This is a genomic window from Delftia lacustris, assembly GCF_040267515.1.
GTDB classification, from domain to species: Bacteria; Pseudomonadota; Gammaproteobacteria; order Burkholderiales; family Burkholderiaceae_C; genus Comamonas; species Comamonas tsuruhatensis.
The window spans coordinates 3,848,410-3,903,271 of sequence record NZ_CP141274.1; the positions used below are offsets into that span (position 1 = coordinate 3,848,410).

Consider the following 54,862-nt stretch of genomic DNA (forward strand, 5'->3'; position numbering starts at 1 on the left):
AGCAGGGCCTTGGAGGGAATGCAGCCCACGTTGGTGCAGGTGCCGCCCGGAGCGGCGCCGCCGGCGGCGTTCTTCCACTCGTCGATACAGGCCACGTTGAAGCCCAGTTGCGCGGCACGGATGGCGGCGATGTAGCCGCCAGGGCCCGCGCCGATGACGATGACGTCGAATTGCTTGCTCATTTCAGGAATCTCTTGTCTGTGATGCATGAAAAAACCCACCGCAGGGCGCGCGGCCAAGGGTGGGTTTTCGTCGTGTCGAACCCTGTGGAATTACAGGTCGAACAGCAGGCGCGAAGGATCTTCCAGCGCGTCCTTCATGGCCACCAGGCCCAGCACGGCTTCGCGGCCGTCGATGATGCGGTGGTCATAGGACATGGCCAGATAGTTCATCGGGCGCACCACGACCTGGCCGTTCTCGACCATGGCACGGTCCTTGGTGGCGTGCACGCCCAGGATGGCCGACTGGGGCGGGTTGATGATGGGGGTGGACATCATCGAGCCGAAGGTGCCGCCATTGGAGATGGAGAAGGTGCCGCCGGTCATTTCTTCAATGCCCAGCTTGCCTTCGGCAGCCTTCTTGCCGAATTCGGCAATCTTCTTTTCGATGTCGGCGAAGCTCATCTGGTCTGCATTGCGCAGGATGGGCACCACCAGGCCACGGGGCGAACCCACGGCGATACCGATGTCGAAGTAGCCGTGGTAGACGATGTCGTTGCCGTCCACGGATGCGTTGAGCACCGGGTACTTCTTCAGGGCGTGCACGGCCGCCTTGACGAAGAAGGACATGAAGCCCAGCTTGGTGCCGTGTTCCTTGGTGAAGGCGTCCTGGAACTTCTTGCGCAGATCCATCACCGGGGCCATGTTCACTTCATTGAACGTGGTCAGGATGGCGTTGGTGGACTGCGACTGCAGCAGACGCTCGGCCACGCGGGCACGCAGGCGGCTCATGGGCACGCGCTGCTCGGGACGGCCGCTGAGGTCTTCCTTGGCGGACGGAGCCGACACCTGGGGCAGCGCCTTGGTGGGCACGCCGGTGGGAATGACGGCAGCGGTGGACTGCACGCCGCCCTTGATGGCGGCCAGCGCGTCACCCTTGGTCACGCGGCCATCCTTGCCGGAGCCAGCCACGCCGGCGGCCGACAGGTTGTTTTCGGCCAGCAGCTTGGCAGCGGCGGGCATGGCGACATCACCCTTGCTGCCACCGGTGGCGGCCGCGGCTGCGGGCGCTGCAGCGGGAGCGGCTGCAGCGGCGGGGGCGGCTGCAGGAGCGGCAGCGGCCACACCGGCCACGCCTTCGGTGTCGATCTTGGCGATCAGTTGCTCGGCCACCACGGTGGCGCCGTCACCTTGCACGATCTCGGCCAGCACGCCAGCGGCGGGCGCGGGCACTTCGAGCACGACCTTGTCGGTTTCGATCTCGATGAGGATCTCATCGACTGCAACCGCCTCGCCGGCCTTCTTCTTCCAGGTCAGCATGGTGGCCTCAGCGATGGACTCGGACAGCTGGGGAACTTTGACTTCAACGATAGCCATTTGTGATTCTTTCCAAAAGTGTTCTGTACTGATACGTAGCGGGTGGGGGCTGCCTTACTTGTTCAGGACAAAACCCTTGAGCTTGGAGAACGCGCCTTCCACCAGGGCCTTTTGCTGCTCCTGGTGCAGGTGGGCGTAACCCACGGCGGGCGATGCCGAGGCAGCGCGGCCGGAGTAGCCCAGCTTCTGGCCATCGAGCATGTTCTCGTGGATGTAGTGCTGCACGAAGAACCAGGCGCCCTGGTTCTGCGGCTCGTCCTGGCACCAGACGATGTCGGTGGCGTTGCCGAACTTCTTCAGTTCAGCGGCGAAAGCCTTGTGCGGGAAGGGGTACAGCTGCTCGACGCGGATGATGGCGACGTCCTTGCTTTCCTTCTCGGTGCGCTTCTTGACCAGGTCGTAGTAGACCTTGCCGGAGCATGCGATCACGCGCTTGACCTTGGCCGCGTTCTTCACGACGGCTTCGTCCTGCTCGGGGATCACGGTCTGGAAACCGCCGCTGGTGAACTCGGACAGCGGCGAGGTGGCGTCCTTGTTGCGCAGCAGCGACTTGGGGGTCATGATGACCAGCGGCTTGCGCAGCGGGCGCACCATCTGGCGGCGCAGCACGTGGAAGATCTGGCTGGCCGTGGTCGGCTGCACGATCTGCATGTTGGCGTCGGCGGCCAGTTGCATGAAGCGCTCCAGGCGGGCCGAGCTGTGCTCGGGGCCCTGGCCTTCGTAGCCGTGCGGCAGCATCAGCGTCAGGCCGTTGATGCGGCCCCACTTGACTTCACCGGAGGCGATGAACTGGTCGATCACGACCTGGGCGCCGTTGGCGAAATCGCCGAACTGGGCTTCCCAGATCACCAGGGTGTTGGGGTCGTTCGACGCATAGCCGTACTCGAAGCCCAGCACGGCTTCTTCGGACAGGATGGAGTCGATGACGGTGAACGGAGCCTGGCTGTCGGCCACGTTCTGCAGCGGGATGTAGGTGCCTTCGCTCCACTTCTCGCGCTTTTGGTCATGGATGACCGAGTGGCGGTGTGTGAAGGTGCCGCGGCCGCAGTCCTCGCCCGACAGGCGCACGGGGTAGCCCGATGCGACCAGCGATGCAAAGGCCATGTGCTCGCCCATGCCCCAGTCCACGTTGACTTCGCCGCGGCCCATGGCTGCGCGGTCGTCATAGACCTTCTTGACCAGCGCATGCGGCGTCACGGTCTCGGGGATGGTGGTGATGCGTTCGGCCAGGCGCTTCCATTCCGTCAGCGGGATGGCGGTGTCGCCGGCGTCCGTCCAGGTCTTGCCCAGGAACGGGCTCCAGTCCACGGCGTACTTGCTCTTGAAGTTGGTCAGCACCGGGTCCACGGTGTGGCGGCCTTCGTCCATGGCGGCGCGGTAGGCCTTGGCCATGTCGTCGCCCAGCGATTCGCCCAGGCCCTGTGCGGCCAGCTTGTCGGCGTACAGCTTGCGGGTGCCGGGGTGGGCGCCGATCTTCTTGTACATCAGCGGCTGGGTCAGCGCGGGGGTGTCCTGCTCGTTGTGGCCCAGCTTACGGAAGCAGACGATGTCCACGACCACGTCCTTGGAGAATTCCATGCGGAACTCCAGGGCCAGCTGCACGGCCAGCGCCACGGCTTCCGGATCATCGCCGTTGACGTGCAGCACGGGCGACTCGATCATCTTGACGATGTCGGTGCAGTACAGCGTGGAGCGGGTGTCGCGCGGATCGGAGGTGGTGAAGCCGATCTGGTTGTTGATGATGATGTGCACCGTGCCGCCCGTGGTGTAGCCACGGGTCTGGGCCAGCGCCAGGGTTTCCTGGTTCACGCCCTGGCCGGCGAAGGCTGCATCGCCGTGCACCAGCACGGGCAGCACCTGCTTGCCGTGCGGGTCGTCGCGGCGGTCCATGCGCGAGCGCACCGAACCTTCGACCACGGGGTTGACGATTTCCAGGTGCGAGGGGTTGAAGGCCAGCGACAGGTGGACGGGGCCGCCTGCGGTGGACACGTCGGAGCTGAAGCCCTGGTGGTACTTCACGTCACCGGCGGGCAGGTCCTCGGGGGCGGTGTGGTCGAACTCGGCGAACAGGTCCTTGGGCATCTTGCCCAGGGTGTTGACCAGCACGTTCAGGCGGCCGCGGTGGGCCATGCCGATCACGACTTCCTGCACGCCCTTCTGGCCGGCAGCGTTGATCAGCTCGTCCATGGCGACGATGAAGCTCTCGCCACCTTCCAGCGAGAAGCGCTTTTGGCCGACGTACTTGGTGTGCAGGTAGCGTTCCAGGCCTTCGGCAGCCGTCAGGCGGTCGAGGATGCGCTTTTTCCGGCTGGCATCAAAGCTGGGCTTGGTACGGCTGGTTTCCAGCTTTTGCTGCCACCAGCGCTTTTGCGTCTGGTCCGTGGCATACATGTACTCGGAGCCGATGGTGCCGCAGTAGGTTTCGCGCAGAGCGTTCATCAGCTCGCGCAGGGACATGCTTTCCTTGCCGAAGAAGGTGTTGCTCGTGTTGAACACCGTTTCCTGGTCGGCATCGGTGAAGCCGTAGAACGACGGCTCCAGCTCGGGAATTTCAGGGCGCTCGGTGCGCTTGAGGGGGTCCAGATCGGCCCAGCGTGCGCCGACATTGCGGTAGGCGGCGATCAGTTGCTGGACGGCGGTGCGCTTGCGGCCCAGCTCGGAGTCGGCGCCGGAGGCCACGACCACCTTGGTGCCGCCTTGCTTGGCGCGCTCGGCGAAAGCGTTGATGACGGGCTGGTGCGGAACGTCCTTGGCGTCGGTGCCATCGACTGCGGGCACATGTTGCAGTGCATCAAAGTACTCGCGCCAGGAATCCGGCACGCTACCGGGATTGGCCAGGTAGTTTTCGTACATTTCTTCGACGTAGGGGGCATTGCCGCCGAAGAGGTAGGTATTGCCTTGGTAGGCTTGGTAGACCGACGTCTGATCGCTCATATTGCGCTGACCTCAGCCTCCCTGAGGGAGGCATTAGCTGGTTTGTGGAACCTTCCGCGACACGGCTGTACCGATTGGCGGATGCGACTGTGGCTGGGGAAGGGCCTGGTTGCGACCGCCATTGTGCCACCGTTCAAACATCGCAGCAGGGCAGTTACCAAGTGATTACCTGAACTCTCCGGGAGTTCCCGCAGTCGCGTACATTGGCGCATCTTCCGAACGGACCGCCAGATGAACCTGCTGCCCCTACACAAACGCACTTTCATGCTGCTGCTGATTGCGGCAACCATAGGCTTCGGTGCCGTGCTCTGGGAGTTCATGGGGGCCATCTTCTGGGGCGTCGCCCTGGCCATCCTGTTTTCGCCGCTGCACCGGCGCCTGCTGGCGCGCATGCCACGGCGCACCAATCTCGCCGCCCTGTCCACCCTGCTGCTGTGCCTGGTGGTGGCCATCCTGCCGCTGGCGCTGATCGGCGCCTCGCTGGTGCGCGAGGCCTCGTTGATCTATGAGCGCGTCAACAGCGGCAACCTGGATGCAGGCACCTATGTGCAACAGATCATGGACGCCCTGCCCTCCTGGGTCACACCCTGGCTGGAGCGGTTGCACCTGGGTTCGCTGGCCGAGCTGCAGGACAAGCTGTCCAGCATCGCCATGCAGGCCTCCAAGCTGGCCGCCACCAAGGCGCTGGGCATAGGCCAGAACACCTTCGGGTTTCTGGTCGGCTTCTGCGTGATGCTGTACCTGCTGTTCTTCCTGCTGCGTGACGGCCGCGACCTGACACAGCGCATCCGCATGGCCATCCCGCTGCAGTCCGATCACAAGGCCGAGCTGTCGAGCAAGTTCACCACCGTGATCCGCGCCACCGTCAAGGGCAACCTGGCCGTGGCGGCCGCCCAGGGCGCGCTGGGCGGGCTGATCTTCTGGATTCTGGGCATCCAGGGGCCCGTGCTGTGGGGCGTGGTGATGGCGTTCCTGTCGCTGCTGCCCGCTGTGGGCGCCGGCCTGATCTGGGCACCGGTGGCCATCTACTTCCTGGCCACCGGTGACATGGGCAAGGGCCTGATCCTGATCGCCTACGGCGTGCTGGTGATCGGACTGGTGGACAACGTGCTGCGCCCGCTGCTGGTGGGCAAGGACACCAAGATGCCCGACTACATCGTGCTGATCTCGACACTGGGCGGCATGGCTCTCTTCGGACTGACGGGTTTTGTGATAGGACCCGTGATCGCGGCGCTGTTCATGGCAATCTGGGACATGTTCACGCGCATGCAGCTGCAGGATGAGGAAAGGCGCCGCCAAATGGCCCAAACGGTGAACCCATCGGTGAACAAGACGGGTTTGGCGCATGCTGAATATCAGACGTCGGATGATCTGGGCCTCAAGCATGCCCCGCGCGATCCAGGCCCGCCGGCACGCTGATCCACCCCGGCCTCCGCTCCCGGGGGAGGCCAAAAACCCCATTCGGCAATTCAATCGACGCAAATGGTTCGCATTCACCCAATAGACTGGATTGATCGATGCCATTCAGCCAGCCAATGAATACCGGATTGATATAAAACAAAATATTCGAAGCCTTCAAACCAGATAATCAATTCAACTGATGAATCAGCCGGACACCGGGCCGGCAAGCCCCGCGCAGCAAGGTGCAGCGGGGAGGCCGCGCATGAATGCCGCACAGGCCGACTCGGGATTAAGGGTTATTTCCCGGATTGTTTTCGGGGTGCACTCGTAGAATTTGCTTACAAGCGTCAATTTCTATTAGAAGGTACCCCACATGGTCCAATTCTCCAGACGCCAGTTCATGAAAGTGACTGGTTCGACTCTGGCCGGATCCAGCCTGGCGTTGATGGGCTTCTCGCCCACGGCCGCCCTGGCTGAAGTGCGCCAGTTCAAGCTGGCCGCCACCACGGTCACCCGCCAGACCTGCACCTACTGTTCGGTAGGCTGCGGCATCCTGATGTATTCGCTGAGCGATGGCGTCAAGAACGCCAAGCTGTCGGTGATCCACGTCGAGGGAGATCCCGACCACCCCGTCAACCGCGGAACGCTGTGCCCCAAGGGCGCATCGCTGCTGGACTTCGTCCACAGCCCGCACCGCCTGAAGTATCCCGAGTACCGCGCGCCCGGCTCCACCGAGTGGAAGCGCATGTCCTGGGATGAGGCGCTGACCCGCATCACCAAGCTGCTCAAGGACGACCGCGACGCGAACTTCGTCGAGCAAAACGACAAGGGCCAGACGGTGAACCGCTGGCTGACCACCGGCATGCTGGCCGCCTCGGCCTCCAGCAACGAAGCCGGCTACGTCACACACAAGGTGGCCCGTTCCTGGGGCCTGCTCGCACTCGATAACCAAGCACGTGTCTGACACGGCCCGACGGTGGCAGGTCTTGCCCCGACGTTTGGCCGTGGAGCGATGACGAACCATTGGGTCGACATCAAGAACGCGGACGTTATCCTGATCATGGGCGGCAATGCCGCTGAAGCACATCCCTGCGGTTTCAAGTGGGTGACCGAAGCGAAGGAGCACAACGGTGCGCACTTCATGGTGGTCGATCCGCGCTTCAACCGCTCCGCCTCCGTGGCCGATTTCTACGCCCCCATCCGGTCGGGCTCGGACATCGTGTTCCTGGGTGGCGTGATCAACTATCTGCTGACGAACGACAAGATCCATCACGAGTACGTGAGGAACTACACCGACTTCTCGTACATCGTGAAGGAGGAGTTTGCGTTCGACGAGGGCATCTTCTCGGGCTACGACCCGCAGACCCGCAAGTACGACAAGTCCAGCTGGGACTATGAACTCGACGCCGACGGCTACGTGAAGGTGGACGCCAGCCTGCAGCATCCGCGCTGCGTGTACCAATGGCTCAAGCGCCACTACGCCAGCTATACGCCCGAGAAGGTGGAGAGCGCCTGCGGCACGCCCAAGGAAAAATTCCTGCATGTGTGCGAGAAGCTGGCTTCGACGGCAGTGCCGGGCCGCGCCGCAACCATCCTGTACGCACTGGGCTGGACACAGCACACCACGGGTGCGCAGATCCTGCGCACGGGCGCCATGGTGCAGCTTCTGCTGGGCAACATCGGCGTGGCCGGCGGCGGCATGAATGCGCTGCGCGGGCACTCCAACATCCAGGGCCTGACGGACCTGGGGATTCTGTCGGCTTCGCTGCCAGGCTATCTGACGCTGCCCAACGAAGGCGAGCAGGACTACCAGAAGTACATCGACGCGCGCACGCCCAAGGCCATGCGCCCGGGCCAGATGAACTACTGGTCGAACACGCCCAAGTTCCACGTGAGCCTGATGAAGGCCTGGTGGGGACCGGCGGCCACGGCCGAGAACAACTGGGCCTTCAACTACCTGCCCAAGCTGGACAAGCAGTACGACATGCTGCAGGTGTTCGACATGATGGCGCAGGGCAAGATCAACGGCTACATCGCCCAGGGCTTCAACCCGCTGGCGGCTCTTGCGAACAGCAACAATGTGCGCGAAGGCCTCAAGAAGCTGAAGTTCCTGGTGATCATGGACCCGCTGGTCACCGAAACGTCGGAGTTCTGGAAGAACCACGGCGAGTTCAACGACGTGGATTCGGCATCCATCCAGACCGAGGTGTTCCGCCTGCCCACGACCTGCTTTGCTGAGGAAGACGGCGCCGTCGTCAGTTCCTCGCGCGTGCTGCAGTGGCACTGGAAGGCGGCCGAGCCCCCGGGCGAAGCCAAGACCGACATCGCCATCATGTCGGCCCTGCACCTGCGCCTGAAGCAGGCCTATGAGAAGGACGGCGGCAAGTTCCCCGAGCCGATCACCAAGCTGTGGTGGCCGTATGCCCATGCCGATCATCCGACTTCGGAAGAGATCGCCAAGGAGTACAACGGCCGCGCGCTGGTGGACCTGTTCGACCCCAAGGACCCGACCAAGCTCATCCGCAAGGCCGGCGAGCAGCTCGCCGGCTTCGGCGAGATGCGCGACGACGGCACGACGATGGGCGGCTGCTGGATCTGGGCTGGCTGCTGGACCTCGTCCGGCAACCAGATGGCCCGACGCGACAACAGCGACCCTACGGGCATAGGCAATACGCTGAACTGGGCCTGGGCCTGGCCGGCCAACCGCCGCGTGCTCTACAACCGTGCCTCGTGCGACCGCAACGGCCAGCCGTTCAATCCCCAGCGCACGCTGATCCGCTGGAACGGCAAGGCCTGGGGCGGCGCCGACGTGCCCGACATGGGTCCGACCATGCCGCCGGAGACCACCGATCCGTTCATCATGAACCCCGAGGGCGTGGCGCGCTTCTTCGCCCGCAAGGGCATGAACGAGGGACCGTTCCCCACCCACTACGAGGCCTTCGACAACCCGCTGGGATACAACCCCATGTATCCCGACAACAAGCTGGCTGTCATCAACCCGGCCGCCCGCATCTTCGACTCCGCCAAGGATTCGGCAGGCTCGCCCAGCGAGTTCCCGCATGTGGGCACGACGTACCGCCTGACCGAGCACTTCCACTATTGGACCAAGCACGTTCAGTTGAACAACATCGTTCAGCCCGAGCAGTTCGTGGAAATCGGCGAGGCGCTGGCCAAGGAACTGGGCATCGAGACGGGCCAGCATGTGAAGGTCAGCTCCAAGCGCGGCTTCGTCAAGGCGGCCGCCGTGGTGACCAAGCGCATCAAGCCCATGAAGATCGATGGCAAGACCATCCACCACGTGGGCGTGCCCATTCACTGGGGCTTCTCGTCGACGGGCCGCAAGGGCTACATGGCCAACAACCTGACGGCATCGGTGGGCGATGGCAACAGCCTTACCCCGGAATCCAAGACCTTCCTCGTGAAGGTGGAAAAGGTTTAAGGAGCAGCTGATGTCATCAACCATGTCTCTCGATATCAAGCGTCGCTCGGCCACGACGACGCCTGCTCCCAGTGCGCGCGAAACGCACAGCGGCGAGGTGGCCAAGCTCATCGATGTCTCCAAGTGCATCGGGTGCAAGGCCTGCCAGACCGCCTGCATGGAGTGGAACGACCTGCGCGACGAAATCGGCACCTGCGCGGCCGGCGTCTATGACAACCCGACCGATCTGACGGATCAGTCGTGGACCGTCATGCGCTTTACCGAGTACGAGAACGAAGCGACCGGCAACCTGGAGTGGCTGATCCGCAAGGACGGCTGCATGCACTGCGAGGACCCGGGCTGCCTGAAGGCCTGCCCCTCGCCGGGCGCCATCGTGCAGTACAGCAACGGCATCGTGGACTTCCAGCAGGACCAGTGCGTGGGCTGCGGCTACTGCGTCACGGGCTGCCCGTTCAACATCCCGCGCATCTCCAAGAAGGACCACAAAGCCTACAAGTGCACGCTGTGCTCGGACCGCGTGGCCGTCGGCCGGGAGCCTGCCTGTGTCAAGACCTGCCCCACCGGCGCCATCATGTTCGGCACCAAGGAGGCGATGAAGGACCAGGCCGAGCACCGCATCGGCGACCTCAAGCGGCGCGGCTATGCCGAGGCGGGCCTGTATGACCCGCAGGGCGTGGGCGGCACCCATGTGATGTACGTGCTGCATCACGCGGACAAGCCTTCGCTGTACAAGGGCCTGCCCGACGACCCGAAGATCAGCCCCATGGTGTCCCTGTGGAAGGGCGTGGCCAAGCCGCTGGCCATGGCCGCGCTGGGCGCAGCTGCCGTCGGCAGCCTGTTCCACTACATCACCAAGGGCCCGAACGACGTGTCCAAGGAACTGGAAGACGAAATGGACCGCAAGGACCAGGAAGCCGCTGAAAAGGAGGCCCGCCGATGAAACGCAACCCACGTGACCTGGTGCGCTACAACGCATCGGAGCGTGCCAACCACTGGGTGGTCGGCATCTGCTTCATCCTGCTGGCGCTGTCGGGCCTGGCGTTCTTCCACCCGGCCTTCTTCCCGCTCACGCAGCTGTTCGGCGGCGGGCCGTGGACACGCATCCTGCACCCCTACATCGGGGTGGTGATGGCGCTGTTCTTCATCATCATGGCGCTGCGCTTCTGGCGCCTGAACGTGGTCGAGCCGCGCGACATCGAGTGGCTCAAGAACGTCAACAAGATGATCGACGGCGACGACCACGACATGCCCGAGCAGGGCAAGTACAACGGCGGCCAGAAGCTGCTGTTCTGGGGCCTGGTCATCGGCATGCTGGCGATCACCGTGACCGGCGCGCTCATGTGGCGCGCCTGGTGGACGCTGCCCGTCAACGTGGTGCGCGCCGCCTCGGTGGTGCACGCCATTGCGGGCGTGTGGATGATCGGCCTGATCATCATGCACGTGTACGCGGCCATCTGGACCCGGGGCACCATCCGCGCCATGCTGTACGGCACGGTGACACGGGCCTGGGCCAAGCAGCACCACCGGGGGTGGTATCGCAAGATGACCGGTGATAATGACTGACACCCCCTGAGCGGCTTACGCCGCTTCCCCCTCTCTACTCGCTGCGCGAGGGAGGGGGACGGCACCCTCGGTGCGGGACGGCCCTTCCTCGGTGCCCCTCGCCTTGGGCCGCGCCAGTTTTCACAGACATGGCGTCATACTAGGCATCAGCCTGAGCACCCAGCCGCCCAGCGATCCGGGCGGCTGTTTTTTTGGGATTCATTCCAATGCAACGCATTCTTCAACCCGGCGATATCGAGTCGCTGGACCACACCAGTTTTCCGCGCGTGCTGCTGCCGCAGTTGCCGGGGCTGTTCGTCGAGCGGGCGGCGCGGCTGCGGCAGCTGGCCGAGGGCAATCCGATTGCCGACTACCTGCGGTTTGTGGCGCAGATCGTGGACGCGCAAGCCAAGGCGGCCGGGCAGCTGACGCTGGCCGAGCCCGATGCGGCGCTGATCGCGCGGGCGCAGGAGCATTCCATGCCGCTGCTGCCTGCCGCCGACCATATCGATGCCGCCTGGCATGGCGTGCTGGACCGCATGCTCGATGCCCTGTCGGGCGCCAACGGCCTGCCAGCGCCGCTGCAGCCGCTGCTGCAGGAGTTGCGCGCGCTGGACACGGCCGGGCGTGACGAGATCGCGCAGCGGCTGCTGCAAAAGGAAGTGGCGGCCCGCCACGTGGGCATGGCGCCCTTTGTGATGGCTGCGCTGCAGGTGGTGTTTGCCACGCGCGCCAGCGGCCTGAACGCACGCGACGTGCCCTATACCGATCCCGCCTCGATCTGTCCCGTCTGCGCCAGCGAGCCCGTGGCCAGCGTGTTGCGCATTGGCGGCAAGGCCGCAGGCCATCGCTACCTGCACTGCGGCACCTGCTGCACGGAGTGGCACATGGTGCGCGTCAAGTGCTCCCACTGCGAGTCGACCAAGGGCGTCGAGTACCAGGGCATCGATGGCGCAGGCGATACCGTGCTGGCCGAGACCTGCGAGGAATGCGGCAGCTACCGCAAGGTGGTCAACCAGGAAAAGGACCCGATGGCCGAGCCCCTGGCCGATGACCTGGCCTCGCTGATGCTGGACCTGCTGATGGGCGAGGAGACGCGCTTTCAGCGCGCCAGCGCCAATCCCCTGCTCTACGTGGCCTTTGCCGAGGAGCAGGACGAGGCCGGCGACGCGCTGATAGACCCCGCCACGCCTGCTGCCTGACCCTTTCGCACACCATGACCGATACCGCCGCCACCTCTGCCGCTTCCTCCACCCCGTCCGCGCTGCGCCTGCCTGCCGTGGACAAGGTGCTGCTGAGCGCCGACATGCTCGCGCTGCGCGAGCGCCACGGCCTTGATGCCTGCACCCAGGCCGTGCGCGAGACACTGGCACAGATGCGGGCCGATGCGCAGCAGCGGCTGCGGTCCGGCGAGCCCGATGCAGGCGCGCCCGGCATCACCGAGGTGATCCAGGCGGCCGGCCTGCGCCTGGCGCGGCGCTTTGCGCCCCGCCTGCGCACGGTCTTCAACCTCACGGGCACGGTGCTGCACACCAACCTGGGCCGCGCCCTGCTGCCGCAGGAGGCCGTGGACGCCGTGGTGGCCGCCATGACGGCGCCGGCCAACCTGGAGTACGACCTGGAGGACGGCGGCCGTGGCGACCGCGACGACCTGATCGAATCCCTGGTCTGCGAACTCACGGGCGCCGAGGCCTGCACCGTGGTCAACAACAACGCCGCCGCCGTGCTGCTGACCCTGGCCACGCTGGCGGCCGGGCGCGAGGTCATCGTCTCGCGCGGCGAGCTGGTGGAGATCGGCGGGGCCTTCCGCATCCCCGACGTGATGACGCGCGCGGGCGCCACCCTGGTCGAGGTGGGCACCACCAACCGTACCCATGCGCGCGACTACGAAGGCGCTGTCGGCGAACACACCGGCCTGCTCATGAAGGTGCATTGCAGCAACTACGCCATCACCGGCTTCACCAAGGCCGTGAGCGACGCCGAGGTGGCATCCATTGCCCACGCGCACGGCCTGCAGATGGTGGTGGACCTGGGCAGCGGCACCCTGGTCGATCTGCGCGAATGGGGCCTGCCCTACGAGGTCACGGTGCGCGAGACCATCGAGTCGGGCGCCGACATCGTCACCTTCAGTGGCGACAAGCTGCTGGGCGGTCCGCAGGCCGGCCTGATCGTGGGCCGCAAGGACCTGATCGCCCGCATCAAGAAACACCCGCTCAAGCGCGCGCTGCGCGTGAGCAAGCTCACCCTGGCCGCGCTGGAGCCCACGCTGCGCCTGTACCTGCACCCAGAAAAGCTGGCCGGGCGCCTGACCACGCTGCGCCTGTTCACGCGGCCCCAGGCTGACATGCAGGCCCGCGCGCAGGCGCTGCAGCCGCTGGTGCAGCAGGCGCTGGGCAGCCGCTATGTGGTGGAAACCGCCGAGATGAACAGCCAGATCGGCAGCGGCGCCCTGCCCGTGGAGAACCTGCCCAGCTGGGGCCTGCGACTGCATCCGGCCGACGGTCGCCAGGCCGGCCGCCAGCTCACCCGGCTTGAAGCGGGCCTGCGCGGCCTGCCCCGCCCCGTCATCGGCCGACTGCATGACGACGCTTTGTGGCTGGACCTGCGCTGCCTGGAGGCAGCCGACGAGCCGGCCTTCACCGAACAGCTGCCGCTGCTGCACATCGCCTGAGGACGAACGCATGATCATTGGCACCGCCGGCCACATCGACCACGGCAAGACCACCCTGGTGCGCGCGCTCACGGGCGTGGACACCGATCGCCTCAAGGAAGAGAAGGCGCGCGGCATCTCCATCGAGCTGGGCTATGCCTACACGCCGCTGCCCAATGGCGAGGTACTGGGCATCATCGACGTGCCCGGCCACGAAAAATTCGTGCACACCATGGCCGCAGGCGCCGTGGGCATAGACCACGCCCTGCTGGTGGTGGCGGCCGACGACGGCGTCATGCCGCAGACGCGCGAGCACCTGGACATCCTGCAGCTGCTGGGCGTGCGCGAAGCCACCATGGCCCTGACCAAGGCCGACCGCGCCACGCCCGAGCGCCTGCGGCAGGTGTGTGCCGAGATCGAGTCCCTGCTGGCGCCCACGGCGCTGGCCGGCGCCCCGGTCTTTCCCACCGCCGCCGCCCAGCCCGGTGACGCGGGCGTGGCGCAGCTGCGCGAGCACCTCATGGCGCGCGCCCAGTCCATTCCCGCGCGGGCCAGCGACGGACTGTTCCGCCTGGCCGTGGACCGCAGCTTCACGCTGCCGGGCCAGGGCACCGTGGTCACGGGCACCGTGTTCGGCGGGCAGGTGAAAGTCGGCGACACGCTGGTGCACTCGGCCTCGGGCACCGAGGTGCGCGTGCGCAGCCTGCATGCCCAGAACCAGGCCAGCGAGCGGGGCCTGGCCGGACAGCGCTGCGCGCTAAACCTGTCGGGCATTGCCAAGGAAGCCATCACGCGCGGCGACTGGATCGCCGACGCACGGCTGCTGCAGGCCAGCGACCGGATCGACGTGCGCCTGCAACTGCTGGCCGATGCGCCATCACTGGCCCAATGGACGCCTGTGCATGTGCACATCGGTACGGCGCGCTGCACGGCCCACGTGGCCCTGCTGCAGGACCAGCCGCTGGGTCCCGGCGAGCAGGCCATCGTCCAACTGGTGCTGGACATGCCCGTACATGCCCAACCCGGCGACCGGCTCATCGTGCGCAATGCCCAGGCCAGCCGCACGATTGCGGGCGGCAGCGTCATCGACCCCTTTGCTCCCGCACGCAAGCGCCGCAGCCCCGAGCGCACGGCCTATCTGCAGGCGCTGGAATCGCTGATTGCCACCGGGGACGCCAGCGCGCTGGTGCAAGGCGCGGCGCACGGCATTGCCACGTCGCAGCTCATGCGCCTGACGGGCCGCGCATCCGTGGCCACGGACAACGTCGGGCACCGGCTGCACCGACTTCCACTGGCCGAGGGCGACACGCTGTTGCTGGGTGACGCACGCTGGACGCAGCTGCGCGGCCAGGTGCTGGACAGCATGGCGCGCTTTCACGAAAAAAACCCCGACGAGCCCGGTGTGAACGCGGCACGCCTGCGCCGCATGGCACTGTCCGGCCTGGTCCATGCAGGACATGACGCGCTGTGGAAAGGCCTGCTGCAAACGCTGCTGCAGGATGGCAGCCTGGCCGCCAGCGGCGCCTGGCTGCACCTGCCCGGCCACAGCGTGCAACTGTCGGACAGCGAAACACAGATCGCCCAGAAACTGCTGCCGGCCATCGAAGCCGGCCGCTACGACCCGCCCTGGGTGCGCGACCTGGCACGCGACAACGCCATCGGCGAGGAAACCGTGCGCCAGCTGCTGCGCAAGCTCGCGCGCCAGGGACTGCTGTTTCAGGTGACCAAGGACCTGTTCTACTCCGCCGCCCGCACGGACGAACTCGCCGCCCTGGTGCGCGAACTGGCCGCCGCCACCCCCAACGGCGAAATCCAGGCCCACGCCTTTCGCGATGCCACAGGCCTGGGCCGCAAGCGCGCCATCCAGATCCTCGAATTCTTCGACCGCATCGGCTACACCCGCCGCCTGCGCGACGCCCACCTGCTGCGCCCCGATGTGCAGTGGACCACTGGCGCCACAGCAAGAATTTGAGGCAAGGGGCCGCTACAATGGCCAGCTTTGCTTCGCCACGGCGCCAGCAACCGGCGCGGCCCAGGGCGAGAGACACCGAGCAAGGGCCGCCCCGCAGCAAGGGTGTCGTCCCCCTCCCCCGCGAAGCGGGTAGAGAGGGGGAAGCGGCGTAAGCCGCTCAGGGGGAGCTTCAATCCAGAAGGAAAGCATACGCACCCGGTGGTGCGCCCGGGCTTCAAACCCGGTCAGGGGCGTCAGCCGCTCCTGGGTAGGTTCGACTCCTGCTGCTTTCCGCCAATCCCCCGACTCTGATCCCAGCCAGGTTCCGGCTATTGCAAGGGCACGACGATGGCCACGCGGCGGTTTTCCGCCGCATCGCTGGGCACCACGGGCATGGCGCGGCCCAGGCCCTTGACCTCGATATCCTGGCGCGCCAGGCCGGCTTCGGCCAGCACATCGGCCACGGCTTCGGCGCGGCGCAGCGACAGGCGCATGTTGTAGGCATCGCTGCCGCGATCGTCCGTATGGCCTTCCACGCGCAGCCGCTCTATGCCCACGCCCTTGAGCGCCCGCCCCAGTTCCAGCACCTTGGTGCGCGCCTGGGCGCCGACTTCGGCCGAGTCAAAGCCGAACAGCAGCTTGCCCGACATCTGCAGCTCCCAGCCCTGCTCCGCCTGTGCAAAGCCCTGGCTGCGCAGCACTTGCTGCTGCTGCTCGGTCAGGCCCTGCGGCGTAGGCGGCGCCTCGGGCGCCGCCTTGCAGCCCGCCAGCGCAAGGGCCAGCACAGCGGCCGCACCTGCGCCGCACATCCGGGTCCAGCTCCGTCGTTTCAACATGTCATCCTCCTGTGACTCGTTCGGCCTGGCGCATGGCCTTGGCCTGGTACATGGCCTGGTCGGCATGGCGCATCAGCGTCTCCATGCTCTGGCCATGCTTGGGAAAAAGGGCCACGCCCGCACTGACCGAAGGCTGCAGCACCACGCCTTCGCTGACCACCAAAGGCTCATGCATGGCGGCCTCTATCTTGTCCCGCACCATCTGCGCATCGCCGCCCCCGCCCACGGGATAGAGCAGGATGGCGAACTCATCGCCGCCCAGCCGCGCGACCAGATCGCTCTCGCGCACCTGCGAGCGCAGTCTTGCGCCTACGGCCTTGAGCAGCACATCGCCCACAGCATGGCCGTACGCGTCGTTGACCTGCTTGAAGCGGTCGTTGTCCAGAAACAGCACGGCCAGCTTCTGTCCGGTTTCGGCCGCGTTGTCCAGCGCCTGCTGCAGGCGCTGCTCGAAATGCAGGCGGTTGGCCAGCCCCGTGAGGCTGTCTCGCGAAGCCTGGCGCTCCAGGGCCGAATTTTGCTGCTGCAGCCGCTCGTGGCGTGTCTGCAGCTCAGCCAGCAGGGCATTGAAGTTGTCTCCCAACTCGCGCAGTTCGGCAATGCGCGCCAGCGGCACGCGCTGGTCCATGGACCGGTCATGGCGCACGGCGTGCGCCACGCGCGCCAACTGCTGCAGCGGTTCGGCAATGTCGCGCAGCATGCGGCGCGATTGGCGCAGCCCCACATAGCCGCTCACGCCGACGCACAGCACCAGCACGATGAAGCCTGCACCCAGAAAGCGGACCAGGCCCACGCCATCGCTGGACAGCTGCACGCTCCCGACCAGGCGGCCATCCTGGCGCACATCGGCCTCGGCGCGCGGCAGGCCTATGCCTATGGCCAGCAGTTCACCCACGCTGGACAGCGCCGAGCCGCCATGGCCCGACCACTGCACGAACGGGCGCTGCTCGGCATCGAAAACCTCGGCATGGGCCACGCCTTCGCCGCGCAGCAATTGGTCCAGCACGCGGGCAGCCTCGTCACGGTCACCGAAGACCAGCGATGCCTCGACCGTATAGGCCAGCGAACGTGCCACCAGATGCAGGTTGTTGGACAGGTAAAAACGCAGGGTGGCCACGCCGACGATGAGCAGCAGCGCGCCCGCCAGCGCAATGGCCACCGCCGCCATGCGCATGTGCGCGCGGCGGATCACGTTGCGCAGGGAGGCGCTGCCGGACAGGAACAACTTCATGGCAACGTCCTGTGGCGCGCAAGCTGCAGCACCTTGGGATTGACGCGCAGGCCGCTGCGTGCCACGGAGTCGAGGCTGACCTCGAAGCCCGCGCCCTCGCCACGGCGGCGCAGGCAGAACATGGCGCCGATGCGGCACAGCTCGCCCCGCTCGCTGATGGTCAGCAGCGGCCGTCCGGCCAGTTGCTCCATGAGCTTGCGCCAGGCCGCTTCATCGAGCTGGCCGGCATAGATGCCTTCGCATTCGGCCAGGATGCGCGCATCGGAAAGCACGACGCGCCGGACTTCCAGCCGCTGGCTGCCCACGGTCTGCGGGGCACCATTGAGCAGGTCATCGGCATATTCGGTGGAGCCCACCACGCACAGCCGCAGCACCGCGCTTTCCGTGGGCCAGCGCGTGTAGCCCAGGATGCCTAAGACTGTGCGTGTCACGCCCAGCTCATGCTCGTCGGCCGATGGTTCGGCATGCGCCTGCCCCACCAGCCCCACCCAACCCGTTTGCAGCGCCAGCAGGCACACGGCCACCCAGGCCCAGGCGGGCGGCAGGCCCTTGATCCTGCCACCCATGCACCACCTGCGGGATGGGAGAAGTGAGCGCTGCGAGCGCTGTGAGCGATTTATGCGAACAGCCAACCAAGGCTCCTTGAACGGGAAATCCATGCATTGCACCACGACGGCGCATCGAAGCATTTTTTCACATATCGCCCGCCTCGGAGCACCCGGAGTGTCGCGCTGGGTCATCATCCTTTCTTAGTCGCTGCGGCACATCAAGGTGCCGCGGCAGGCAGGCGGTAGTGATAGGCGTAGAGCGGATGAAAGCCCAGGCTTTCATACAGCCCGCGCGCCACCCGGTTGGGAGCCCGCACCTGCAGCTCGGCCCATTGCGCCCCCTGCGTCCGTCCCCAGTGCAGCAGGCCGCACACCAGCGCACGGCCCAGCCCCCGCCCGCGCATTGCAGGTGCGATGACGATGTCATACAGGCCCACGCAGCCGCGCTCCAGCACGGCCAGGCCGAACCCGGCCACCTCGCCCCCGACGCGCAGCGTGGCAAAGGCGGCGGGCCAGGCAATGGACTGCAGCATGTGGTGATGCGCCTGCCTGTGACGGGGCGGCACGGCGCCGGCCTCGGCAAAGCCTTGCAGCCAGGCCGCACCGGGCCGGGCATCCATGGCGAGGGTCCAGCCTTTTTCGTCCGCCGGCTGCGCCATGTCCGCCAAGGCTGCGCGCATCACGAGCGAAGGATCGGCCAGCAGGTAGCCGGCCTGCGCCAGCTGGGCATCGGCCTCGGGGCTGGCCAGGGGCGAGAGGCGGAAGACGGGCGGCAGGCCCTGGCGTTGGTAGAAGGCTTCGATCTGCGCCAGCAAGGCGCCAAGGTGGGCGCCGGGCTGATGGGCATTGGCCGAGTTGGCCCGCTTGGTATGGCCCTGCGCGGCGCGCAGCAGCCAGTCCCCGCAGAGCACGGTGCGCTGGGCTGGCCAGGCGTTGAAGCCGCGCTGCTCCACGCCGACCACCGTCTCGGGATCGCAGTCCACGGATGCGCGGTCATGAGCGAAAGACTTGGACATGCCCGCTTGTACCATGGCCGCCCGCCGTGCCCGCCCATAATATGGCGCGCCGCCGCGCTGGCGGCAGGCACTCTTTTCCACTACTGCGATCGCCCCCGTTCGCCGGATTGCTCCATGACCACAGACACCTCCCAAGCTCCCCGACTCACCTCGCTGTCCCATGGCGGCGGCTGCGGCTGCAAGATCGCGCCGGGCCTGCTGGCGGAGCTGATCGGCAAGAGCGCGCTGCCCAAGCAGTTCTTCCCGGACCTGCTGGTGGGCACGGAGACCGCCGACGACGCCGCCGTCTACCGCATCAACGACGAGCAGGCCATCGTGGCGACCACGGATTTCTTCATGCCCATCGTGGACGATCCGTATGACTTCGGCCGCATCGCCGCAACGAATGCGCTGTCCGACATCTACGCCATGGGCGGCCAGCCGCTGATGGCCCTGGCCATCGTGGGCATGCCCATCAATGTGCTGCCGCACGACACCATTGCCAAGATCCTGGAAGGCGGCGAATCAGTCTGCCGCGATGCCGGCATTCCGCTGGCCGGCGGCCACTCCATCGACTCGGTCGAGCCCATCTACGGCCTGGTGGGCATCGGCATCGTCAACCCGCGCCAGATGAAACGCAACGCCGACGCCAAGGCCGGCGATGTGCTGATCCTGGGCAAGCCGCTGGGCGTGGGCATTCTGTCGGCCGCGCTCAAGAAGAACCTGCTGGACGAAGCCGGCTACCGCGCCATGGTGGAGGCAACCACCTTGCTCAACCGCCCCGGCACGGCGCTGGGCAAGATGGACGGCGTGCACGCGCTGACCGATGTGACGGGCTTCGGCCTGCTGGGCCATGGCCTGGAGCTGGCACGCGGCGCGGGCCTGACGGCGCGCATCGACAGCCGCAGCCTGCCCGTGCTGCCCACGGTGCAGGGCTTTGCCGAGCAGGGCGTCATCACGGGCGCCTCGGGCCGCAACTGGGCCTCATATGGCACGCAGGTGGTGCTGGGCGCCGGCATCACCGATGCCCAGCGCGCGCTGCTGACCGATCCGCAGACCTCGGGCGGCCTGCTCGTATCGTGCACGCCCGATGTGGCGGACCAGGTGCTTGCGCTGTTTGCCGAACAGGGCTTTGGCGATGCAGCCATCGTCGGCCGCATGGAAGCGGGCCAGGCCCGCGTCGTGGTGGATTGAGCCAGGCAACCAGTCAAGCGAAACGGGGGCCTGGGCCCCCGTTTGCATTGCATGCCGGATGCAGCCCCTTCAGGCGGGCACTGCATCACGCCGGACAGCGGATGTCACTCGCTCACGGTCTGCGTCTTGTAGGCCGGGCTGGCCTGGATGGCGCTGTCGGTGAACGGCAGCTTGAGCCACTGGCGCGCACCGTAGGCCTTGGTGTAGTCCGCATAGTGGGCCGAGGCAGGATCGTCCGACAGCGAGAAGGTCAGGAAGGTATGGGCCTCCACTCCGGCCGCCGGGAAGCTCACCACCTGCATGTAGCTGTTGCCGTGCGGCTGCCCGTCCATGCTGTAGCCGCCCTGCTCTATCTTGTTTTCCGAGCAGGTGATGGTGAAGTAGCCCACCTCGCCGCATCCGCCATACAGCGCCGTCTTCTCTCCGCCACGCTGCGAGAACAGCACGGTGCCACGCGCCGCATCCATGGCAAAGCCGCTGGCCTGCACGGCCTTCACTGCTTCGGCGAACGCCTTTTGCAGCGCCGCCTTGGCCGTGGGCTTGATGCCGCGCGGCGTGTTGACGGGGTCGGACGCATCGAAGGGCACGGCATACAGGTCGGCCGATTTGATCTGGCTGGCCACGCGCTTCCAGAACTCGTCCCAGACATGGGAGCCCCTGGATGCCGCCGTGCCCGTGCCGTCCCAGGCCTGCAGCGCCGTGCAGGCAGCCGATACGTCCACCGTTTCACCCGCCGAGGACACGGGGCCTGGACAGACCTGGGCCAATGCCTCGTCCTTGAAACGCGCGCTGTACACACGGCTGTCCAGCACCATCTGGCGAACGATGTCGCTGGTGGCCATCTTGCCCGGATAGCCGTCCGTGCCCGCCAGCCGCTGCAGCGCCATGGTGTGGCCCAGGCGCGTGCGCAGGCTCTGGGCAGAAGAGGTGGAGCCGAAGATGGCCGGATAGCCGGTCAGCGGTGCCGAGGCATTGGACAGCCAGTAGCTGTCGTTCATGTTGCCCACGTAGTCGCCACGCAGCAGGCTGGGCATGCGTGCCGGGCCGATGGCGCCGGCCTGCACCGAATCCGCATCCGAGCCCCAGTCGCACTGGCTGCTGCCGCCGGCCAGCACCGGCACCTGGGGCAGCGCCGCGTTGATGGCGGCCGAGGCCGGCGTGGCGCAGGCCTGCAGCTGCGCGGGCGGCACGTTGGGCACGGCGCCTATGTCGGCATACCAGACCTGGGCGTTGCCGCGTCCCGCAGCGACGGTGTTGACCCAGGGAATGGCCGACTCCTCCTTCTGGATGCGGATGAACTCGTCCAGCGACCTGGCCTGGTTCCAGCGCAGCCAGTTGCGGAAGGTGCGGTAGTTGTAGGCGTTGATGTCGCGGATGGCGAACACGCTCTGCGTGGTCCAGCCCAGCGCCGGGTCCATGGCGCCCAGGTTGACCACCGGGCCGTGAACAGTCTTGTACAGCGTGCGCGTGACCTGGTCCTGCCCGCCGGAGGCATTGCGCACGCTCACCGTGATCCTGCTGGCCTGCATGGCCTCGGTCTTGCCGTCGCGCACATAGCGGGTCGGATCATTGGGGGCCAGCTGGTACATGAACAGGCCGAAGCGCCGCGCCGTGGACACGGTGTGGCTCCAGGCCACGTCGTTGTTGAAGCCGATCAGCACCATCGGGATACCCAGGAAGCTGGCGCCACTGACGTCGATCTCGCCCGGAATCGTGAGCTGCGATTGGTAGAAGCGGTCCGGCCCCTTCCAGTACCAGTGCGGATTGCCGAACAGCACGCTGCTGCCGCCCGTGGCCTGCTGGCCAAAGCCGTACATGTTGCTGCCTATGCCCGTGGTGCCGCCCACCTGCAATGATGGCGCCACCACCTGGCCCGGCTTGAGCGCGGCCAGCTGCGTCGCGGCCGACCGGCCCTTCGCCGGCTTGGCCGAGGCCGTTGCCGCCGCAGCTGCTGCAGGCGGCACGGCATTGGCGATCTGGGCCACGAAATTGCTGTAGCCGCCGGCAAGATTGGCCGTATACATGCGCCGCCAGATGTCCTGGGCCGTGATGGCCTGCACCCAAGGCTGGCCCGCGCAGGCCGCATTGGTCTTGGCCCCGGCCGGGGTCTCGCGCACCACGCGGTTGTAGCCTGCCACGAAGCCATCGACCAGTTGCTTGAGCTTGTCGGGCTGGGCCTGGATCATGGCGGCCACGGCGTCATCGGAGACGACATGGCGGAAGAAGAAGTCCGAATCGATGTTGCGCGGCCGGTCGATGGTGCTGTCATAGACGGCCTGGGCATCGCCGCCGAAGTGGCGCGAACGCTCCCCGCGGTAGGTCAGGAAGGAGTCGGCCATGGTGCACAGGTTGTCCTGCGCCTGGGCATAGCCCGCACCATAGCCCAGGCCCGTCCAGTCCTTGGCCTTGATGTGCGGAATGCCCATCTCCGTGCGGCGGATCTCTGCGCTGTACTTGCTGCCGGAGCCGTCTCCCGAACCGCCGCAGGCCGCCAAGGCGGCCAGGGCTATCAATGACAAGGGTTTCCATCCACTGCGAAGCGCTGGGTGCATGCTTTGTCTCCTGGTGTTATGCGTACACAAAGGCCCCGGTCTGCCACGGGGCCCGCATCAGCATAGGAGCGAGGCAAGGCACTGCCTACCCGGCAGTTTCACTAGGAAATGTCTGATGCCCGACAGTCGATGCGGACAGCCACCCGGCTCTCCATCGGCCGGCACGGGCAGAAGACTCAGGCGGCAGATTCAGCCAGCTGGCCCAGCGCCGCCGTCATGCGCCGGTCGATCTTGCGGCTGAGCACCACCGAGGTATAGGTCTGCTGTATGCCGTCGATCAGGCCTATGCGGTCCAGCAGCGCGTCGAGCTTTTCGTTGCTCTCGCAGCGCACGAACACCATGTAGTCGTACTGGCCGCTGACGGCGGAGACCTCCTCGACCTCGGTGAAACGGTTGAGTGCCTGCATCACCGAAGTGGCCGTCTTGGGCTGCACGCGAATGCCGCAGTACGCGCGTACCGCAGACTGCTCCACGCGCGCACCCAGGCGAACGCCGTATCCGGCGATCACGCCTTCCTGCTCCAGCCGGGCAATGCGGGCCACCACCGTCGTGCGCGCCAGATTCATCTGCCGGGCCAGATGCGCGGTGGAAGCCCGCGCATTGGTCTGCAGCAGGCGCAGCAGTTGGCGGTCGGTTTCATCAAGACGGTATTCCATGCAGCTCCCTGGACGTCAACGGCAAGAGCCTATGGCGGCGGCTCGGACGTGTTCAACATTTCGGCAGATATATCCACCAATCCGGCAATTCTATGCGCTGCAAATCGTCGCTTTCATCAACAAGATCCTCGTTTCATCCGAAACCGCCGCATCTGGAGTGCATCCCCATCCCGCATCGCCCAGCAGCGACGGCACATGGGCACCACCAGGCAAGAGTAATGGCTATCAGAAACAAAAGTAACTGATTACAAATCCCCCGACACACCCCGATGCTCCGCCGCTGCATGTCATCCGGCTGGGACCTCGCATAAATACTTAGCATGCATCCCATCCTTCCTTTGGCGACGCTGCTCCGCGGGCAGGGCTGCCGCTTGCGGCCGTATTGGCCGGGCTCGACGGCACACGGCAAACCGCTTGGGAAGGCGCAGCACGCATGATGGATCAGTACTTGCAAATACATGCATTTCCGCTAGATTGGCCCCGCAGGCGTAAATGTTGTGAACTCAAGTTACCCGCATCCGTCGGCTTCCGACGCATGGCCTGCCCGCAGTTACGCGGCTTGCCGCAGCACGCCAAAGGAGGGTTTTCCGATTTCCCGCTGCCCGCCGGACCGCTCGTTCCCCATGACAAGGGCATGCCCGGCATGCCCGACGAACGCGCGCAGTGTCCGGTGCCTCCATTCAGTCTCCACAGGGGAGACATATGTCATATCGCGCCGTATCTGGAGATCCGTGGATTTCACAAGCTGCAACGCCCTGGCGGGACAGCTTTGTGCTGGGCGGGGTGCTGTTTCTGTGCTCGGCCGTGGCGCTGGGCCTGCGCTCTCCGGGGCATCTGTCATCTCTATGGCTGTCCAACGCCCTGCTCCTGGGCTGGATGCTGCGCAGCCCCGCCTACAGCCACAGACACTGCTGGACGGCGGCCGCCGTGGCCATGGCGTTGGCCGAATGGTTGTCGGGCAGCCCGCTTGACCAGACCCTGTGGCTGACTTTCGCCGATCTGGCAGCCGTGGCCTGCGGCTGGGTGATGATGCGGCGCCTGCCGCTGCGGGTGCGGCAGATGCGCTCCCCCTCATCGGTGCTGCACCTGGTGATGTGCAGCCTGCTTGTGAGCGTGGTCGGCGCCGTGCTGGGCTCGGTGGGCATGCACCAGCTGATGCATTGGCCCTGGCAGCCCATGATAGCCATGTGGTTCAGCAGCGAGCTGATGCACATGACCCTGTTGCTGCCCGTTCTGTTGAGCTTTCCCGCAAGCCTGGAGCTGCTGTCCTGGCGTGGCCAGCAGTTCAGGCAGACCGTGCAGGCCCTGCTGCCGCTGTTGGCCCTGGTGATCTCCGAGGCCATTGCCATCTACCTGGGCGGGCCGGGCGCGCTGTCCCTGAGCATGCCGGCCATGCTGCTGTGTGCCATGCGCTACCGGCTGTTCGTGGTCGCCCTGCTCAACCTCGCCAGCTGTGCCATCAAGCTGGCCACATTTTCAGATGTACTGCTCACCTCGCCCAGTTCCGAACTGGAGACCACGTTCTCGTTCCGCCTGGGCCTGGCCATGCTGTCCATAGGCCCGCTGGCCGTGGCCTGCACGCTCATGGCCTTCAAGGACATGCTCAGCAAACTGCGCCATGCAGTGAACCACGATGCGCTGACCGGCCTGCTGGCACGCACCAGCTTTCTGGAACGCGCTCAGCGCACGCTGGAGCGCCTGCAGCGCGAGCACCAGTCGGGCGCCATGCTGATGCTGGACCTGGATCACTTCAAGCACACCAACGACCGCCACGGCCATGCCGCTGGCGACCGGGTGCTGCAGGAAGTCTCGGCCCGCCTGTCGCAGGCGCTGCGCCCGCATGAACTAATAGGCCGCCTGGGCGGCGAGGAATTTGCCGTGCTGCTGCCTGGCGCCGACTGCGCCACGGCCAGCGCCGTGGCCCAGCGGCTGTGCGAAGCCACGCGCGAAATCCGCATCGAGACAAGCGATGGCGCAACCATCTGCCCCACGCTGAGCATTGGCATCGCCTGCACGAACATGGCCCAGCCTCCGCTGGGTTTGAGCGCCTTGCTGCGCACGGCCGACACGGCGCTGTACCAGGCCAAGGCCAGCGGCCGGGACCGGTATTTCGTGGCGGGCGAGCGGCCGGACGAGGCCGGTACACCGGCCTTTGCCTGCGAGCATTCCGGGGGCGCCAAGGCGGCCTGACACCAGGCGCCGCCTCGGCGTTTTGCCCGCGCTCAGCGCAGGCGGCGGGCGCCGTTTCCTTCGTCGAGCTTGAAGCCCGCCACGGCCTGGGCCAGCTGCACGGCCTGTTGCTGCAGCGATTGCGCAGCCGCCGTGACCTCTTCCACCAGGGCGGCGTTCTGCTGCGTGACCTGGTCCATCTGTCCAATGGCGCTACCCACCTCGGCAATGCCACGGCTTTGCTCCTGGCTGGCGTTGCTGATCTCGGCCACCAGCGTGCTGAGCTTGCGCACGCCGTCCACGGCCTGGTCGATGGTGGTGCCCGCATTGCGCACCAGCCGGCTGCCCGTGTCGATCTGGCCCACGGAATCGTCGATCAGCGCCTTGATCTCCCGCGCCGCCGTGGCGCTGCGCTGGGCCAGCGTGCGCACCTCGCTGGCGACCACCGCAAAGCCACGGCCCTGCTCGCCGGCACGGGCCGCTTCGACGGCAGCATTGAGCGCGAGGATGTTGGTCTGGAAGGCGATGGAGTCGATCACGCCGATGATGCTTTCGATCTTGCGTGCCGACGCCTCGATGCCACCCATGGTCTGCACCACCTGGCCCACGGCCTCACCGCCCTGCGTGGCGATCTGCGAGGCGCTGGTGGCCAGCTCGCTGGCCTGGCGGGCATTGGCCGCGTTTTGCTGCACGGTTGCCGTGATCTGCTCCATGGCGGCTGCCGTCTGCTCCAGCGAGCTGGCCTGCTGCTCGGTGCGTGACGACAGGTCCTGGTTGCCGCCCGCGATCTCGGCCGACGCCATGCGCACCGATTCCGAAGATTCGCGAATGCGCAGCAGCACCGTGGCGATCTTGTCCACGAACTGATTGAAGGACTGGCCGATCTGCGCCAGTTCGTCCCGGCCTGCCGCCGTGAGGCGGCGGGTCAGATCGCCCTCGCCGGAAGCAATGTCCTGCAAGGCATCGCGCGCCACGGCCAGGCGCATGAGCATCCGGCGCAGCACCACGGTCAACAGCACGGCCGTACCCAGCACGGAAAGCGCGGTGATGAAGGCGGCCACCTGCAGCAGCGCGCTTACGGAATGCGTGGCCTGTGCGCGGTCGATCACCACGGCCAGCGTCCAGGGCGTGCCCTCCACCTTGGCGGCATAGACCATCTGCGGCTCTCCATCGAGCACCAGGTCGGCACGTCCGCCCTGCTCGGCCAGGCGCTTGATCAGGGCCGCATCGAGCTCCGGTGCAATCGCCGAAGCGGGCTTGAGCGCCAGCTCGGGCCTGGCGTAGGCCAGCAGACGGCCTTCGCCGTCCATCAGAAAGGCGAAGCTCTTTTCCTGGGGGCGTATGGCCGCCACTTTCCTGGACATGGCCGCCAGCCGCACATCGGTGCCGACGACGGCCGTGATCGCGCCCGAGGCCCCGACCGGATCGACAAAGCTGATCGTCAGCTCACCCGTGCTGGCGTCCACGTAGGCCGGCGTGACGCCCGGACGGCCTTCCCGCACGGCCTGCTTGAACCAGTCGCGCTGGGTGCCGTCGTAGTTCTCCGGCATGGGATGGGTGAACACGGCACGCTTGTCCGCATGCACGAAGTAGGCGTCATCGAAGCCGCCGGCCTGCTGGCCTGCCAGCAGGAAAGGAATCGGGTCCGGCTGTTGCACCGCCGTTTTCAGCGAGCCGGTGATGCGCTGCTTGTCCTGGACCCAGTCGGTCAATGCGGCTGCATGGGCCTGCGTGAGCTGGCCGATGTTTTCGTCGATGCCGGACAGCGTGCTGCCGCGCGCCGTCCAGAAGGTGGCCATGGACAGCGCGAACAGCGCGGCCACTGTGATTGCCACGCAGATGAGGATCAGGCGGGCACGAAGTGTTTGAAACATGATGCGTAGTAAAGGCAAAAACGAGGGCTGTGGATGCCCACCGAGCCTATCCGAGACACACCGGCCGCCAGAGCTCAAAGAGTGCGTACTTGCCCTTGCAATTGCACGCTTCCTGGCTGCAGGTGATCCACTGCACCACCCCTTCGAGCAAGCAGCGCTTTGCTCGCAACGCCACCGGGGCCTGAGTCGTCAGGTTTTTGCAAGTTATCGTCACATCCTGGACGGATGCATGCTATAGTGTCAATTTGTAACACAGACATTTCCCGCCCTGCAGGCGGGATCTTTTTGTCGCAAACGCCAGGGCCTTGCACCAGGGTCCTGCCGTTTGCGCCGCGCACCCTGTGTTTTTCCCTCCCTCATATTTTTGGGGTGCACCATGCGGCCTTTTCTTGCCCTTCCTGGACTGCCATGGATCCATGAAGGCCCCTGACCAGGATCGGCAGGGAGCAGGATACAAAATGTTTCATCTTGATGCAAAGATGCCGATAAGCAGGCAGACCTGTCATTCAAGGGGAGAGAAACATGAAGCGATGCATCATCAAAGTGGCCGGCGCCTGCTACACGGCCCTGTTTCCCAGCACCTGCGCAGCGGTGGCAGATGCGATGACCCGGTTTCCATACGCCACAAAAATCAGCGTCAGACTCGCCTAGACTCAGGCAACATGGGAACCTGTTCTCAAACAGGCTCTCTCACAATACGCCTGTCGTCATCCGGGTGTTGCGCGGCAGTGTAGGCTCACTTTGCCAAAAGCTCTCCCGGATTCCTTTATATTGGCAGATCAACATTCATTGATATACATGACCACAGACTACAAGACACTGCTGCAGCAGAAAGCCCAGCTCGAAGCCCAGATCGCCGAAGTGCTCAAGACCGAAAAGTCCGGAGCCATTGCCCAGGTGCGCACCATCATCGACCAATACGGATTGACCGAGGCCGATGTCTTTCCCTCGTCCAAAGCCAAGACTGGCGCTGGTTTCCGCGTGGTCGGCGTTCCCAAGTACCGCGATCCCGCCACCGGTGCGACCTGGACCGGCCGCGGCAAGCAGCCCCGCTGGATTGAAGGCAAGGACCGCACTCCCTTCGCCATATGAGATGCGGCCTGCCACGCCCTCCGGCAGCCACTAAGCTGCGACAGAGCCCGCCAAGTGCGGGTTTTTTGTTGCCAGAAGCAAGGGGTTAACCCTATTGCCCAGAAGTTACAAATTCTTCAATGTAGTGCTGATGTGTGAGCCGAAAGGTGCCTGCATGTTTCGGTACCCAAGCAATCACAACAAGGGAAACAGCAGGTATCGCACAGGGAACTGTCCTACACCTGCACTCTCCAAAATCATGATGCCCACGTCATTGCAGCACCCGCAAGCCATGGGCATCCGGTCACGCAACGGCCAGGCCCCAACGGCCACTGGAGCAATCCGCCACCACCACGAACCATTTTCCAGCCGAGCCAGGGAGACTATCTCCTCCCTCCCCTCTCACTGACTTACCCTGGCAGGCCCGCAAGGGCCACGGCTTTTCTCTGCAACAGGACCGCCCACGGCGGTCCTTTTTTTTCTGCACGCGCTATCGCAGGGCTGGCACAGCGTTGCCAACCTTGAACACGGCCACCATGCCCGACAGGCGCTGCGCCTGGTCGCTCAGTGCGGCCGCTGCCGCTGCGGACTCCTCCACCAGGGCAGCGTTTTGCTGCGTCATCTGGTCCAGATGGCTGACGGCCTGGTTGACCTGGCCAATGCCGTCGCGCTGCTCGGTGGAAGACGCCGTGATCTCGCCAATCATGTCCGAGACCTTGCGCACGCTGCCCACGATGTCATCCATCACCTGGCCGGCCTGGGCGACCTGGGCAGAGCCTTCCTGCGCGGCATCGACCGAGGTGCTGATCAGCCCCTTGATCTCCTTGGCGGCCTCTGCGCTGCGATGGGCCAGGGCCCGCACTTCGCCAGCCACGACAGCGAAGCCACGGCCCTGCTCACCCGCGCGGGCCGCTTCCACGGCGGCATTGAGCGCGAGGATGTTGGTCTGGAAAGCAATGGAGTCGATCACGCCGATGATGTCGGAGATGCGGCGTGCGCTGTCGCTGATGCGGTCCATGCTGGCCACCACATGGCCCACCACGGCGCCCCCGCGCTCGGCCGCCTGGGCGGCGCTGCCGGCCAGGTGATTGGCCTGGCGCGCGGTGTCGGCGGCCTGGCCCACGGTCGCGGTCAGTTGCTCCATGCTGGCGGCCGTTTCCTCCAGGTTCGACGCCGTCTGCTCGGTGCGCGAAGACAGGTTGTGATTCCCGGCGGCAATCTCGGTGGATGCAGTGGAGATCGAGTGCACGCTGTCACGCACCTCCGTCACCAGGCCACGCAGCCGTGCCGCCATGCCCGAGACCGAGCGCAGCAGATGACCGAATTCGTCCTTGCGGCTGTCCTCGGCCGACACGGTAAGGTCGCCCTGCGCAATGGCATCGGTCAGTTGCACGGCTCGCTCCAGCGGACGCGTGATGGCACGCGTCAGCACGAAGGCCAGCGCCAGTCCGGCCAGGAGCACCACGCCCTGGACAATCCAGGCCAGCACACTGGCCTGTTGGCGCGCGGCCTGGGCCTGCTCCATGGCCGCATCGCGCTGGCTGCGCTGCAGCTGCACGAAGACTTCCAGCGAGTCCACATAGCGGCCGATGGCACCCAGGTACTGTTGCTGGACGAACTCGCGGAACGCCGCGGCATCGCCCGTCAACTTGATCTCGCGGGCCCGCTTGTTCAGCGCCAGCACCTCGGCACGGATGCTGGCGATGCGCTCCAGCGCAGCCTTGTCGGCCTCGCTGGCACCCTTGACGATCTCGGCCTGCAGCTTGGTGATCAGGCCAGAGCCCTCCTTGACCCGGCCGTCGAGCAGGCGCGTCAATTCCTCATCGGTGGAGGCATTGCTGGCCAGCACCCGCTCGCCCGTGGTTTCCGTTGCGCCCTTCCATTGAATGGCCAGACCGATGCGGTTCTCATATTCGGACAGCGTCTGCATGCCCTGGTCCATGGCGCGGGCCGCCGCAAACTGTGCCCACAGCGATACCGCAAGCATCATCGCCAACAAGCCGCCCAGCGTGCCCCAAAGCTTGGCGGACACGCTCCATTGATCAAATTTCATTCGTAGAACTCTCGTCGGAAAAACTGAACAGAGGAAAGGTGAAACAACAGGCCACGCGCACTAGCGCTGGCCGTCTTCCGGTGAAAAGCCCCGCCATATCGACATGGCCCATCAATCCGGAAAAGATGACTTGCTTTTTCGTCAGAAATACCGGGAACTTGAGGCTGCGCGCGGGCAGACCCGATATCACCCGCTGTGCACAACGCGGAACAGTGCATATGCAGTGGCAAGCGCCGGTGACATCGGATGCAAAATGCAATAACGCTTGCGGCTGCCGCGCCATTGAATGCCTGGGCTTGGAAGCTGCCAGCCGCCGTCTTTCGCACCTGCAAGTGCATAACACGCTGTGGATGTGTCACTCGATACCGATCGCCTCTATGTACTGATTGCGCCGCTGAGCATTTTGCTGCTCAGCTGCACGCTGGCCGTGTGCTGGCTGGTGCAGCGTCGCCAGCGCTATCTGCTGTGGATTGCCGGCGGCTATGCCCTGGTTTCCCTGGCGCTTGCATGGCAGAGCATTGCCCCCCGCGAACAACTCCACCATTGGGCCGTGTACACAGGCGCCATGTACCTGTTTGGCACCTGGTGCTTTGCGCGCTGCATGGCGGGGCGTTACGGGGTCTCGGCCCATCCCGTGCTGGGTTTGCTCATAGGTGCGGTGGTTCTGGCCGCGCTGTACTACTACAGCCGGATCCAGGTCGATCTGTGGGTACGCGTGCATTGGCTCAACACAGGCCTGGGCCTGCTGCAGTTGCTGCCGGCGCCCGCCATGCTGCGGCGCCGGCCACCGCAGGATTGGCTGGAGAGAATGCTCTACTGGTCCTACGTGGTGTTTGCCGGCTACACCGCCGCCCGGCCGCTGCTGGTGCTGGCCCTGGGCAGCACCGACCTCAATGAGATTGCTCGCTCCACCTACTGGCTGGTGACTCTGGTCAGCACGCTGTCGTTTGCTCTGCTGTTCACCCTGATGCTGCTGGCCTGCACGGTGCGCGATGTCTTCACCGCTCTGCGCCAGGAGCGCAACCACGACTCGCTGACCAACCTGCTCAACCGTCGCGCCTTCCAGGAGGCCGCCGAGCTGCGCCTGGCCGATTCGCACATGGCGCCGGTTTCCGTGCTGATCGGCGACATAGACCACTTCAAGCGCATCAACGACAGCTGGGGCCATGACTGTGGCGACCGCGTTCTGCAGGCCGTGGCCAGGACCTTGCAGCAGCATGTGCGCAGCGACGATCTGGTCTCACGCTTTGGCGGCGAGGAATTCGTGCTGCTGCTGATGCGCACCACGCCCGAGGAGGCCGAGCGCGTGGCCGAGCGCATACGCGCTCAGCTCAGCGCGGACGGCTATGTGCTGGCAGCCGGCCAGCGGATCACCATCAGCTTCGGCATCGCCCCCGTGGCCGCCAACACCGCCCTGACCGATGCGCTGACGCGCGCCGACGCCCTGCTCTACTCCGCCAAGCAGGCAGGCCGTGACCGTGTGCACGTGGCCGCGGACCCCGGCCGCAAGCTGCCCCAGACCGCCTGATAAAGGAAGCAAGGAACGCCTTGCTCGGGCTTGCGCCCGTCAAAACTCGCTGAAAAGAGAAGCCCGCCAGGCAGTGGCGGGCTTGTTCGTCATCAAGGCAGCGTGGGCGCCTTACTTTTTCGCATCCTTCAGGGCTTCCTTCACATCGCCCAGCTTTTTCTGAGCCGTGCCTTCGACCTGCTTGGCAATGCCCTTGGCCTGCTGTTCGGGGCTGTCGATCAACTCGCCAGCCTTTTGCTGCACCTTGCCTGCGGCATCCTTGAGCGTGCCCTTGATCTGATCCGTGTTCATAGCTGCGTCCTTTGCTGCAAGAGCTTCTAAAAAAGGGATGGATCCTTGCAGACCCGACGCAACGATAAGCGCGCCCCGCAAGGACAGGCGCCAGCGCTCGGCAACGATGAGCGTGGTCTCAGGCCTACAGCCTCATCTCTTCCCCGGAGCGCGGCCTGCCGCCATGCCTGTTTCGGAGCGCAGGCGTTTCAGTGCTTCGTCCACCACCGCTTCCTTGTGCGCCTCGAACAGGCCTGCCGCAGCGTCCTTGTGCTCTTGCAGCAACTGGCACAGGCGCGAAATTTCCTCTCTCAATCCCGCCGCACCCTGCTCGACCCCGGCCTGGTCGGCATCGCCGGCTTCATCCAATTCGAAGCTGCGCCGTATGCGCGCAACGATTTCTGCATTCATGGAACGGTGGCCGGCCTTTGCCGCTTCCGAGATGCGATCACGCATGCCATCCGGAAAACGGACGATGAAGCGCTCCTGGGTTTCGCTGGGAAAGGGTTTGCGTTGCATTGCGCGATGGTACCTGCCGGATGCAAATTCAGATTCATGCCTAGTTGACATGATTCCAAGTTGGCATAAAACTCGAAACGACCCGCCTGGGGGCTGTGCAAGCCCACATCCACGCCCTCGAACCACCAGCCCTGAATCCAGGACACATTGCGCAAGGACAGAACCATGCCGGACACAGACATGCCAGCCTCCGTGCATCCTGCGCAGGCCGTCGCCAGCCCGCCCGACCCGGAGACCCTGGCAACAGACGCGCTATGCCACATCAGCGCAGCGCTGAGCGTGCTGGAAATGCATGTGGAAAGATCCAGCCGCGCCATGGTGATCGGTGTCCGCGACCTGCTGCGGGGCTATCACCACAAGGCGGACCGCGCCGCTGCCGAGCAACCGGTGGAGGCCCTGGCCAGCAGCGTGCTGCCACAGATGTCCGCCGACCTTCAAGGCCTGCTGGAAATCATTGACCGCGTGAACGACGACGAGACGGACGACCCCATCCTCTATGCCGTGAGCTACCTGCTCAGGGCGGCCAAGAGATTCTCGGATGCGGCGCCGCAGGTCTAGCAGCCTGCGCATCGCCGCTTTCCATCACTCCTCGTTGGTCCACTCCACCCGGGCGCCCAGACTGCGCAGGTTCTCCACGAAGTGCGGATGCGCCCGGCGGATCGGCGTGGCGTTGCGGATCTCCGAGCGGCCCTCGATGCTGCTGGCGACCATGAACAGCGCAATCGCCACGCGGATGATGTAGGGGCTCTCCACCACGGCCGGCGTCAGCGGATTGCCGCCGAAGGTGACCACACGATGCGGGTCCGAAGAAAACACATGGGCGCCGAACTTGGACAGCTCGCCCGTCCAGCCCAGCGCGCCGTCGTAGATCTTGTTCCAGAACAGCGCATTGCCCTGCGCATGCACGCCCAGCGCAATGAAGATGGGCAGCAGATCCACCGGAAAGTACGGCCACGGCGCAGCCTCGACCTTGGTGAGCACATTGCTGGTGAACGGCGTCTGCACCTTCAGCGGCCCCGAGCGCAGCGCGCGTGACCAGCCGTTCTTGTGCTCCACCTGCACGCCAAACTTGGCGAAGGTGCGGTCGATCAGCGGAAAGTTGTCCGGCGTGCTGTTGCGCACCTCCACATCGCCGCCCGTGATCGCGCCCAGCGCGAGAAAGGTGGTGATCTCGTGGAAGTCTTCCTCGAAGGTGAACTCGCCGCCGCTCAGCGGCGCGCCGCCACGCACCGTCAGCCGCGAGGTGCCGATGCCGTCGATGTCGGCGCCCATCATCACCATGAAGCGGCAGAACTCCTGCACATGCGGCTCGCAGGCCGCATTGGTCAGCATGGACTCGCCCTGCGCGGCCACGGCGCACAGCACGAAATTCTCTGTCGCCGTGACGGAGGCGTAGTCCAGCCAGTGGCGCACGGCCTTGAGCGGCTGTGCGCTGTGGATCAGCAGCGAGCCGCTGGCGCGCTCCACCTCACCTCCGAAGGAGCGGAAGATGTCCACGTGCGGATCGATCTCACGCACGCCCAGCGTGCAGCCCTTGACGTTGTCCTCCAGCCGCGCCACGCCAAAGCGCGCCAGCAGCGGCGGCACCAGCATGATGGAAGAGCGCATCTCCTCCGGCAGGCGATGCGACGATGCATCAAAGCGCGTATCGCGATGATGCAACTGCAGCGTGCGTGTGGTTTCGTCCAATTGCACCTCGCTGCCCAGCGTGCGGAAGATGTCCAGGATCTTGCGCACATCGGTGATGTCCGGCACGCCATGCAGCCGCAGCGGCTGATCGGTCAATAGCGTGGCGCACAGGATCGGCAACACGGCATTCTTGTTGGCGGAAGGAACGACGCGGCCGCGCAAGGGCGTGCCGCCGTGGACGATGAGATTGGACATGGGGGTGCAGCGCAAGCAGCGAAAGGACAACGCGTGATTCTAGGGTTGCCAAGCCCCCCCGGCGGACCTGCATCGGCTGCGCGCACCCGCTGTTTCAACAGGTTTCTTCTCTGGATCGCCAACCCGACAACAAAGCGTCAGGCTCTGCCCTGGAGTTCGTGCCCGTAGACGATGAAGCCACGATGCTCGGCCACCTGGTCATACAGCGCACGGCCCGCTTCGTTGGAAGACTGCGTCTGCCAGTAGACACGGCGCGCTCCCGCCAGGGATGCCTGCTCGTAGACCGCGCGGATGAGCGACTTGCCTATGCCCTGCTTGCGCCGGCCTGCATCGGCAAACAGATCCTGCAAATAGCACACGGGCTCCAGCCGCGTGGTGCTGCGGTGGAACAGGTAGTGCGCCAGGCCCACCAGCTCACCCTCGCTCTCTGCCACCAGCGCAAACACCGGCTCCAGCGGATTGAGAAAGCGCTCCCAGGTCGCCTGCGTGATGTCCTCGGGCAGCGCCGTCTCGCCAGCGCGCCCGTAAAAGGCGTTGTAGCCCTGCCAAAGAGGAAGCCATTGCTGATGGTCCGCCTGTGCAACGGGCCGGATCTGAAGCGTGGGAACGGAGGACATGGAACTCCTGGCAAATGAGATGGGGATCCCGAATTCTAGGGACTGCCAGCCGCCGCAAAGCCGTTGCCGATGCGCTGCTCACACCTGTGAAGACCTGCGGACAGGCCGCACAGCGCGTGCGCAAAACACATACGCGCGTACAGACCCGGCCTACATGCGGCCACAAACTTGACCCGCACGGAAACGCCGCGAAACCAATTGAAATAGATCCCGTCAGAGGCCGTGCTCCCCAAAGGCTTCCGAAATCACATGACGGAGATACAAGATGCATCGAGTCGTTCCCACAGAAAGCTTCAACCCGGACCCGGATGCCCGCTACCACCGCAGCCTGCTGGAAGCCTTTCCCGTGCGCGGCGGCCAGCAGCTGTTGCTGCTGCGCATGGAGCCAAGGCCTCTGCTGGAACGCCTTTCAATGCTCGGGCTGCGAATTCTGAACCGCATCCGCAATTGAACTGGCAAGAACCACCAAACACTCCCGAGAGCTGCACGATGCGCCACCTCTTCCTCGTCTTCCTGTGGTCTGCAATCTGCGCCATCTCCTTTGCGGTGGCGATGCTGGCCAGCCCCATGTTCAGCCACGCCATCTGACAGCGGTGCCCTCTGCACCCGCATGCGCGCAGGCCCATGCGCGGCATCTCCAATGACCGCCAGTTTGCCGGCCCGCCTTTTCACAAGGCGGCCATTTCTGACCTGGGTACGAATGACGCACTACACTGCGCCAGTCCATTTGCCTGCAAAGGAGTTGCCATGAAGAAACGCAGACTGCAGATTCACCCCGTAGTGGGCGCATTGCTGATGGGAATTGCCGGCCTTACGGCCCTGCCCAGCACCTGGGCCTGCACCCGCCTTGTCTTTCTTGGTGCGAATGGCCAGGTCGTCACCGCGCGCTCCATGGATTGGAAAAGCGACATCGTCAGCAATCTCTGGGTGCTCCCGCGTGGAATGGAGCGCTCAGGCAAGGCAGGCCCCAACTCGTTGCGCTGGACGTCCAAATACGGGAGCGTCATCACCTCGGGCTATGACGTCTCCACCACCGATGGAGTCAATGAAGCCGGCCTCAACGCCAACCTGCTCTGGCTGGTGGAATCCCAATACCCGGCCTTCGGTGCGGGCAGCAAGCCTGGCCTGACCATCGCAGCCTGGGCGCAATACGTGCTGGACAACTTCGCCACCGTCCAGGAAGCCGTTGCGGCGCTGGAGAAAGAACCTTTCACCATCGTCTCCGACAACGTTCCCGGAGAGAACCGGCTGACGACGCTGCATCTCTCGATGTCCGACGCCAGCGGCGACAGCGCCATCGTCGAGTACATCAATGGCCGGCAGGTGATACATCACGGCCGGCAATACCAGGTCATGACCAATTCGCCGACATTTGATCAGCAGTTGGCTCTCAACACCTATTGGCAGCAAGTGGGCGGCACCACCATGCTGCCCGGCACCAATCGCGCCGCCGATCGATTTGCCCGCGCATCCTTCTACGTCAACGCCATCCCCAAAAGTCAGGACCCCAACAAGGCGCTGGCCAGCGTCTTCAGCGTGATCCGCAACGCCTCGGTGCCCTACGGCCTGAATACGCCGGAGGAGCCCAATATCTCGTCAACCCGCTGGAGAACCGTTTTCGACCACCAGCGCAAGCTCTACTTCTTCGAATCAGCGTTGACGCCAAATACCTTCTGGATAGACCTCAAGGCACTCGACTTCAGCCAGAAAACCGGCAAGGTTCTCAAGCTGGATCTGGGCCCAGACCAGAACCACACCTTCTCGGGCGATGCCACGCGGCAGTTTCAGGAATCATTACCGTTTCAATTTCTAGGCATCTAGGGAAAAAAAAGCGAGCAGAAACACCAAATCAACAACGGCCGCTGGCGGCCCCCAACTTTGCACGGTGCCTGCTGGCATCACAACCATGACCGTTACCGTCGTCGGCGGGGGCGGCGCGACGGGAGGGCCCGTCAGGGCAGGCCTCGGCACTGATCGGAGTTCTTCCTGCAAACCACGCCCGTCGGGTGCGCCCAAGCGGAAAATCATCTGGTAGCCTGCATGCAAGCGAGGCGATCAGTGCCTCTTAGAAAGGATCAGCATGCTTTCCAGAATTTGCGCAGCTGCATTTTTCGCTGCCATCACGCTTGTACAAATGCCGGCGATCGCCCAGGCGGACGTTCCGTCCACTGCGGTGACATTCAAGAAAGGCACGTCGGGCGCGACTGTCCAAGGCAAGCTCCAAGGCAACAAGGAGCAGGCGCACGACTACATAGTGCGTGCGGTTGCCGGGCAGAAGATGACCGTGCACATGGAGACGAAATCCACCTCCACCTACTTCAACGTGCTGCCGCCCGGCAGCGAGGAAGCGCTGTACCGGGGCGAGGTGGCAGATGGCCCCACATGGACCGGTGCATTGCCCGCCAGCGGTGACTACCGTGTGCGTGTCTTCCTCAACCGCGCAGCCGCCCGCCAAGGCAAGTCTTCGGCGTACGCGCTCAAGATTTCCGTAGTGGATTGACGTAGCGCGGTGTCCAGACGGTCCACAACCTGCTCGTCCTGCAGACACGCGCAACACATGCTCGGCTTGTTCGAATCCTGCACGGCCAGCTCAACGAAGCCGGCAGCCTGTGACCAAGAACATGCTCCGCGACCGCTTCGACGCCGCTCGGGATGCCGCCGGCATTCCCAAGGCGCAGTTCCAGCCTCGGGGCCTGCGCGCCACGGCCGCCACCACGTTGGATGACGACGGCGGGATACGGCTGGAGCACACGACGGAGCGCATGACCGCCCAGTACATCCGCCACAAGGTGGGCAAGAAGGTGAAGCCCGTTCGGCGAACTGCGGAACACGCCCAGAGTTGCGGAACGCGGCCTGGAAATTTCGGCCCCATCTTGCTACTTCTTCGATAGCAAAGAAAAAAGGCCTCGTATTGCTACGAGGCCTTGTGTTCTTTGGTGGGTCCTGCGAGATTCGAACTCGCGACCAACGGATTAAAAGTCAGACTCCCAAGCCATAGTAATCAACAAGTTATGCGAGTTTTTGGGAATATTCTCAGAAACTGAAGCAGGCCTCAGTGCGCCCTCCCCAGGCTTATTCCCGCTTCACCACGACCAAACACGCGAAGTAAATTGCATGAATTATTTAGCGCTATTTTTTATTATGGTGTAAAAATTCACCAGAATCATCATTATCGTGAATGCGACAATAGCACCAAAGAAACACATTATGAATTGACCCGTGATATTAATCCACCTGACATCCGTCAAATTAAGTAGCGATCCAATTACCAAAACAATGCTACATAAAATACAAAACGCAATATTGGCGATAATTTCACCTCCCAGCTTTTCGACTATCGATGCGTTAGATTTTGATATCCTTAGTCGTCCGGTTATTAATGTATACACTAAAACCATCAAATTAAGCAACAGTCCTGCAATAATTGAAGCTACCGAAACGACTATCCCCACCACATTTTCACTGACTTTAAAATACAATACGTGAACTATTGCCAAACACAAAGCAACTATTACCTGCAAAGCAACAGCAACCCATTCCATTTTTTTCGTTCTGGCGTTGAGGAATGTCTTGAAGTGGCAACTTATAATTTCTGCAGGGTTGATCTTTTCCAGCACATCAACTATTTTAGTAATCATATACTATGCCGATCTTAGTGATGGTTCCCAAAGAGAAGGCAATTCCTCAACTGGGTATTTATATACATTTACAGAATTACTCCAAGCGGGGAGGTTAAGCCCCAACTCTAGAAAATAGTCATCAGCCAAGAGGTCCGCCTCTTTCATCCAGCATTCCTCTTTGATATGATTCCTCGCATTAATATCTGGATTCTCAATTTCTATGTTCGCAGCCATTCGGTGGACATCTGCAATATTAATTGTCCGCGTTCTGCCACCACCTCGAGATATCTCAACTTTCAATTTAGTAACTTCCGCATCAGGCAATGTAATAATTGTATTTAGCGGAACTCCGTACATCAGGGATGACATCCATGAAGGTTTGGAGAAAAAAGTCCTCGGCCTGGGCTTTAATATTGTTTCCACCTCATAAACATTATCATAGTCATTTGGCACAAGGACATTCCTATAACCTTCCGGCAGCTTATTAGTAGTAAGTCTTATTTTTTTTATCTCAGATCCCTTTAGCACGGCATTAACAAATGTGGTTGGAACCACCTTTGCTATATCTAACCGAAGGCCGGGAAAAGCGGATTCGAAAGATGCAATCAAATCTGGCAGCACCACACTTCTAATACCGAAATTATTAAATCTCGAAAGCAAAAGAACGCCCTTCATACGCTCTAATTCGTTCTCTGATTTCGGGGCATAAAAACAGCAAAAAAATGGAAGCATAGTTGATTCTTGCTTCTCTCTTTTTCCTGTGTATTTTTTAGCCTCATTATCAAAAATATCGGCTTCATACCCGAACTCACCAGTACTGAATTTTCCAGCAACTGCATGTTCCGAAGCTTCAAAAACTTCCTCGAGAATATAGTTTTTCCCGACCTGCCCACTAGCAGGCTCTTGAGTTGTTTTAGAAACACCCAATATATTCTTAAAATATATATCTCGCAAGTAATTGACTAAAGATGTACCATTAATATTCCACAGGTCTTGTTGAATATTTTCGGAATCCAACACTTTAACGAGATAAGGGGCTATTCCATGCATACGCGGCTGGTTTTAAAAATGTAAAATCATCACAAAAAGAATTATTCATCAATAATCCTTTAATTATCCAAATTATCCATGCATTTTGTTATCGATAAAATCACACATCTAAGTTGATTCATCTCCAACCAAGTGCATCGAATTGTAATTTCGTGAGGATAGTACATGATTTCCAAGACGCATGGAATGGGCTACACCTTAGGGTCTCAAGTGACAACGTCTGTGACGTTCGCCGCACACTACTCCCCCGAGCCGATCTTGCCGCACTGCACCTACGTTTGCAGCTTTCAATCGCTGCCCTCCCTTTGACCCAGCATGACACTGTTCCGAATTCCCAGGCTTCTGTAGAGCATGTGCGCACGTATTCCACGCTGTGAGACGTTGGCAGCACCAAGTGGCAATGACAGCTCATGCTCTCTCATTTGGTAGCACAGCACCATCATTTGTGAACCGCCCTGCTTCCATAACATCGCGCCGCTTCTTCGGCAGGTAGACCCCATCCTCGGCTTCCCGGATTCGCTTCTCGCGCATGCGTACGCTCTGGGCCAGCTGCATGGGCTGTATGCGGCGGCCGGGGTTCTTCTCGTTGAAGCGCTGGATGGCTTCCCGAGCCTCGGTCTTGCCCTCCTCGTCCTTGGCCATCGCAGCCATGGCGAACTGCTCTACCAGGGCGCTGCGCCGCGCCTGCAGCGCGCGGTCCTGGCCCACGATGGCAGCCTTGCCTTCGTAGGCGTTGCGCACGCTGGACGGTGAGAAGCCCACGGTTTGCCCGGCCACGGCGGCCGCGTCCACCTGGTCCTGTACCACGATGCCGGTCTTGTCCTTGACGCCCTCGGTCTCGTAGCGCCAAGCCTTGAGCGGCCCGCGCAGCACGCTGGGCGCCATGGTCTCCAGTCCGCGCTGATACCGGCCTTCGCTCATCTCCTGCAGGCCCTTCAGGGCGTTGATGCCGATGCCGGCCACTGGGCCCAGGGCGGCAGCCATCGCCGACTCACCCAGTCGCTGGCCCTCCAGCCCCTCCTGCACGTCCGGCAGGATCAGCCGGTCCAGCCCCACGCGGCCCGAGATGTCCCAGGGCGTCAGGCGGGACAGGCCATGGGAGAGCACCTCCGCCGGCTTCTGCCCGAAGGCGTCAGCCAGCATGTTCTGCATGGCCACCTGTGCGTCCCAGGGCTCCCCATCCCGTGGATCGTGCTCACGCTCAGGCGCATCTACGAAGTGCAGCTCGAAGTGGCCCACGTTGCCGCCACCGTTCGGCCCCTTGCCCGCGTCCTTGTCGTTCATGCCGAAGGCCTGGCGCTCCATGTCCACCACGATGCGCAGGCTCTCGGCCAGCACCTTCATGGTCTTGGAGCGCTCCGGCAGGCTGATGACCTTCTGGTAGAGGTCGTTCAGCTTGTCCGTGCCGTTGTCGTCGGGCGAGCGGAGCATCTCGCCCAGCTCCTGCAGGTAGGCCACTGTGTCCGCGTCCGCCATCTGCTCCAGCTCATCCAGCAGCGCGTTGGTGATCTTGCGTGCCCGCTGGATGTCCCGCCTATGCGCCAGCCTGATTGTGGCCACCGCCTGCGCATTCGCGTCCACCACCTCACGTTCGGACGCAGTACGCTCCGCGCGTACCTCGCTGCGTACCGCCTCCTTGCGTACCAGTTGCTCTGCCTTCTCCTGGATGCGCTCCGACAGGTCACGGCTCCAGTCGTCACGCTTGGCCCGCTTGCGGATCGCCCCCTCGCTGATGCCCTGCTCCGCTGCGATCTGCCTCAGGCTCTTGATGCCTGCCCGGTAGTCCAGCTCGATGCGTTCCCACTGCGGGACTTGCTTGTGTTCCTTGCTCATCCCATGAAGCTGACAGGCTTGGGACGATGCCATCAGGCACTCTGAAGGAATCTTTCAAAAGAGACGCCTCGCCAACGGAACAAAGTCCAAGATTAACACCACCTCACGTCACAGCAAGATTGGCCACAAGGGCCTTCTGTTCAGCACACTTTTGGGGACTGACCACGACCAGCGGCTTTTTTTTCCACGAGAGGTGAGTAGTCCAGTCAATGTGCTCTCAGTGAGAACTTGTGTCACATTGCTCCGCTAGAACTAGCGAGACTCAAGACTATCGAGAGTAGGAAAAGATAGAACAATTCCGATGAAATTCAAATACATCTTGACACTTAAGACATACAACGATACAAATAAGACTTCACAAACAAAAGGATCTTGCAATGCAGTGCATCATTTGCCGAGAAGAAAAATCAGATATGTCCGACGAACACGTAATACCAGAATCTTTGGGTGGCTATTATCATATTTACACAGTTTGCAAATCCTGCAATTCAACGATGGGGACAAATGTCGATGCCCCGTTAATCAATCACAAATTAGCCGAATTATATAGATTTGTTGAGGAAATAAAAGGAAAGAAAGGAAAGATACCCAATCCTTTCATGGGTACTTTTTCTGGAGTTGAAGACTCAACAGATAGAGTTAAACTCTCAATTAAATCAAACAACGTCATCGACACAGAATATTTACCAACCATTACAACACGAGAAGAAGATGGACGGACAATTTTAGAAATTGGAATTGACTCAAGAAACGAAGATCAAATTGAGGAAATTACAAAAAAATACCTACAAAGAAACAATATTCCAGAGACAGCAATCCTAAAAACCGAGAAAACAATACAGATCAAAGATGGGTGGGTTACTGGAAAATGGGAATTTGATATTCTAAAATTCAAGATTGGCCTACTAAAGATAGCCTATGAATTTGCGGTAGACAGCATCCCTCTTTACATTAATGATCCCGATGCGATAAAAATCGCAACAATCTTAAAAACCGCCGACTACAATAATGTAACAAATTATGTAAATATCGGATCAGGCCTTCAAAAAGAGATTTTTACTCCATTCTCTGATTACTTAGACGTCGATAGCAAACGGCATTACCTTGTATTAACTCAAGTAGGCTCCAAGCTACTTTGCCTCATAAAACTCAGTGATCTTTTTGCCGTCGGTGTAACCCTTGCGGAAAATACTTATTTAGGGCTAGAAGAAGGCATTCTAGGGATAAACGATCCCGTAGAAAAAAAATTCAGAAAAATGAATATGACGGAGGTTATAAATTACTGCCTTGGGCCACTCCATACGCGCTTCCTCTATTACTTCAACACGAATGAAGAAGCAATGGCAGCTTCAAGAGAAATTAATAATCCCAGCTTTGAAGTTGAAGAATCTGGAAACGGCGTAATCCCCCTTTTTCAGAGAAACGGAGATCCTCTATCATTTGCAACACATGAATTACTGCCACATTGCGAAATGATTGATAAAAGTGACAAGAATTGGCAAAATCATTTATTCAAATTCAAAGAAGATCAATCTTATTATATAAAATCGAAGAAATCCCGCAGGCTATATCAAGTCGTTGCCTTTGAAATGAGCCGCCAGAGGATAGATAAGGTATAAATTTTCCAACTTAATCAAAATCAAGCATGAGGGTCCTCCCCTCGTGCTTGCTGCATCGAAGTTACAAAACCATATACCTGTACCGTCTAACTGCTTTCCGGGAAGGAATCTGAGTCAATCTGCTTTCAATTAGACTGTTGCGCAGAAGGTACAAAAGCGCCCAATCGATCTCCCCCTTTGATCGGCCGAGCTCAAGGACGAGCTCGTAGTGAAAAAACCACCGTCCGGGGGCCTGGCGTAGAAATCGCAGCAGCACGTCTGTGCCACTGCCCGGGCGGATGACGCCCGCGGGGCGCGGGTTGTTGTGGCGCGCCCCCTCCTCGTGCCAGCCCTCCAGCTGGCCAGCCATCCAGTCCATGCAGCTCAAGCGGGGCCACCCTCTCGTTTTTGCGCGTCGTCGCGGTTCGTGTTCGCGGCCTTGGTTTCCAAGATGGTCCTCTTTCAAAAATCCAGAATCGGCATGGCGTTGAGCTGGCCCAGCGCCCACAGCACAGCGGCACGGTCGCGGGCATCGATGTTCGGGGCGTAGGCCAGCGCGCGCCACGCCAGAACCTGGCGCAGGTGCGCGGCCATGAACGCGGCTTCCTTGCGAGCGGCCGGCGCAGGCCCCTGATCCAGCCAGGAATGGCACGCGGCGCAGCCCCAGGCGCTGTAGTGGTCGTCGGCCTTCCTGCGCTCGCCCTTCCCGTGGATGGACAGATTGCTGTGGCAGCAGACGACGGTGGTGCTGTCGTTCGTGCAGATCCCCGGTACCAGCAGCAGGCACTGCTGGTCCTTGGCCAAGGCACGCAGGCGCGGGTTGCGCTGGGCCACGGTCTTCGGCGCGGGCACGACCTGGTGCTGGTTGATGACCGCCACAGTGGCTGCGCGCGGCCGGGCCTCGGCCATGGCGCGGGCGGCGCGGGCCTCCAGGCGCTGCTCGCGCGCCAGCTCGTGGGCAGCATGGGACGCAGGAGCGGCCCGCCGGCGGAACCCTGCCCCGCCGGACTTCATGGCAGTGCGGCGCATCAGGATTGCTGCTCCATGAACAGGCCCAGCTGCTGGCCACCCTACTCCACCAGCCCACGCCTGGCCAGCGCACCAGCACGCCAGCGCGCGCGCATCGCCTCGGCCTGCAGCCCGGTGATTTCGCTCCTTCGGTCGCCGCTGTCGTGGCCCGGGCAGTAGTCGATGCTCTCTGCCCAGGAGCCGCCGCGCATCCGGAAGAACATCGTTCCAGCGCCGTGGACGCAGGCCCGGCACAACGGCGCGTCGCAGGTATGGATTGCCCGGTACCGGGCAGGAATCTGGTGCGACGGCGCAGCGAGGAGGTGCGGCGCAGCCTTCTCCAGCTCACCCCGTTTACGCTCCCAGCCCAGCCAGGTGTCGCACAGCAATTCGGCCTTGCCACCGCAGAACAGGCATTTGCGCGCGGTCATGCGCACACCCCGCCAATCACCTCGCCCGTGTCCGGGTGGGTCTGCTCGCGCTCCCACTCCTCGAACGTGGCCGGGAACTCGACCTTCAAGTCATCGATGGCGTGCGCCATCACGCGGTCGATCAGGTCGCCGTACTCGCGTACGCCCAGGCTCTCGGTGCTGATGCGCTCCTGCACCACGGTCGTCTTGCCGCTGATCGGATCTTCATGCGTCACCGTGCGGCTGCCCAGGTACTCGGTGCGGAAGTGCTCCTTCCATGCATTCTTGGAGTGCCGGTGGCCCAAGATGACCGCCTGCCGCGCAATCTCGGCCAGCACGAAGTCGTGATAGAAAACGCGCTGCCGGTCGGTCTTGGCATCTTCGTGCAGGCGCACGAACACCTCCAGCCGGCGGCCAGCTTCCCACTGCTGCATGCACCAGGGCGCCACGCGCTGCAGGAAGTTGGCCCGGGCCTGCTCGGGGCCATCCCAGCGTGCGTGCAGGGCGATTTCAGCCACGGCCACCTCCCCGCAGATCCGCGGCGCGGCGGTATGGCCAGGCCACCATGGCCGCATCGCGGCTGTGCTCATTGCTCGGGCCCGTCCAGCCCGTGACGGCTGCGAAGCGCTTCGCATCCAGCTTGCCGCCCTTCCCTGCCGGGCTGATGCCGTGGGCAGGGATTCCCAGGTCTGCGCAGTGCGCAGTGATGTCGGCACAGCGCGCGTCCACCTGCCCCACATTGCGCGCCATCTTGGCGCTGGCGGCGCCGGTCTTGCCGCGCGTCCAGGTATGCGACTGCAGCCGGCTGTCTTCGAATACGACGCGCGACGGCATGCGCGCGGCCAGCGTGCGCTCAATGTGGTGCGGAGGGATGGTCAGCAGCTCAACCAGCTGGCCATCCACGTAGACGGCCACGCCCGTGTTGGCTCCGGGGTCCATTCCGAGAATCACGCTCATGCGCGGGCCCTCCCAGGGATCAACGCCGTGAACATGCCGCTCTCCTCGCGCCATGTCTCGTTCCTGCGAATCTGCCCGATGGTGGGCTTGGAGACGCCGTAGCGGTCCGCCAGGACTGCCTCTGGTTCATTGCTCGCGCGGATGGCTCGCACTTTTTCGATGTCCAGCTTGCCTCGCGCGGCTTGTTGGGCGCGGGCAATGCGCAGCTTTGTCAGCGGCGTGAGGCTGCGCCCACGCGACTTGTCCGCGCGCGTTCCCAGCTTCATGTGCTCGTAGGCCACGCATGCGGGATCGTCACAACCAGCGCGCACGGTCTGCTGCAGGCCCAGCGGGCCGCGCTTGATCGCCCAGACCACGCGGCGTGCGGATGTGACCGACCCGTCCGGGCCAAAGCGCACCATGGGGCCACGGCGTGGGTCGATGTAGCCGGACCAGATCAAGCAGCCGTCCAGGGTGCGACGGCATTTGCCCTCGATCAGCTGCAGGCGCAGCTCGTCGGACACCCGCGACCTGGCCAAGCTGGACAGCGATGGCATCGGCCTCGTCGTGTTCAACGGCCAAGCCGTCGATTCGTTCGATGGCGTGGACGCCAGCAAGCTGGCCGAAGTGTTCGCCGCCCGTTCCCCCCGTAGCTCCACCCCGCTGGCCGAGGCCCTGACAGCCGCGCTCAAGCTGGCCGGCAAGTCGGACAAGAAGGACTTCGTGATCGTCTTCACCGATGGCGTGCCCGATGACCGTGCGGCTGCGGCCAAGGTGATCGTGGATGCCTCCAACAAGCTGCAGAGCGACGACGAACTGACCTTCCTGTTCGTGCAGGTGGGCCACGACCGCGCCGCGACCGACTACCTGCGCGACCTGGACGACAACCTCAAGGGCGCCAAGTTCGACATCGTGGACGCCAAGACCGTGGCCGAGGCCGAGGCCTTCGCCACTACTGCCGATCTGGTACTGGCTGCAATCGACGGCTGATCCATGGTCGATCTCATCCTGCTGACGTTCTGCGTTGGCATGTTCGCCGCCGGCTTCTGGACTGGCTCCAAGTACAAGCGGCCCTCTGAATTGCTCAAGGCCATCAAGACCTGGTTCAACTGACTCCCGCGCCCTGGTGAAAGCCAGGGCTATTACGCTGGCGCCCTGCCTCAGGCCGTCAGCGCAATGGCCATAAAGCGTTGAAACCTATACGCAAGGATCTAACGGCTTCAGAAGAAAACTAGGCGACTTTAGGCTAAGAAATACCTCTGCTGCACTTCCGCCCGAGCATGTAACCTGGAACCTAACACTTTCACCACCGACCCAGCGTACCTGGCCCATGTCAATTGACTCTCTTATATTAAAGTCTCCTTTTTTTCCAACCTTTTTTGAAAATACCAACCGCTTGCCGGATGGCCAATTGTTGAGCTGGTAGTAACATCCCACTTCCCAACAATCAGAAGAAAATACCATACGTCCATCAGGCGACACTGAGCGGTGCGAACCCACTTCAACAAATGCTCCTGTGGATTTGCTGACCAGCACCATTTGTTTGCCTACACGCCAAACGCTCACAACATAGGCATTCAGTTCCACGTCTTCGCCTTCATAGATGTATGTCACCGGCGACCCGTTCTTAGGATGATCAACATTACGAAAAATCTGCCGTTGTCCATTTTCATATATCACACTGATTCCGTCATTCATTGCAATTAAGCTTCTTACAGGCCCTAACTGCCCGCTTGCTTTCAAAGAAACATCATCAAAAGCAGTAGCATTCAGCGAGACAACCAAAGCAGTTGCAGCAGGGAAATTTTTTATGCAACTCAAAGCATAATTAGAAAAATTACTCATAACTGGAAATAAACCACAGATATTGCAAAAGCCCACACAACCAATTTAAAACAAAAGGAACGCCGCCACAATCTTTATTAATTTATTGAAGCCATAAGAATATCTTTTACTTCCTGGGCCTGCACACGCAGGCCCTTTTTCATTTCCTGAGGCCCACATGAATGCAAGACTTTCCTCTATCTGCTGGGCCTCAGTGGCCGCTGCAGAGAACGCGGCGCGCTATGACAGCGCCAAGGCAGAAGACGCCGAACTGGACACCTACGTCCGCGAGTACTACGGCCCGCCCTTCACTGCCGAGTTTGTGCAGGAGGCCCTGCAGGCCGCGCAGTACGAGCTGGCCAAGCAAATCGCCGCCGCCAGCGAGCGCATGGGCCAGAGCCTGAACCCCGAACACCCGCAGCTGACCGTCATGGGCAATTCCATGGACGAGTGGCTGCGGTCCTATGCCCGCCAACGTGCCCGCGACGACATCGCGGAGCTTCAACGAAACCGCCACTGATCGAGGAGCCACCATGCACCAACATGACGAAATCCCGGACCCGCCGCCGCTGGCATGGTTGATTGCCATGCTCCTGGGCATCAGCCTGCTGTGCCTGCAGGCAACGCTGGACGATGAGCCCGGCAAGGCGCCACCCGCCACCGTTAGCGCGCTGGCGTGCCCCGGCATGCATGCGGAATGGTTGGACGAGAGGCAGGTGGAATGCCACCGCGAAAAGCCATGAAGCTCTCCGAACTCACCGACGCCGAGAAGGTGCCCATGCTGCTCGAATTGCTTGAAGAGGCCGGGGAAAAACTGGACCGCGCTTGGCCTGCCGGCGGGCGCCGCTACCTGTCCGCCGTCCGCGAAATGCGCGGCGATCCGGAAGACCCGGAATGACCGCCCCATCCACCAAGCGCCACGCCGGCGCCGACCATCGCCCGCTGCTGCGGGCGTTTCTTTTTCCACGACCTGCGAGGTTCCCATGAACGCTGTTTCCAAGAAAGAGGCCGCAGCCCTTGAACTGGTGCCAGCGGCAAACGCCGCGTCCGCCCCCACCCCCGGCCCGCTCCCTACGTCCCTCGCCGCCAACTTCATGCTGACGCTGCAGGAGCGTGGCGCCGGTCTTGAGCAGATCGAAAAGATGATGGATCTGCTGGAACGCAACGAGCGCCACGAGGCCGAGAAGGCCTACAACGAAGCCCTGGCCGCATTCAAGGCCAAGAACATCCGCTGGGCTGCTGCCGGTCTCGTTGACACCGACCTAAGCTTCTTGAGCTTGCTCGAACTGTACGGGACTGAGATATCCGAGCGTCGAATGCCGACGCGTCGGGTTGTAGAAGCACTCGATGTAATCGAACACATCTGAGCGGGCCTGGCCTCGTGTCCTGTACACCTTACGGGCCGTGCGCTCGGTCTTCAGAGAACTGAAGAAGCTCTCCATGGCCGAGTTGTCCCAGACCTCGCCAGCCCGACTCATGCTGCAAGTGATGCCCTGTTCGTCCAGCAGCCTCTGGAAGTGCTCGCTTGTGTATTGGCTACCCTGGTCCGAGTGGTGCAGCAGTGCCACTGGCCTGCCCCGGCGCCACACAGCCATCATCAGCGCGTCCACCACGAGCTGCGAGGTCATGCTCTCCTGCATCGACCAGCCCACGATTCGACGGGAGTACAGGTCCAGTACCGCAGCTACGTAAAGCCAGCCTTCTGCCGTCCAGATATAGGTGAAGTCGGCCACCCATTTCTGGTTCGGACCATCTGCCTGGAACTGACGGTCCAGCACGTTGTCAGCCACAGCACCACGCGCGCCACGGTCCTTGGGTAGTCCACGCCTTCGCGGTCTCGCACGCAGCGCCTGCTCCCGCATGAGCCGCTCAATACGATGCAGCCCACAGGTCTGGCCTTGCTCCAGCACGTCGTGCCACACACGGCGTGCGCCGTAGGTGCGGTCGCTGCGTACAAAGCTCTGATGCACTTGCGCACCCAGCACCTCGTCGCTGAGGCTACGCCGGCTCCTGGGTCGTGTGAGCCAGGCGTAGAAGCCGCCTCGCGAGACACCGAGCGCCTCGCACATCAGATTGACCGGCCAGGCCCCTCGGTGTTTCGCCACGAAGCCGAACTTCACATCGACTCCTTCGCGAAGTAGGCCGCGGCTTTTTTCAATATGTCGCGCTCCATCTTGAGCTTGGCCACTTCCTTGTGCAGCCGTGCTATCTCAGCATCCTGCGCCTTTTGTTTGCCGTTGCCAGGGAACGCCTCCTGAGGCTCCTGCCTCAGCTCACGCACCCACTTGCGCAGCACGTTCTCGTGAACGTCCAAGTCTTTGGCTGCCTGGGCCACAGACACGCCACGCTCAACGACCAGTTTGACCGCCTCGAGTTTGAACTCGCGACTGAATGTCCTTCTTCTCTCCATTAACCACCTCCGGTTTCATCTGCCACCTTAACAAGGTGTCATCGAAACCGGCAGCAGCCCACGCATCGTGAAGCGCAAGCTGGTGGACTTCCCCAGCAAGGGCGGCCGAACCAGCTACAAGCACGCCGAGCTGGACGACGTTGTGCAGGCCGTGGGCCCCGAGCTTTCCGTTCATGGCTTCGCCTGGTCGTGGAAGACGCACCAGGCCGGCCGCGACATCACCGTGGTCTGCACGCTGCGGCATCGCCTGGGCCATGCCGAGTCAGTCCAACTGACGGCCCAGCCCGACGAGACGGGCGGAAAAAACGCCATCCAGGCCATCATTTCCACCACGACCTACCTGCAGCGGCACACGCTCAAGCAGATCACTGGCGTGGCCGAAGCCGGCGAGGATGACGACGGCCAGGGCGGCGCTGCTGCACCGCTCTCCAAACTGGCCCAGGGCTGGGTGGACTACATCAAGAGCGTGCGTGGAACGGACCAGTTCGACAAGGGTTGCCGTGAAGGTCGCGCCGCGCTTTGGGATGACCGCGCCGGCCTCATCGCCTTCAACGCCGCAACCAGGAGCACAGCATGAGGGAAATCCTGTTCCGCTGTTCGAGCATAGGCAAGCTGATGACCGCGCCCGTGAGCATCGATCCCGCACTGATCACGCCCGAGGTGGAAGCCATCCAGGCGAAGAAGAAGCGCACGGACGAAGAGAAGGCCGTGCTGGAACGCCTCAAGCTGGGCACGCTCAGCGAGACCGCGAAGACCTACATCCGCGAGTTGGTGCGACAGGAGCTGTGGGGCGTGGACTTCGAGGTTTCCAGCAAATACACGGACAAGGGCCTGGCAGTCGAGGCCGAAGGCCTGGCCCTGCTGAACCGCGTGCGCGGGCTGACCTTGGCCAAGAACACCGAGCGGCGCAGCGACGGCAAGATCACGGGTGAAGCCGACACCGTGGACCTGGTGCGCCGCTGCGGCCACGACCTGAAATGTTCGTGGAGCCTGCAGACCTTCCCTGCCTTCGTGCGTGACTGCCAGGACTCGCTCTACGAGTGGCAGATGCGCGGCTACATGCGACTTTGGGACGTGGACCGCTGGGAGGTCAACTACGCGATGGTCAACACGCCCGAGGAACTGCTGGGCCAGTACGAGCCGCAGCAGCTTCACCTGGTCGAGCACATCCCAGAGCATATGCGCCTGACCACCTGGGCCATCGAGCGCGACCGTGCGCTGGAGGCGCAGATGGACGTGAAGCTGGAACTGGCCCGGGCGTACTACGCGCAGTGCATCGCGGAATTTGCGGCCACGCACCCCAGCCCCGACATCCAGTCCATCACGCCAACGGCGCCCTGGCAGCCGCCATTGGAGCTGATCGACCCCCAGCATCCGCCGCGAGTGCTGAACCATGTGCAGGAAGATGGTCGCGCCCTGATGCTGCCCGAGGAGCCCGCCGCGCCTACGGAGACGGCACCCACGCTGAACATCGGGCAGATCAACAAGCGCCTGGGCATCTTCGACGTGAAAGCGACCACGGCCGCGGCCCTGGGCATTCCCACGGTCAAAGACCGCAGCGCCGTGCACCTGCCGGCCAGCAGCTTCACGGACTTCTGCAATGGCCTCATTGCCCACATTGCCGACGTTCGCGACAGCTACCAGGTACAGCCATGAGCCTTCGCAGCGTTTTCCTTGGCCTCGCAGGCATGAGCCTGTTGGCCGACAGCATTGGCTTTGCCGGTGCATTCCTTCTGGCGGCTGCAATTGCTGCATGACCAGAACTTTTCATCCATGGCCCTACCAAATGAAGGGCCCACTTTTCGAAACCCTACCGGAGAAAAACAATGAGCGAATACAAGACCCTGCTGCAGCAAAAGGCCGAGCTGGATGCACGCATCGCGGAAGTGATGAAGACCGAAAAGGCCGACGCTTTGGCAGAGGTCCGCGCAATGGTTCAGCAGTACCAGCTGACTGAGCAAGATGTCTTTCCTACTCGCAGCGTGAAGTCGAAGAGCTCTGTGGGAGAACCTAAATACCGGAATCCCGTCACCGGCTCTACCTGGACCGGGCGAGGCAAGCCACCGCACTGGATTTTGGGTAAGGAACGTGAGCAGTTCCGCATTAGCTGAGGCTAGAAAAATCAGGTGGGCATTTGCACTAATGCTCTGCCCCATTTTGCTGAACCGAATCTATCCGCTCACTCTGCAGAGGCATGCCGGCAGCTGACGACACCTGCCAGAGAGTAGCGCCGACCTGCAGCAAAACAGCGAGTCGAGCGTCATAGTTCCTACCAGCTGGACACATTTCACTTATCACCTGTGCCACCGCATGAACAGCCTCAGTTGGAGATATTTGTGTCCCAAGGTTAGCTAGTTCAATGATTGCATTGATGCTTTCTTTGCGATCCATCTTGGCTCCATGGGTAGCAAGCTAACTGCAACCTCAGGCTTTCATTTCATCATTGCCAGTCAGCCAACAACCACGATTGCAATCAGAAACATATAGGCAAACTATATCGAAACGACCACATGATAGCCGATAGTTCGTTAGCTCAACACCTTTAGCAATCTCAATGATTATTAATTGATAATTAAATATCAATAGATTACTCAAAAACTTCAAATCCAGAAGAATTGAACAAAACAAGATGACCGACTACAAGACCCTTTTGCAGCAAAAAGCCGAGCTGGATGCACGCATCGCCGAAGTGATGAAAACGGAGAAGGCCGGAGCGGTGGCCGAGGTCCGAACCCTGGTTCAGCAGTACCAGCTCACTGAGCTGGATGTATTTCCTGCCAGTGGTTCCAAGGTGAAGGGCCCGGCGGGAGCGCCCAAGTTCCGAGACCCGGAGACTGGCGCCACTTGGACCGGCCGGGGCAAGCCCCCGAACTGGATCAACGGCAAGGAGCGCGAGCAGTTCCTGATCGAAACAGCCAAAAGTTAGGCGAGGAGCTGCCGATACACCAAGCAAGGAGGTGCGCGCCAAGTCTAGGCGGTGCCTCAAGCCCCTGGGTGCGCGCGCCAGGGGCTTTTTCTTTGGAGACGGACGCCTCCGAACCGGCCAAGGGCAAAGACCGTGCCCAACCCGTGCCCAAAAAATTTAAATTTGCAACTCCACAAAACACCCACAAAGGGAGATAGTTTGCAACTACTATTTCTTTCCACTTTATGAAAGAGAGAGAAGCATGGGCAACAATCTGCTCGAATGCTTTCTGTACCAGAGCAAGCTCGCCCCTGGGGTCGATGCCACCTGTGTCGCGCAGATCGTCAAAACCGCCCGAGCCTTCAACGAAAAAGCTCAGATCACAGGCATCCTGGTGTTCGATGGCGAGGTCTTCTGCCAGTACATCGAAGGCCCGAGCTATCAGGTTCAGAACTTGATCACGTTGCTGACCCGGGATCCCCGACACGTCAACTTCACGCCTCTGTTGCAACTGCATCGCCAGCCCTACCGCAGGTTCAGCAAGTGGACCATGGCTTATCACTTGGTAGATGACGCCGAGGTGCTGGAGGGGATAGGCTCCGGCCCTGGCGAGTTCGCGCTGGAGAAGCTTCAGCAGTTGATACCGCAACTCGACACTGACTAAGAACCGGCCCCGAGCCGGTTTTTTTGCGCCCGCGCTCAAGAGTCATGAGCCCAGCGCGCTTTCCTGATCCCTCTCCTTGCCCAAGCCAGCCCAGAGCTGGCTTTTTTACGACCCGAGGAACATGACTGATAGAAAGCCGGAACCTACAAACTGGACGTCACAGCAGATCTCCCAGTTGCGCGCCCTCTACCCTGACACGCCCACAGACCAAGTTGCCCAAGTACTGGGTTACAGCACGTCAACGATCTACCGCCAAGCCGCAGCCCTGGGGATCAAGAAATCCCACGCCTTCAATGAAAGCGAGCACAGCGGCCGGATCAAGCGCGGCAGGGATGACCCCCGCATGGTGGCCACACAGTTTCAGCCTGGCCTCACGCCTTGGAACAAAGGCGTGCCGGGATCGACTGGGCACCACGAAAACTCCCGGGCAACGCAGTTCAAGACGCGCCGGCCCGAAGAGTCCCGGAACTACCTGCCCATCGGCAGCCTGCGCGTCACGCGCGACGGGCTTCTGGAACGCAAGATGACCGATGACCGGAGCATCGTCCCCGCCCGGCGCTGGACAGCGGTGCACCGGCTCGTCTGGGAGGCCGCGAACGGCCCCGTGCGAGAGGGTCACATCATCGTGTTCCGGCCTGGCCAACGCACCACGCAGGAGGCTGAAATCACAGCTGATCGCCTCGAATGCATCAGCCGCGCCGAGAACGCGCGCCGCAACCATCCCGCCCGCAAGTCTCCCGAGCTGGCCAAGCTGGTCCAGCTCAAGGGCGCCATCACCCGCCAGGTCAACCGCATTGCCAAAGAGAGCCAACCAAAATGAGCACACCGCACATCACCCTCGTTCGCCAGCAGTTGCTCGACACGCTGGCAGATCTTCGCAACCGCGAGCAGCCCATGGACGTAGACCGCGCTCGAGCAGTGGCTCAGGTGGCCTCTGTTCTCGTTGACACGGCCAAGGTCGAAGTGGAGTACTTGAAGGTCACGCACTCGGACCGGAGCGACTTCCTCGAAGCCCCGCCCACGGCCCCACAGTTGCCGGCCCCCAGCAGCACGCCAACGGCACACAACCCCTTCCCTACGTCGGCCCGCCACACCCTGGCCGGCTGATCAGCCGCCTCCACCATGCACCGGCCCGCCTTGCGCGGGCCGCTTCGT

Annotated in this window: 55 protein-coding genes and 1 tRNA gene (1 of these 56 cut by a window edge); 30 read left to right on the top strand and 26 right to left on the bottom strand. The window is 62.7% G+C overall.

Going from position 1 to position 54,862, the window contains the following annotated elements; genetic code table 11:
• The 3 genes from lpdA to U6958_RS18965 all read right to left on the bottom strand — a co-directional run.
• Positions 1-182, bottom strand: partial view of a dihydrolipoyl dehydrogenase gene (gene lpdA / locus U6958_RS18955; RefSeq protein WP_016446858.1) — the beginning only. 1,246 nt of this gene lie to the left of the window's left edge; only the first 182 of its 1,428 coding nucleotides appear in the window; its start codon is at positions 180-182; its stop codon lies off the left edge, out of view.
• A 90-nt stretch (positions 183-272) separates the two neighbouring features.
• Positions 273-1,535 (bottom strand): 2-oxoglutarate dehydrogenase complex dihydrolipoyllysine-residue succinyltransferase, encoded by a 1,263-nt coding sequence (gene odhB, locus U6958_RS18960; RefSeq protein WP_016454845.1) that lies wholly within the window; start codon positions 1,533-1,535, stop codon positions 273-275.
• 54 nt (positions 1,536-1,589) lie between these two features.
• Positions 1,590-4,469, bottom strand: coding sequence for a 2-oxoglutarate dehydrogenase E1 component (locus tag U6958_RS18965; protein WP_016446856.1), 2,880 nt, complete (start codon positions 4,467-4,469; stop codon positions 1,590-1,592).
• 231 nt (positions 4,470-4,700) lie between these two features.
• Between U6958_RS18965 and U6958_RS18970 the strand changes: the two genes are divergently transcribed.
• The 8 genes from U6958_RS18970 (at position 4,701) to U6958_RS19005 (ending at position 15,749) form a co-directional block, all read left to right on the top strand.
• Positions 4,701-5,888, top strand: coding sequence for an AI-2E family transporter (locus U6958_RS18970; protein WP_016446855.1), 1,188 nt, complete (start codon positions 4,701-4,703; stop codon positions 5,886-5,888).
• 355 nt (positions 5,889-6,243) lie between these two features.
• Positions 6,244-9,309 (top strand): formate dehydrogenase-N subunit alpha, encoded by a 3,066-nt coding sequence (gene fdnG / locus U6958_RS18975; RefSeq protein ID WP_080650104.1) that lies wholly within the window; start codon positions 6,244-6,246, stop codon positions 9,307-9,309.
• 10 nt (positions 9,310-9,319) lie between these two features.
• The gene (gene fdxH / locus U6958_RS18980) at positions 9,320-10,249 is read left to right on the top strand and encodes a formate dehydrogenase subunit beta (protein WP_012205325.1); all 930 of its coding nucleotides are present in this window, start codon (positions 9,320-9,322) and stop codon (positions 10,247-10,249) included.
• Positions 10,246-10,872: a formate dehydrogenase subunit gamma gene (locus tag U6958_RS18985; RefSeq protein WP_012205324.1), complete on the top strand. Its 627-nt coding sequence runs from the start codon at positions 10,246-10,248 to the stop codon at positions 10,870-10,872. Before fdxH ends, U6958_RS18985 begins: the two co-directional genes overlap by 4 nt.
• Positions 10,873-11,078: 206 nt before the next feature.
• The gene (gene fdhE, locus U6958_RS18990) at positions 11,079-12,053 is read left to right on the top strand and encodes a formate dehydrogenase accessory protein FdhE (protein WP_074923371.1); all 975 of its coding nucleotides are present in this window, start codon (positions 11,079-11,081) and stop codon (positions 12,051-12,053) included.
• A gap of 14 nt (positions 12,054-12,067) precedes the next feature.
• The gene (gene selA / locus U6958_RS18995) at positions 12,068-13,522 is read left to right on the top strand and encodes an L-seryl-tRNA(Sec) selenium transferase (RefSeq protein WP_074923370.1); all 1,455 of its coding nucleotides are present in this window, start codon (positions 12,068-12,070) and stop codon (positions 13,520-13,522) included.
• 10 nt (positions 13,523-13,532) lie between these two features.
• The gene (gene selB, locus U6958_RS19000) at positions 13,533-15,473 is read left to right on the top strand and encodes a selenocysteine-specific translation elongation factor (protein ID WP_074923369.1); all 1,941 of its coding nucleotides are present in this window, start codon (positions 13,533-13,535) and stop codon (positions 15,471-15,473) included.
• Between the two features lie 180 nt (positions 15,474-15,653).
• Positions 15,654-15,749: transfer RNA gene (locus tag U6958_RS19005), tRNA-Sec, on the top strand.
• A 32-nt stretch (positions 15,750-15,781) separates the two neighbouring features.
• Here U6958_RS19005 and U6958_RS19010 read toward each other — a convergent pair.
• From U6958_RS19010 to U6958_RS19025, 4 genes are all read right to left on the bottom strand, one after another.
• The gene (locus U6958_RS19010; RefSeq protein WP_016446849.1) at positions 15,782-16,288 is read right to left on the bottom strand and encodes an OmpA family protein; all 507 of its coding nucleotides are present in this window, start codon (positions 16,286-16,288) and stop codon (positions 15,782-15,784) included.
• A 1-nt stretch (position 16,289) separates the two neighbouring features.
• Positions 16,290-17,519 (bottom strand): diguanylate cyclase domain-containing protein, encoded by a 1,230-nt coding sequence (locus U6958_RS19015; RefSeq protein WP_074923368.1) that lies wholly within the window; start codon positions 17,517-17,519, stop codon positions 16,290-16,292.
• Positions 17,516-18,085 (bottom strand): YfiR family protein, encoded by a 570-nt coding sequence (locus U6958_RS19020; protein ID WP_016446847.1) that lies wholly within the window; start codon positions 18,083-18,085, stop codon positions 17,516-17,518. Before U6958_RS19020 ends, U6958_RS19015 begins: the two co-directional genes overlap by 4 nt.
• Positions 18,086-18,285: 200 nt before the next feature.
• Positions 18,286-19,098 (bottom strand): N-acetyltransferase, encoded by an 813-nt coding sequence (locus U6958_RS19025; protein ID WP_074923367.1) that lies wholly within the window; start codon positions 19,096-19,098, stop codon positions 18,286-18,288.
• Between the two features lie 99 nt (positions 19,099-19,197).
• Between U6958_RS19025 and selD the strand changes: the two genes are divergently transcribed.
• Positions 19,198-20,256: a selenide, water dikinase SelD gene (gene selD / locus U6958_RS19030; RefSeq protein ID WP_016446845.1), complete on the top strand. Its 1,059-nt coding sequence runs from the start codon at positions 19,198-19,200 to the stop codon at positions 20,254-20,256.
• Between the two features lie 104 nt (positions 20,257-20,360).
• On the opposite strand, the gene U6958_RS19035 is transcribed toward selD, so the two are convergent.
• The gene (locus U6958_RS19035; RefSeq protein WP_074923366.1) at positions 20,361-22,808 is read right to left on the bottom strand and encodes a penicillin acylase family protein; all 2,448 of its coding nucleotides are present in this window, start codon (positions 22,806-22,808) and stop codon (positions 20,361-20,363) included.
• Between the two features lie 176 nt (positions 22,809-22,984).
• Positions 22,985-23,464, bottom strand: a complete 480-nt coding sequence (locus U6958_RS19040; RefSeq protein ID WP_074923365.1) for an Lrp/AsnC family transcriptional regulator — start codon at positions 23,462-23,464, stop codon at positions 22,985-22,987.
• 702 nt (positions 23,465-24,166) lie between these two features.
• Here U6958_RS19040 and U6958_RS19045 point away from each other — a divergent pair.
• Positions 24,167-25,654, top strand: a complete 1,488-nt coding sequence (locus U6958_RS19045) for a diguanylate cyclase (protein ID WP_074923364.1) — start codon at positions 24,167-24,169, stop codon at positions 25,652-25,654.
• A 32-nt stretch (positions 25,655-25,686) separates the two neighbouring features.
• Here the strand turns inward: U6958_RS19045 and U6958_RS19050 are convergent, their stop codons facing one another.
• Positions 25,687-27,507 carry a methyl-accepting chemotaxis protein gene (locus U6958_RS19050; RefSeq protein ID WP_016454855.1) on the bottom strand — a complete coding sequence of 607 codons (1,821 nt, stop codon included), beginning with the start codon at positions 27,505-27,507 and terminating at the stop codon, positions 25,687-25,689.
• 798 nt (positions 27,508-28,305) lie between these two features.
• Here U6958_RS19050 and U6958_RS19055 point away from each other — a divergent pair.
• Complete coding sequence (locus tag U6958_RS19055; RefSeq protein WP_016446839.1) at positions 28,306-28,599, top strand: H-NS family nucleoid-associated regulatory protein; 294 nt, start codon at positions 28,306-28,308, stop codon at positions 28,597-28,599.
• Between the two features lie 469 nt (positions 28,600-29,068).
• On the opposite strand, the gene U6958_RS19060 is transcribed toward U6958_RS19055, so the two are convergent.
• Positions 29,069-30,631, bottom strand: coding sequence for a methyl-accepting chemotaxis protein (locus U6958_RS19060; protein ID WP_016446838.1), 1,563 nt, complete (start codon positions 30,629-30,631; stop codon positions 29,069-29,071).
• Between the two features lie 346 nt (positions 30,632-30,977).
• Between U6958_RS19060 and U6958_RS19065 the strand changes: the two genes are divergently transcribed.
• Positions 30,978-32,159 carry a diguanylate cyclase gene (locus tag U6958_RS19065; RefSeq protein ID WP_046239572.1) on the top strand — a complete coding sequence of 394 codons (1,182 nt, stop codon included), beginning with the start codon at positions 30,978-30,980 and terminating at the stop codon, positions 32,157-32,159.
• A gap of 111 nt (positions 32,160-32,270) precedes the next feature.
• Here the strand turns inward: U6958_RS19065 and U6958_RS19070 are convergent, their stop codons facing one another.
• Together U6958_RS19070 and U6958_RS19075 are read right to left on the bottom strand one after the other, a co-directional pair.
• Positions 32,271-32,450 carry a CsbD family protein gene (locus tag U6958_RS19070; protein WP_016446836.1) on the bottom strand — a complete coding sequence of 60 codons (180 nt, stop codon included), beginning with the start codon at positions 32,448-32,450 and terminating at the stop codon, positions 32,271-32,273.
• A 132-nt stretch (positions 32,451-32,582) separates the two neighbouring features.
• Positions 32,583-32,948: an Arc family DNA-binding protein gene (locus U6958_RS19075; RefSeq protein ID WP_016446835.1), complete on the bottom strand. Its 366-nt coding sequence runs from the start codon at positions 32,946-32,948 to the stop codon at positions 32,583-32,585.
• A 165-nt stretch (positions 32,949-33,113) separates the two neighbouring features.
• Here U6958_RS19075 and U6958_RS19080 point away from each other — a divergent pair, with 165 nt between their 5' ends.
• Positions 33,114-33,506 (top strand): hypothetical protein, encoded by a 393-nt coding sequence (locus U6958_RS19080; RefSeq protein WP_074923363.1) that lies wholly within the window; start codon positions 33,114-33,116, stop codon positions 33,504-33,506.
• Positions 33,507-33,530: 24 nt separating this feature from the next.
• Here U6958_RS19080 and U6958_RS19085 read toward each other — a convergent pair whose 3' ends face one another.
• Positions 33,531-34,832, bottom strand: coding sequence for a UDP-N-acetylglucosamine 1-carboxyvinyltransferase (locus U6958_RS19085; RefSeq protein ID WP_016454857.1), 1,302 nt, complete (start codon positions 34,830-34,832; stop codon positions 33,531-33,533).
• Positions 34,833-34,969: 137 nt separating this feature from the next.
• Positions 34,970-35,449: a GNAT family N-acetyltransferase gene (locus U6958_RS19090; RefSeq protein ID WP_074923362.1), complete on the bottom strand. Its 480-nt coding sequence runs from the start codon at positions 35,447-35,449 to the stop codon at positions 34,970-34,972.
• Positions 35,450-35,714: 265 nt separating this feature from the next.
• Here U6958_RS19090 and U6958_RS19095 point away from each other — a divergent pair, with 265 nt between their 5' ends.
• The 4 genes from U6958_RS19095 to U6958_RS19110 all read left to right on the top strand — a co-directional run bounded on the left by U6958_RS19095 (position 35,715) and on the right by U6958_RS19110 (position 38,340).
• Positions 35,715-35,900 (top strand): hypothetical protein, encoded by a 186-nt coding sequence (locus tag U6958_RS19095; RefSeq protein WP_017405224.1) that lies wholly within the window; start codon positions 35,715-35,717, stop codon positions 35,898-35,900.
• Between the two features lie 296 nt (positions 35,901-36,196).
• Complete coding sequence (locus U6958_RS19100; protein ID WP_016446829.1) at positions 36,197-37,270, top strand: linear amide C-N hydrolase; 1,074 nt, start codon at positions 36,197-36,199, stop codon at positions 37,268-37,270.
• Positions 37,271-37,529: 259 nt separating this feature from the next.
• Positions 37,530-37,949, top strand: coding sequence for a hypothetical protein (locus U6958_RS19105; RefSeq protein WP_026062346.1), 420 nt, complete (start codon positions 37,530-37,532; stop codon positions 37,947-37,949).
• A 121-nt stretch (positions 37,950-38,070) separates the two neighbouring features.
• Positions 38,071-38,340 carry a hypothetical protein gene (locus U6958_RS19110; protein ID WP_244160540.1) on the top strand — a complete coding sequence of 90 codons (270 nt, stop codon included), beginning with the start codon at positions 38,071-38,073 and terminating at the stop codon, positions 38,338-38,340.
• A 228-nt stretch (positions 38,341-38,568) separates the two neighbouring features.
• On the opposite strand, the gene U6958_RS19115 is transcribed toward U6958_RS19110, so the two are convergent.
• From U6958_RS19115 to U6958_RS33345, 3 genes are all read right to left on the bottom strand, one after another.
• Positions 38,569-39,087, bottom strand: a complete 519-nt coding sequence (locus tag U6958_RS19115) for a hypothetical protein (RefSeq protein ID WP_143044658.1) — start codon at positions 39,085-39,087, stop codon at positions 38,569-38,571.
• 3 nt (positions 39,088-39,090) lie between these two features.
• A complete protein-coding gene (locus U6958_RS19120) occupies positions 39,091-40,119 on the bottom strand; it encodes a hypothetical protein (protein ID WP_143044657.1) in 1,029 nt (342 codons plus the stop codon).
• Positions 40,120-40,527: 408 nt separating this feature from the next.
• Positions 40,528-41,952, bottom strand: coding sequence for a PLxRFG domain-containing protein (locus U6958_RS33345; RefSeq protein WP_167368424.1), 1,425 nt, complete (start codon positions 41,950-41,952; stop codon positions 40,528-40,530).
• Between the two features lie 377 nt (positions 41,953-42,329).
• Here U6958_RS33345 and U6958_RS19135 point away from each other — a divergent pair, with 377 nt between their 5' ends.
• The gene (locus tag U6958_RS19135) at positions 42,330-43,571 is read left to right on the top strand and encodes an HNH endonuclease (RefSeq protein WP_083393658.1); all 1,242 of its coding nucleotides are present in this window, start codon (positions 42,330-42,332) and stop codon (positions 43,569-43,571) included.
• 441 nt (positions 43,572-44,012) lie between these two features.
• Here U6958_RS19135 and U6958_RS19140 read toward each other — a convergent pair whose 3' ends face one another.
• From U6958_RS19140 to U6958_RS19160, 5 genes are read right to left on the bottom strand one after another with little or no spacing between them, the layout of a single operon-like run.
• Positions 44,013-44,579 carry a nuclease domain-containing protein gene (locus U6958_RS19140; protein WP_074923359.1) on the bottom strand — a complete coding sequence of 189 codons (567 nt, stop codon included), beginning with the start codon at positions 44,577-44,579 and terminating at the stop codon, positions 44,013-44,015.
• Between the two features lie 41 nt (positions 44,580-44,620).
• Positions 44,621-44,989: a hypothetical protein gene (locus U6958_RS19145; protein ID WP_074923358.1), complete on the bottom strand. Its 369-nt coding sequence runs from the start codon at positions 44,987-44,989 to the stop codon at positions 44,621-44,623.
• Positions 44,986-45,486, bottom strand: a complete 501-nt coding sequence (locus U6958_RS19150) for a recombination protein NinB (protein WP_074923381.1) — start codon at positions 45,484-45,486, stop codon at positions 44,986-44,988. The genes U6958_RS19145 and U6958_RS19150 overlap by 4 nt, the downstream gene beginning before the upstream one ends.
• Positions 45,479-45,925, bottom strand: coding sequence for a hypothetical protein (locus U6958_RS19155; RefSeq protein WP_074923357.1), 447 nt, complete (start codon positions 45,923-45,925; stop codon positions 45,479-45,481). Before U6958_RS19155 ends, U6958_RS19150 begins: the two co-directional genes overlap by 8 nt.
• Positions 45,922-46,365, bottom strand: coding sequence for a hypothetical protein (locus U6958_RS19160; RefSeq protein WP_350337277.1), 444 nt, complete (start codon positions 46,363-46,365; stop codon positions 45,922-45,924). The genes U6958_RS19155 and U6958_RS19160 overlap by 4 nt, the downstream gene beginning before the upstream one ends.
• A 25-nt stretch (positions 46,366-46,390) precedes the next feature.
• On the opposite strand from U6958_RS19160, the gene U6958_RS19165 reads away from it, so the two are divergent.
• Positions 46,391-46,894, top strand: coding sequence for a hypothetical protein (locus U6958_RS19165; RefSeq protein ID WP_074923356.1), 504 nt, complete (start codon positions 46,391-46,393; stop codon positions 46,892-46,894).
• A gap of 207 nt (positions 46,895-47,101) precedes the next feature.
• Here U6958_RS19165 and U6958_RS19170 read toward each other — a convergent pair whose 3' ends face one another.
• Positions 47,102-47,749 carry a hypothetical protein gene (locus U6958_RS19170; RefSeq protein ID WP_143044655.1) on the bottom strand — a complete coding sequence of 216 codons (648 nt, stop codon included), beginning with the start codon at positions 47,747-47,749 and terminating at the stop codon, positions 47,102-47,104.
• 157 nt (positions 47,750-47,906) lie between these two features.
• Here U6958_RS19170 and U6958_RS19175 point away from each other — a divergent pair, with 157 nt between their 5' ends.
• From U6958_RS19175 to U6958_RS19190, 4 genes are all read left to right on the top strand, one after another.
• On the top strand, positions 47,907-48,248 hold the full coding sequence (locus U6958_RS19175; protein ID WP_074923355.1) for a hypothetical protein: 342 nt from the start codon (positions 47,907-47,909) through the stop codon (positions 48,246-48,248).
• A gap of 13 nt (positions 48,249-48,261) precedes the next feature.
• Positions 48,262-48,471, top strand: a complete 210-nt coding sequence (locus U6958_RS19180; RefSeq protein ID WP_074923354.1) for a hypothetical protein — start codon at positions 48,262-48,264, stop codon at positions 48,469-48,471.
• On the top strand, positions 48,468-48,626 hold the full coding sequence (locus U6958_RS19185) for a hypothetical protein (RefSeq protein WP_016452848.1): 159 nt from the start codon (positions 48,468-48,470) through the stop codon (positions 48,624-48,626). The genes U6958_RS19180 and U6958_RS19185 overlap by 4 nt, the downstream gene beginning before the upstream one ends.
• Positions 48,627-48,711: 85 nt before the next feature.
• Complete coding sequence (locus tag U6958_RS19190; RefSeq protein ID WP_350337278.1) at positions 48,712-49,095, top strand: hypothetical protein; 384 nt, start codon at positions 48,712-48,714, stop codon at positions 49,093-49,095.
• Here U6958_RS19190 and U6958_RS19195 read toward each other — a convergent pair.
• Positions 48,991-50,138, bottom strand: a protein-coding gene (locus tag U6958_RS19195; RefSeq protein WP_089577556.1) for an IS3 family transposase whose coding sequence is annotated in 2 segments (ribosomal slippage) — positions 48,991-49,877 and positions 49,877-50,138 — 1,149 coding nt in all. Because the reading frame shifts where the segments join, the coding sequence is not laid out codon by codon here. The two genes, U6958_RS19190 and U6958_RS19195, sit on opposite strands and share 105 nt — an antisense overlap.
• A gap of 67 nt (positions 50,139-50,205) precedes the next feature.
• Here U6958_RS19195 and U6958_RS19200 point away from each other — a divergent pair.
• From U6958_RS19200 to U6958_RS19210, 3 genes are all read left to right on the top strand, one after another.
• A complete protein-coding gene (locus tag U6958_RS19200) occupies positions 50,206-50,715 on the top strand; it encodes an ERF family protein (protein ID WP_244160592.1) in 510 nt (169 codons plus the stop codon).
• Positions 50,712-51,794, top strand: coding sequence for a hypothetical protein (locus U6958_RS19205; protein WP_074924401.1), 1,083 nt, complete (start codon positions 50,712-50,714; stop codon positions 51,792-51,794). Before U6958_RS19200 ends, U6958_RS19205 begins: the two co-directional genes overlap by 4 nt.
• 170 nt (positions 51,795-51,964) lie before the next feature.
• Positions 51,965-52,249: an H-NS family nucleoid-associated regulatory protein gene (locus tag U6958_RS19210; protein ID WP_074924399.1), complete on the top strand. Its 285-nt coding sequence runs from the start codon at positions 51,965-51,967 to the stop codon at positions 52,247-52,249.
• Positions 52,250-52,277: 28 nt separating this feature from the next.
• Here the strand turns inward: U6958_RS19210 and U6958_RS19215 are convergent, their stop codons facing one another.
• Positions 52,278-52,529 carry a hypothetical protein gene (locus U6958_RS19215; protein ID WP_143044726.1) on the bottom strand — a complete coding sequence of 84 codons (252 nt, stop codon included), beginning with the start codon at positions 52,527-52,529 and terminating at the stop codon, positions 52,278-52,280.
• Positions 52,530-52,767: 238 nt separating this feature from the next.
• Between U6958_RS19215 and U6958_RS19220 the strand changes: the two genes are divergently transcribed.
• From U6958_RS19220 to U6958_RS19235, 4 genes are all read left to right on the top strand, one after another.
• Positions 52,768-53,064 (top strand): H-NS family nucleoid-associated regulatory protein, encoded by a 297-nt coding sequence (locus U6958_RS19220; protein WP_074924397.1) that lies wholly within the window; start codon positions 52,768-52,770, stop codon positions 53,062-53,064.
• Between the two features lie 241 nt (positions 53,065-53,305).
• Positions 53,306-53,707: a BLUF domain-containing protein gene (locus tag U6958_RS19225; RefSeq protein ID WP_074924395.1), complete on the top strand. Its 402-nt coding sequence runs from the start codon at positions 53,306-53,308 to the stop codon at positions 53,705-53,707.
• A gap of 121 nt (positions 53,708-53,828) precedes the next feature.
• The gene (locus U6958_RS19230; RefSeq protein ID WP_074924403.1) at positions 53,829-54,527 is read left to right on the top strand and encodes an HNH endonuclease signature motif containing protein; all 699 of its coding nucleotides are present in this window, start codon (positions 53,829-53,831) and stop codon (positions 54,525-54,527) included.
• Entirely contained in the window at positions 54,524-54,814 is a 291-nt protein-coding gene (locus U6958_RS19235) for a hypothetical protein (RefSeq protein ID WP_074924393.1), read from the top strand. Before U6958_RS19230 ends, U6958_RS19235 begins: the two co-directional genes overlap by 4 nt.
• Positions 54,815-54,862: the final 48 nt, after the last annotated feature.

What these genes read in the sequence shown, in the direction of transcription:
- odhB (WP_016454845.1), bottom strand. Translation starts at nt 1,535, where the DNA reads ATGGCTATCGTTGAAGTCAAAGTTCCCCAGCTGTCCGAGTCCATCGCT.
- U6958_RS18965 (WP_016446856.1), bottom strand. Translation starts at nt 4,469, where the DNA reads ATGAGCGATCAGACGTCGGTCTACCAAGCCTACCAAGGCAATACCTAC.
- U6958_RS18970 (WP_016446855.1), top strand. Translation starts at nt 4,701, where the DNA reads ATGAACCTGCTGCCCCTACACAAACGCACTTTCATGCTGCTGCTGATT.
- fdxH (WP_012205325.1), top strand. Translation starts at nt 9,320, where the DNA reads ATGTCATCAACCATGTCTCTCGATATCAAGCGTCGCTCGGCCACGACG.
- U6958_RS18985 (WP_012205324.1), top strand. Translation starts at nt 10,246, where the DNA reads ATGAAACGCAACCCACGTGACCTGGTGCGCTACAACGCATCGGAGCGT.
- fdhE (WP_074923371.1), top strand. Translation starts at nt 11,079, where the DNA reads ATGCAACGCATTCTTCAACCCGGCGATATCGAGTCGCTGGACCACACC.
- selA (WP_074923370.1), top strand. Translation starts at nt 12,068, where the DNA reads ATGACCGATACCGCCGCCACCTCTGCCGCTTCCTCCACCCCGTCCGCG.
- selB (WP_074923369.1), top strand. Translation starts at nt 13,533, where the DNA reads ATGATCATTGGCACCGCCGGCCACATCGACCACGGCAAGACCACCCTG.
- U6958_RS19010 (WP_016446849.1), bottom strand. Translation starts at nt 16,288, where the DNA reads ATGTTGAAACGACGGAGCTGGACCCGGATGTGCGGCGCAGGTGCGGCC.
- U6958_RS19015 (WP_074923368.1), bottom strand. Translation starts at nt 17,519, where the DNA reads ATGAAGTTGTTCCTGTCCGGCAGCGCCTCCCTGCGCAACGTGATCCGC.
- U6958_RS19020 (WP_016446847.1), bottom strand. Translation starts at nt 18,085, where the DNA reads ATGGGTGGCAGGATCAAGGGCCTGCCGCCCGCCTGGGCCTGGGTGGCC.
- U6958_RS19025 (WP_074923367.1), bottom strand. Translation starts at nt 19,098, where the DNA reads ATGGTACAAGCGGGCATGTCCAAGTCTTTCGCTCATGACCGCGCATCC.
- selD (WP_016446845.1), top strand. Translation starts at nt 19,198, where the DNA reads ATGACCACAGACACCTCCCAAGCTCCCCGACTCACCTCGCTGTCCCAT.
- U6958_RS19035 (WP_074923366.1), bottom strand. Translation starts at nt 22,808, where the DNA reads ATGCACCCAGCGCTTCGCAGTGGATGGAAACCCTTGTCATTGATAGCC.
- U6958_RS19040 (WP_074923365.1), bottom strand. Translation starts at nt 23,464, where the DNA reads ATGGAATACCGTCTTGATGAAACCGACCGCCAACTGCTGCGCCTGCTG.
- U6958_RS19045 (WP_074923364.1), top strand. Translation starts at nt 24,167, where the DNA reads ATGTCATATCGCGCCGTATCTGGAGATCCGTGGATTTCACAAGCTGCA.
- U6958_RS19050 (WP_016454855.1), bottom strand. Translation starts at nt 27,507, where the DNA reads ATGTTTCAAACACTTCGTGCCCGCCTGATCCTCATCTGCGTGGCAATC.
- U6958_RS19055 (WP_016446839.1), top strand. Translation starts at nt 28,306, where the DNA reads ATGACCACAGACTACAAGACACTGCTGCAGCAGAAAGCCCAGCTCGAA.
- U6958_RS19060 (WP_016446838.1), bottom strand. Translation starts at nt 30,631, where the DNA reads ATGAAATTTGATCAATGGAGCGTGTCCGCCAAGCTTTGGGGCACGCTG.
- U6958_RS19070 (WP_016446836.1), bottom strand. Translation starts at nt 32,450, where the DNA reads ATGAACACGGATCAGATCAAGGGCACGCTCAAGGATGCCGCAGGCAAG.
- U6958_RS19075 (WP_016446835.1), bottom strand. Translation starts at nt 32,948, where the DNA reads ATGCAACGCAAACCCTTTCCCAGCGAAACCCAGGAGCGCTTCATCGTC.
- U6958_RS19080 (WP_074923363.1), top strand. Translation starts at nt 33,114, where the DNA reads ATGCCGGACACAGACATGCCAGCCTCCGTGCATCCTGCGCAGGCCGTC.
- U6958_RS19085 (WP_016454857.1), bottom strand. Translation starts at nt 34,832, where the DNA reads ATGTCCAATCTCATCGTCCACGGCGGCACGCCCTTGCGCGGCCGCGTC.
- U6958_RS19090 (WP_074923362.1), bottom strand. Translation starts at nt 35,449, where the DNA reads ATGTCCTCCGTTCCCACGCTTCAGATCCGGCCCGTTGCACAGGCGGAC.
- U6958_RS19095 (WP_017405224.1), top strand. Translation starts at nt 35,715, where the DNA reads ATGCATCGAGTCGTTCCCACAGAAAGCTTCAACCCGGACCCGGATGCC.
- U6958_RS19100 (WP_016446829.1), top strand. Translation starts at nt 36,197, where the DNA reads ATGAAGAAACGCAGACTGCAGATTCACCCCGTAGTGGGCGCATTGCTG.
- U6958_RS19105 (WP_026062346.1), top strand. Translation starts at nt 37,530, where the DNA reads ATGCTTTCCAGAATTTGCGCAGCTGCATTTTTCGCTGCCATCACGCTT.
- U6958_RS19110 (WP_244160540.1), top strand. Translation starts at nt 38,071, where the DNA reads ATGCTCCGCGACCGCTTCGACGCCGCTCGGGATGCCGCCGGCATTCCC.
- U6958_RS19115 (WP_143044658.1), bottom strand. Translation starts at nt 39,087, where the DNA reads ATGATTACTAAAATAGTTGATGTGCTGGAAAAGATCAACCCTGCAGAA.
- U6958_RS19120 (WP_143044657.1), bottom strand. Translation starts at nt 40,119, where the DNA reads ATGCATGGAATAGCCCCTTATCTCGTTAAAGTGTTGGATTCCGAAAAT.
- U6958_RS33345 (WP_167368424.1), bottom strand. Translation starts at nt 41,952, where the DNA reads ATGAGCAAGGAACACAAGCAAGTCCCGCAGTGGGAACGCATCGAGCTG.
- U6958_RS19135 (WP_083393658.1), top strand. Translation starts at nt 42,330, where the DNA reads ATGCAGTGCATCATTTGCCGAGAAGAAAAATCAGATATGTCCGACGAA.
- U6958_RS19140 (WP_074923359.1), bottom strand. Translation starts at nt 44,579, where the DNA reads ATGCGCCGCACTGCCATGAAGTCCGGCGGGGCAGGGTTCCGCCGGCGG.
- U6958_RS19145 (WP_074923358.1), bottom strand. Translation starts at nt 44,989, where the DNA reads ATGACCGCGCGCAAATGCCTGTTCTGCGGTGGCAAGGCCGAATTGCTG.
- U6958_RS19155 (WP_074923357.1), bottom strand. Translation starts at nt 45,925, where the DNA reads ATGAGCGTGATTCTCGGAATGGACCCCGGAGCCAACACGGGCGTGGCC.
- U6958_RS19170 (WP_143044655.1), bottom strand. Translation starts at nt 47,749, where the DNA reads ATGAGTAATTTTTCTAATTATGCTTTGAGTTGCATAAAAAATTTCCCT.
- U6958_RS19175 (WP_074923355.1), top strand. Translation starts at nt 47,907, where the DNA reads ATGAATGCAAGACTTTCCTCTATCTGCTGGGCCTCAGTGGCCGCTGCA.
- U6958_RS19180 (WP_074923354.1), top strand. Translation starts at nt 48,262, where the DNA reads ATGCACCAACATGACGAAATCCCGGACCCGCCGCCGCTGGCATGGTTG.
- U6958_RS19185 (WP_016452848.1), top strand. Translation starts at nt 48,468, where the DNA reads ATGAAGCTCTCCGAACTCACCGACGCCGAGAAGGTGCCCATGCTGCTC.
- U6958_RS19190 (WP_350337278.1), top strand. Translation starts at nt 48,712, where the DNA reads ATGAACGCTGTTTCCAAGAAAGAGGCCGCAGCCCTTGAACTGGTGCCA.
- U6958_RS19205 (WP_074924401.1), top strand. Translation starts at nt 50,712, where the DNA reads ATGAGGGAAATCCTGTTCCGCTGTTCGAGCATAGGCAAGCTGATGACC.
- U6958_RS19210 (WP_074924399.1), top strand. Translation starts at nt 51,965, where the DNA reads ATGAGCGAATACAAGACCCTGCTGCAGCAAAAGGCCGAGCTGGATGCA.
- U6958_RS19215 (WP_143044726.1), bottom strand. Translation starts at nt 52,529, where the DNA reads ATGGATCGCAAAGAAAGCATCAATGCAATCATTGAACTAGCTAACCTT.
- U6958_RS19220 (WP_074924397.1), top strand. Translation starts at nt 52,768, where the DNA reads ATGACCGACTACAAGACCCTTTTGCAGCAAAAAGCCGAGCTGGATGCA.
- U6958_RS19225 (WP_074924395.1), top strand. Translation starts at nt 53,306, where the DNA reads ATGGGCAACAATCTGCTCGAATGCTTTCTGTACCAGAGCAAGCTCGCC.
- U6958_RS19230 (WP_074924403.1), top strand. Translation starts at nt 53,829, where the DNA reads ATGACTGATAGAAAGCCGGAACCTACAAACTGGACGTCACAGCAGATC.
- U6958_RS19235 (WP_074924393.1), top strand. Translation starts at nt 54,524, where the DNA reads ATGAGCACACCGCACATCACCCTCGTTCGCCAGCAGTTGCTCGACACG.